Below are 57,671 nucleotides of genomic sequence, written 5' to 3' on the forward strand. Positions count from 1 at the left end.
CCAGCTAATATATATTGCCCATTGTAATAGCATATGACATTTACAGAATTCCCTTTAAATAATTTTTTTTCAAAATCTCTAGGTATTACGATCAGAGCATAAGAGTTTTCAGATTTAATTTTTTTTTCTCCTTCCTTATAATTATTTACTGTACTTGTAAATTTTAGAGTTGGAGATGCATCAAACATCCTTATTATTTTTCTGGATGTTTGTGTATTATCTTGATCACACAATACTACGGGTAAATCTCTAGGTACACCCGAATACATTAATTTAGAATAGTAAAAGAATATTGCAACAGGAACTATAAATATGAATAATAACAATCTAGGGCTAGTAAATAACCTAATAAACTCTTGTTTTAGAATTGATAAAAAGCCCTTAAACATTTCCATTATTTTTTCAAAGATTTTTGATTGACTAAAGCAGTCATACCTGGACGTAAACCTTTAATGGGTTCTACAGGATAGGCTTTAATTTCAAAAGTTTTCATATCAAAATCTCCTTGAGTTTTGGTAGCATTCCAAGTAGCAAAATCTCCCTCAGCAGCTATATATTGCACTTGCAACTTAACCATTTGATTGTTTAATGCTGGGATTTTTGCTTCAAAGGTTGTTCCTTGACGGAAATAAGGCATTAAATCTTCTTTTATATTAAATACAACCCAGACATCGTTCAAGTCGACCAAATTAATAATAGTATATCCGGTGTTTACTAACTCTCCTCTATTGGGAATAATTTTTAAAACTTCAGCATTGGCAGGTGATACCAATTCTGCTTCTTTAATATAAGCTTCTACCTCATCTACCGCTCCTTGAGCTTGATTCAGTTTCGCAGCTGCCGCTTCTTTATCTTCTACACTTGCACCACTTAGTAATAATTTATAATTTGAATGTGCAGCATCAGCTTGGTCTTTGGTTGCTAAACTTTGCGCATAGGCCTCATCTCTTTTCTGAGCGGATACTACTTTTTCATTATATAAATTTTGCATACGCATGTAGGTCTTTTGAGCTAGCTCTGAAGCTGCTTTCGCTTGCTGCCATACGTTGTAAGCTGCTTGAATTTGTTCTGCTCTTGCCCCTTTTTTGGCTTTTTCATCCATGGCTAAAGCTGCTGCTCTCCCCGCTTTTGCCTGAATAAGTTTAGCATTTAGCTCAGGTGTACTAAGAACTGCTAGTAATTGACCTTTTTTTACTTGATCTCCTTCTTTCACTTTAATTTCTTCCAATCTACCGGGGATTTTAGGAGCAACATTGATTTGAGTGGCATCAGCTTGACCTTGAATGTAACTTTCTTCTGGTTCACTCATAAACCAAATGGATGTTCCGATAAGAGTAGCTATTACTATTATACTAAGTATGGCAGTTATGTATTTACTTTTTTTCATTCTAGTTTTTATTGGTTCATATATTGTATAAATTCTTGACTTAATCCACTATATTCTAGTAAAGAAGCTAAATCTATTACATAATTATATCTTGCTTGTAATTTTTGTAAAAGTATGCCTGAAAGATTCATTTCTGCATCCACTACATCTAGGGATGTTGCTAAACCTTCAGAAAAAGATAAAGATCTGGCTCGCAAAAGCTCTTCTGCTTGATTCACCTGAACATTAAAACTTTGTATTTGTTCCTCTTGTTTTTGTAAATCATTATAAATTTTTTCGATCATTGTTTTAATATCCGCATGCGCTTTTTTTTCGTAAAGTTCTGCGCTCTCTTTAGTTGCTTTAGCCGCCCTAATTTCATTTTTACTTTGAAGTCCTTCAAACAACGGATAAGTCAATCCAACACCTAAAACCCAAGGTTTGTCATTTTTATCTCCAAATCCTAAAGGAGTGTTATGCACTAAAACTGTTTGACCTAAGGCTAGTACAGTTGGATAATAACTAGATTTTTTAGCTTTAACGCCTTGTTCTGCAAGTTCTATTTGCAATCTAACCTTTTGCAGTTCCGGATAATTTGCAATTGCAGATTCTTGATAATATTCTAAAGGTTGCAAGAAAGGAGTTGTAAAAAAATCTGTAATTAAATCCCCTATTTCCTCTTCAGAATTTAAAGTATTGGAAAGTGCTACTCTTGCCAAAGAAGCATCCTTTAAAGATGCCTTGTACTGCCTATCCGCTTCTGCTACTGCTACATCCGCCTGTAACCTTTCAACCGGTGCGATAATACCATTATCTTCTAATTTTTTAGCATTGTAAAGGTGCCTATTCATGCCTTCCAATATCTGTTTTCTTACCAACACTGCCTCATCTGCTAATTTTACTTGAAAGTAGCGTTGAGCTAATTCTGTAATCAGCTGATTTTTTGTACTTATAAGTTCTTTCTCTCCAATATGAGCATTTATTTTAGCAGCCTCTATCCCTGCATTAATTTTACCACCTGTAAAAACTGGCCATAAAAAATATGCTCCACCAAATAGAACGTCTCTTTTCATAAGGTTGAAATTCCAATCCCCTAATAAATTAGGATTAGGTATACTTAAGATCCCACTTACCCCATTTCTTAGATTGTTTAAATTTGCACTTATGCCTTTATCAAAATATAAGGCTGAAGCATTTAACCCAATTTTTGGATATCGCAGACCCTTGGTCGCTTTTAATTCGAATTCATGTACCTCCTCTTTCTTCTCTACAGCTTTGATCAAATGATTATGATTGTTCATAATGCTCTGAGCATCTGAAAAAGTCAACATCGAAAGTTGAGAAAAGCCTAATCTAGGTAGCAAAAGAAAAGATGTTAAAGATAAAAATAATAAGGATCTTTTTATCATTCTTAATTTATTTTTTAAATTAAAATTCTTATTTTTGTTTCTTAATCCAAAAAAATGCTATATTTACATTTATTAAATTAATTATTTATTACTAGTTTTATATCAATATCATAATAACAGCTAAAAACATACTTTGTAAAAGTACCTAAAAATTAATATTTATTAACTTTTTATATTCATAAAAATCATGCCTAAGTTACTTTCTCCCTTAAATTTAAATCAGATATCATTAAAGAATAGAATTGTCATGTCACCCATGTGCCAGTACTCTTCCGATGACGGTTTTGCAAATGATTGGCATTTTGTGCATTATAGCAGTAGAGCAGTTGGTGGTGTTTCCGCAATTATACAAGAGGCAACTGCAATTAGCCCTAAAGGCAGAATCTCATATAAAGACTTAGGACTTTGGAAAGACGAACATATGCATAATCTTAATAAAATTGTTGATTTTCTTCATAAACAAAACTGTTTAGCAGGGATTCAATTATCTCATGCCGGGCGAAAAGCTAGCACGCCTGTTCCTTGGAATCCTAAAGAAAATTTAAAACTAAATAATAATTATTGGGAAAGTGTCGCCCCTTCCCCCATTCCATTTAATTCCGATTCAGATATACCTAAGGAATTGACAATACAAGGAATAAATAAAATAATTCAGGAATTTAAAGAGGCCGCTCATAGAGCAGATAAAATTGGATATGATATAGTTGAAATTCATGCGGCGCATGGGTATTTAATACATCAATTTCTATCTCCTCTATCCAATAAAAGAACGGATGATTACGGAGGAAATTTTAATAATAGAATTCGATTTCTTTTAGAAATTATTTCTGAAGTAAAAAATGTTTTATCAAAGAAGGTATCTTTATGGGTAAGAATTTCTGCTACGGATTGGATAGAAGAAGGCTGGTCAAACGAAGATTCAATTCAATTGTCCATTCTATTAAAAAATATGGGTGTAGATGTGATAGACGTTTCTACGGGCGGATTGGTAAACGCCAAAATACCTGTACAACCCAATTATCAAGTTCCTTACGCTAAAAATATTAAGAAAGAGACTGGAATAATTACTGGTGCTGTAGGCTTAATAACAAATGCTATTCAAGCGGAAGAAATTTTAGAAAATAACGAAGCAGATTTTATACTTTTAGGTAGAGAATTGTTAAGAAACCCATACTTTCCTATGGAAGCTGCATCAATATTGGGGATTAATCCTTTAATACCACCTCCATATGAAAGAGCAAAAATTGTATTTTAAAAGTTAAATTTTTCTTTGGAACTTATTTATATAATAATACTAAAAATTGTGATTTATAGAGCTCTTCAAAATCCTGAAAGGTTTTTACTGGTGAGTTATTGTTTTTTAAATAAACTTTAATAAAGTTTTCAGGTTTTCCTGTATATATTGCTTTCGCCTGCAATTCTTTATCTATGAAAATTTCAAACTCTTGACCTTTAAGACTTCCAAAGGTTAATAAAATTTCTGATTTTATAAATATTAGATTGTAAATGAAAAAATAATACTTCTCATCATTAGTTAAATTTAACGGATCTGATTGATTATTGATAATTAATAATAATTTTTCTTGATTTGGAAATAAAGAATATACATAAATATCTCCTAATTTATTTTTTCTAAATTGGATTATATTTAAGGATGTTCTATATGTAGCTATAACTATTTTTCTGTCTTCCTCTTTATAAGAACTGCAATCCGATGGAAAGTTTTGCTTATTTAAATTTATTACTTTTCTATCTAATTTTTCATAGTTAATATTAGCCTTCAATGGAATATTTCCAATAAGCACTATAAAAATTACTACATAAATTAATTTATCTTTAAACTTCACTTTTTTTCCAAATGTACTTATTTATTTAATTACAATAATACCTCTTTTATTTAATATTCATAAAAGCTAGTTTTTCATCTTTTTATAAGCTATACTAAAATGAATTGTATTATTGATCCCCCCCTGAATATACATATTCATTAACTACCATAGATTGAATCAATTTTAATTAACTTTGAATTTATAAAATCTATTACAATTTCAAAATGTTTACATTCTTGGACGCCGAATGGCAAAATAAAATTCAAACTCGCTTTTTAAAGTATGTTAGCTTTCATTCTACAAGTAAAGAAGATGTTAATAAAATACCTAGCACAGAAAGACAATGGAAAATTGCAAACTTTATTTTTAACGAATTGATAAATATAGGTTTAACGGAAGTAACTTTAGATGAAAACGGATATATCATGGCAAGTCTTCCTGCTACCTCTAAAATAGATTTACCTACGATAGGTTTTATTGCACACTACGACACTTCCCCAGATTTTTCAGGAGAAAATGTAAAACCCATAATTTGGAATAATTATGAAGGAAATGATCTTCTTTTAAATGAAGAAACCAAATTTTATTTAAGGGTTAAAGATTTTCCTGAACTTAAAGATTATATTGGACAAACATTAATAACTACGGATGGTAGCACTTTATTAGGAGCTGACGATAAAGCAGGAATTGCAGAAATTGTTACAGCTATGGAATATTTAATCAATCATCCAGAAATAGAACACGGTAAAATCTCAATTGGATTTACCCCTGATGAAGAAGTGGGTAAAGGCGCTGATTTATTTGATGTAAAAAAGTTTGGAGCACAATGGGCATATACTATGGATGGAGGTGAAATTGGAGAATTGGAATTTGAAAATTTCAATGCAGGTAGTGTATCCATTCATATAAATGGAAAAAGCGTTCATCCCGGTTATGCCAAAAATAAAATGATCAATGCTGGATTATTAGCCTCTGAATTTAATCAAGCACTTCCTAAAGAAGAAATACCTTCTCTTACTTCGGGTTACGAAGGTTTCTTTCATCTAACACAGATACAAGGGAACGTGGAAAGTTCTTTTTTACAATACATTATAAGAGACCATGATCTTAATCTATATAACAATCGTAAGAAAATTTTATTAAAACTTATAGAAGATTTTAACTCTAAGTATGGAAAAGAAACTTTCACCATTGAAATCGTTGATCAATATTTCAATATGAAAGAAAAAATTGAAAAATGTATGTTTATTATAGATTTAGCTAAAAATGCCATGCAAGAAGTAGGAGTTAAACCCAAAATAAAACCAATAAGAGGAGGAACCGATGGTGCACAACTCTCCTATAAAGGACTTCCATGTCCAAATATTTTCGCCGGAGGATTAAATTTTCATGGTCCTTACGAATTTATACCTGTTGAATCCATGGTTAAAGCTACAGAAGTTATCATAAGTATAGCTAAAAACATCGGTAAGTTTCCATCTGCCCAAAAATTAATTTCATAATAAAAGATATTTTATACACATCGAACATGGACAAAGTATATGAATTCCAGAAAAAAAATAAAGATCGATTTTTAAATGAACTCTTAGAAATACTTAAAATTCCTTCTATTAGTGCTGATTCCAATTATTCCAAAGAAATTATTAAATGCGCAAATGCAATTTCTGACAATTGTGTACTTTCAGGATTAGACAACGTTGAAATTTGTTCTACCAATGGAAATCCTATTGTTTATGGAGAAAAAATAATTCCAAAAGACCTGCCCACAGTTCTAGTGTACGGACATTACGATGTTCAACCTCCAGATCCTTTAAATTTATGGGAAAATGATCCGTTTCAACCCATTATTAAAAAAAACAATATTCATCCTGAAGGTGCAATTTTTGCAAGAGGTTCAGCAGATGATAAAGGACAAGTTTTTATGCATTTAAAAGCTCTTGAATCCTTGATAAAAACATCTTCTCTTCCTTGCAATGTAAAACTCCTCATTGAAGGTGAAGAAGAAATTGGTTCTCCTAATTTAGGAGAGTTTATAAAAAATAATAAAGATAAATTTTCATGTGACGTTATTTTAGTTTCAGATACTCATCTCTTTTCGCTAAAAGTTCCGACAATCACCACCGGATTACGTGGTCTCTGTTACTTAGAAGTGGAAATACAAGGAGCAGACCGAGATTTACATTCTGGTTTGTATGGTGGCGCTGTTCCAAATCCTATATATATTTTATCTAAGATGATTGCATCATTAATAGATTCCGAAGGTAAAATAACAATTCCTGGGTTTTATGATCAAGTTGATGAACTATCAAATAAAGATCGAGAAGAATTAAATAAAATTCCTTTTGATGAGGAGATTTTTAAAAATTCGATAGGGATTAAAGGACTGGATGGTGAAAACGGATATAATACTTTGGAAAGAACTTCCATAAGACCTACTTTAGATATTAATGGAATTTGGGGAGGATACACGGGCGAAGGTGCTAAAACGATTATACCATCCAAAGCATATGCAAAAATCTCTATGAGGCTAGTCCCCAATCAAGATCCTGACAAAATTTCTCAATTATTTATTCAGCATTTAAAAAAAATAGCCCCGCCTAATGTTACTGTAAATGTTACTTCTTTTCAAGGTGGAAAAGCCTATGTTCTACCCTCTGAACATATAGGTTATAAAGCTGCAAAAAAGGCAATGGAAAAAGGTTTTAATCTTGAAACTTTGCCTTATAGAACTGGAGGAAGTATTCCTATAATTTCTTTAATGGAAGATGTATTAAAAGTAAAGTCTGTATTGCTAGGCTTTGGACTAGATACAGATGCGATCCATTCACCCAACGAGCATTATGGAATATTTAATTTTTATAAAGGCATTGAAGTCATCCCTTACTTTTATAAATACTACCAACAGATGAAAAATGATAAATCCCATGGGTGAAAATAGATTTTATCTAGCTACTTCTGATATTTTAACCTATGATTTAAAAATTTAATCTTAACTTTTTCGTTATAAATTTTATAAACTGTTTTTCAATGAAAAAAATAAAGATAAATTTTATCTTAGTATTTCTTATTACAATTGTAAACTTTTCTTTTGCACAAAAGCAAAACAGAGAATTAAGAGCTGTATGGATTGCCAGTGTTTTAAACATTGATTGGCCCTCCCAGTCAGGATTATCTACCAACCGTCAAAAAGAAGAATTTATTTCCATATTAGACAACGTTGAAAAATGGAATATGAATGCAATAATTATTCAAGTTAAACCTACTGCCGACGCATTGTATAAATCCAAACTAAGCCCGTGGTCAAAATATTTAACAGGAAAACAAGGCGGCGATCCCGGCTATGATCCTTTAGAATTCATAATTGAAGAAGCACATAAACGAAATATTGAAGTTCATGCTTGGTTTAACCCCTATCGTTTAACTCTTGGAAGTGCCAATTGGGAAACTTTATCTCCAGATAATATTGCCTTCAAACATAAAGATTGGGTGGTTAAATATGGAAACCAACTACTTTTAAATCCAGGTATACCTGAAGTTACTGATTATGTGGTAGATGGAATTATGGAAGTGGTTAAAAATTATAATGTAGACGGTATACATTTGGATGATTACTTTTATCCTTATAAAATTGGTACTTTGGAATATCCAGATTATAAAGAATATGCTAAATATGGAATTACCTATGCAAGCAAAGAGGATTGGAGAAGAGCCAATATTAATAATTTAGTGAAAAAATTGCATGATAAAATTAAAGCTGAAAATAAAAATTTAGAATTTGGAATCAGTCCATTTGGCGTATGGAGAAATAAAAAAAGTGATCCTAGAGGTTCTGAAACTAGAGCTTTACAAAACTACGACGATTTATATGCTGATGTACTATATTGGATGGAAAAGGGTTGGATAGACTATGTAGCGCCACAATTGTACTGGCATAGAGGAAATTCTTCTGCCGATTATACAACCTTGGTTGAATGGTGGAATGAAGCGGCTAAAAATAATAATACCGATTTATATATAGGTTTGGGGGTATATCGAGTTAAAAATTGGAAACTAGAAAATGAATTAATCGAGCAAATTAATATGAACAAAGAATTCTCTTCGATTAAAGGAAATATATTTTTTAGTTACAAATCTCTTTTAGAGAACCCCAAAGATATCATAAATCAATTAACTTCAGGACCTTTCTCAGAAAAGGTTAATAGTAAACTAGTAAAATAATTATATGCTGAAATTCACAGCCAAAGCTTGGGAATGGAAAAGAAAAGGAGAACCTAATGAACTATCTTTAAAAGACTTCATCATTGAAGATCTTAAAGACGATGAGGTTATCGTTCAAAACCATTATATTGGATTAAATCCTGTCGATTGGAAATTAATAGGTGGCGAACATCCAAGTTGGAAAACAGGAATAATCCCCGGCGTGGATGGAGCAGGTATAATTATAAAGACAGGTAAAAACATGAATCATTTACGAGTGGGAAGCAGAGTTTGTTATCATGCAGATTTAACAAAAAATGGTAGTTTTTCCACTCATACAATTGTGAATGGCAAGAGAATGATATATATTCCTGAAAAAGTTAGTGATATCATTGCAGCCTCTTTCCCCTGCCCTGCTCTTACTGCTTGGCAATCTTTAAAAAAAATTCCTGAGATAAAAAATAAATACGTTTTCGTAAACGGAGCAGGAGGATCTGTAGGGTATTTTCTAACTCAGCTTCTGCTAGAAAAAGGTGCTAGAGTGTTTCTAACCTCTTCAGAAAAACATCATCAAGAGTTTCTAAATATGGGTGTGATTAAAACCTTAGACTACAGAGATCCTAGTTGGAAGGATATTATGAGTGAATCTTTAAATGGTAATCTTTTCGATGTAATTTTTGATACCACGAATAATAGTAATACCAAGGAACTACTTAATTTAATTGGTTATAACGGCCATATAATTTCCATTCAAGGCAGAATTAAAGAAAATTTACTATCTGCCTTTACCACTTGTATTTCTCTTCATGAAATAGCCTTAGGCGCCTACCATCAATTCGCATCAGAAAAACAAGTCATTGAATTAATGATGGATGCTGAACATTTATTAAATCAAATAGGAAGTGGTAAATATAAATTAAGAAATTATAAATTAAGCTCTTTCGATGATCTTCCAGAGCATTTAATGGAAATGAAAAAAAATAATTCAGAGTTAAAATATATTGTAAAAATTTAGTTGAACTAAAGGAATAATTTATAAATATTATGATCAAAAATTCTAACAAACTTTCAAAATTCTTATTTATTAAATTCATCTGAATTATATTTACTTTTGTAATTCTAATAAATTAAAATGGGAAAAGATAAGCTTCGGAAGTTTGCAGAAACTAAAACATTTACTAATGTCATTCAACCAACTAGAGATGAAATAGTTAATAACTTCTCTTATAAAGGTAATTGGAATAAGCTTTTTTTTAAAAATTCTAATCCAATTGTATTAGAATTGGGTTGTGGAAAAGGGGAATATTCAGTAGGTTTAGCTAAATTTTTCCCTAATAAAAATTTTTTAGGTATTGATATTAAAGGCGCTCGTTTCTGGCGAGGGGCTAAAACTGCTCTAGAAAATGGTATTACAAACGTAGGTTTCTTGCGTACGCAAATCGAACTTATCGAACATGCTTTTTCCCCTAACGAAGTAAGTGAAATCTGGATAACCTTTCCTGATCCTCAAATAAAATATAAAAGAACAAAACATCGATTGATTAATGAGGAGTTTCTAAAAAAATATAAAAATATTATGTCTTCAGATGGAAATATTCATCTAAAAACAGATAGCGAATTTCTTCATGGATATGCGAATGGACTGATTCATGGATTGGGTTTAAATATTATTTCTTCCCATCATGATATTTATGGTGCACCAGAATATGAATTACCTTCTTATGTTAGAGATATAAAAACTCACTACGAAAAATTATTTTTAGGGGAAGGAAAACCAATAACATACTTAAATTTTAAATTTTAGTAATAAAAGAAGGGAATATAAAATTTTATATTCCCTTCTTTTTTATTTATTATTTTATTTAATGACAAAAAATAATACCTTTATTTTTATTAAATTCTAGTATTCCTCCATCTATATTGTAAACCTTGTAATCTCCCTCCTCTTCTAAGTGATCATTTAATGAAGATACAGGATCTTTAAGTTTTATTTTTCCTTTTTCTAAAGTTGATACAATTCCGGCGTGGTCTTTCAACATTTGGAATTCACCTTTAGATCCAGGCAAAACTAATGAGGTTACTTCGCCATCAAATACAATTTCCTCAGGAGTTAAAATTTGTAATTTCATGAATTTAATTTAAAGATTATTTATTATTAAATTCTGCTAACATTTTTTCACCGTGTTCAATAACTTCCTCTATAGTTCCTTTTAAGTTAAACGCCGCTTCTGGGTATTGATCTAATTCTCCATTAATGATCATATTAAATCCTTTAATAGTATCTTTAATATCTACTAAAACCCCAGGCGTACCAGTAAACTGTTCTGCCACATGGAAAGGTTGAGATAAGAATCTTTGTACTCGTCTCGCTCTGTGAACCACTAATTTATCTTCTTCACTTAATTCTTCCATACCTAAGATGGCAATAATATCTTGAAGTCCTTTATATCTTTGTAAAATTTCTTTTACACTTTGGGCGCAATTATAATGTTCTTCTCCTAATATTTCAGGAGTAAGTATTCTTGAAGTAGATTGCAAAGGATCTACCGCAGGATAAATACCTAAGGAAGCAATTTTTCTATCTAATACAGTAGTTGCATCTAGATAAGCAAATGTAGTTGCCGGTGCTGGATCAGTTAAGTCATCTGCAGGAACGTAAACCGCTTGAACAGATGTAATTGACCCATTTTTAGTGGATGTAATCCTTTCTTGCAAAGCTCCCATTTCACTAGCTAAAGTAGGTTGGTAACCCACGGCTGAAGGCATCCTTCCCAACAATGCTGAAACCTCTGAACCTGCTTGAGTAAAACGGAAAATATTGTCTATAAAAAATAAAACATCTCTACCCTTTCCTTCTCCTAATCCGTCTCTGTAATATTCTGCCAAGGTAAGACCAGAAAGAGCAACTCTAGCACGAGCTCCCGGTGGTTCATTCATCTGTCCAAATACAAAGGCAACTTTAGATGTTTTTAAAGCCTCATGGTTTACCTTAGATAAATCCCATCCTCCTTCTTCCATAGATTTTAGGAAATCATCCCCATAAGAAATAATCTTAGATTCCAACATTTCTCTAAGAAGGTCATTCCCTTCACGAGTTCTCTCTCCAACTCCTGCAAATACAGAAAGTCCACCATGTCCTTTGGCTATATTATTGATTAATTCTTGAATTAATACAGTTTTTCCAACTCCTGCACCACCAAACAATCCAATTTTACCTCCTTTTGAATAAGGTTCAATTAAATCAATTACTTTAATACCGGTATAAAGTACTTCGGCAGAAGTAGATAAATCTTCAAATTTTGGTGCTGATCTATGAATAGGCAATTCACTTGCTTTAGAAACTTCCCCAATACCATCAATTGCTTTTCCAATAACATTAAACAATCTTCCATTTACTTCCTCACCAATAGGCATAGTAATAGGTTTTTCAGTACTTATAACTTCCTGACCTCTAGATAATCCATCGGTTGCATCCATGGCTATACATCTTACTGTATCTTGACCAATATGCTGTTCTACTTCCAACACTAAATTCCCCTCCTCATTATCTCTTACTACCTCTATAGCATCATAGATGTTGGGTAATTGTTCTACCTCATCAAAAATAACATCTATAACTGGGCCGATCACTTGGGATATTTTACCTTTTTTTTGAGTTGCCATATATTACAAAATTCAATAAATATAGTTTTCTTGTTTATTTGCAAATATAATATTTTATTCTAACGAGCTTTTAAAAAAAATAAAAATTATCATACTTTTGCAACGAATTTGTTTGTAAAAGTACTAGTGGAAATATATAGGGGAAATTATAACATACCAAAAAATGAAAAACTTGTTTTTACTTTAGGTATGTTTGATGGGGTTCATTTGGGGCATCAATCAGTTTTAAATTACATAAAGAATATTGCCAAAGAAGAAAAAGGTAAAACTGCAGTTATGACTTTTTCTCCGCACCCCCGTTTGGTATTAAATCCTGAAGCAGACTTTCGTTTACTAACAATTTTAGATGAAAAAATTAGTCTTTTTGAAAAATTTTCTGTAGACTATCTATTTATACAAGAGTTTTCAAAAGAATTTAGTCAATTATCCTCCGAAGAGTTTATTCAAAACATTTTGGTTAATCAACTAAATATACTTGCATTGGTTATTGGGTACGACCAACACTTTGGGAAAAATAGAGAATTAAATTATGAAAATTTAAAAATCCAATCTAAAAAATTAGGTTTTAAACTATACCAATTGCCTGCTGTAAGTGAAAATCAAGAAATTATTAGTTCTACTAAAATTAGAAACAAGCTTTTGAAAGGTTCTATTTCAGAGGCAAATGAATGGCTAGGATATCCGTTTATATTATCCGGAAAAGTTATTGAGGGGGATAAAATAGGGAGAACATTAGGATTCCCTACTGCTAATTTAGAAATTGATCCTCACAAAATACATCCAACCCATGGGGTTTATTTTGTAAAGGTTAAAATTGATAACAATCAATTTTATGGAATGATGAATATAGGAATGCGACCAACAGTTAATGGTGTAAAAAAACAAGTTGAGGTTCATATTCTAAATTTTGATCAGGATATATATGGTAAAATAATTGAAGTCTCTTTCTATGAAAGAGTGCGAAATGAAATAAAATTTTCATCCTTAGAAGAACTTAAAAATAGATTAAGCATTGATAAAATGGAGACAATTAAGTTCTTTAATCTTTAGATATTACATATAAAAAAGTCCATTTGATTAAAATGGACTTTTTTTATACAATTAATTTTACAAATCATCTTTACGTTTTTTAAGAATCTCCTTTTCGGCTTTGTATTTTTTTTCTAAAAGCTTTTTTCTACTCTTTTTTTCGGATTTACTTAAATTATAATTATTCTCAATATTCTTTTTTTCTCTATCATATTTTTCTTCCAATCTATCTATTTTTTTTTCAAGTCTTTCTTTTTCATTGGAATTAGAAGTAACACCATGATTATTATGGTTATGGTTTTGATTATTTCTAATCATTTCTTGTTTCTTCTTTAAAGATAATTGCTTTTTTCTTTGACCTTTTTCATATCCTGATAAAGATCGATCTTGTCCTATTTGTCTATATTTTTCACCGTACTCTCTTCCAATTTGTGAATTAGACTTTTGTGAAAATAACGCTGCAGATGTAAATAAAAATACAAAAACAGAAACTAATAATTTTTTCATAAATTTTAATATTTAACATGAATTAATAGTATAAACTAAAACTATGCCATAAGTTTATCTTAGTATTTGTATGAATAAAGTAGAAAAGAATGTTTAGCGTACAATTATATAATCCCCTACCATCTAAAATGCTAGAATTCATGAAATTAGTTTTAAAACACTAAATCTTATAAAAAAATGTTTAGCCTCCTAAATTATAAATTATCTAAAAATTTACGAATTAAGGCAATTAATTGGTTATAACCATACAAGGAAACAGAATTATCATAAATATCATGATACCCACTTTTTCCTCCTAAAGTATAGATATAAAAAGAGGGTACCTGTTTATTATAGAAAGGACAATGATCGCTATTGCACGCACTCCCTCTAGTTTTAACTTCTTTTAAGTAATTATATTTATAATTGATAGATTCTAAAAGATTAAATTGTTTAGGAAATTCTTTACCATTTACTACTTGTATACCTTCTTCTCCTGTTCCGACCATATCAAAATTTATTAGAAATTTAATTTTATTTAGGTCAATCAGTGGATGTGCTACAAAGTATTGTGATCCTTTTAAACCTGCTTCTTCCCCTCCAAAAGCTATAAAAAAAGTGGTGAATTTTGGTTTCTCTTTAGTGTATATCTTAGCCATAGATAATAGAAATGCAATACCACTAGCATTATCATTTGCTCCCGGAAAAATAGTATTACCAATTTTACCTAAATGATCATAGTGAGCAGTTAAAACCACTAAACTATCTGAACGCTCTCCAGGAATATATCCTACCAAATTTTGAGATTCAAATTTAGGATCAAAATTTGTTTTTAAATCAATATCAACTTCATCAATATTTTCTGGAACCGATTGACTATTAATAAATAAATTTACAGTTGAGGTTTGAACTGGACTTAACGAATGAATAAATCTTGAGGATGTTTGTTCAATTGCCAAAGGAATATTAATTTCCTCTAATTCTCCATTACTAATTAATTGTGGTATTTCTCTATAAAATTGATTAGCCGTATTTTCTCTTGTACTCAAATTTTCAATGAACCGAACATCAGGAAAAACGACCGGTTTATGGTTCAATCTTTGCATCTCAAGATCAAAGTATGAACGATCTCCCCATTCAAACAAACTATCAATTACTGCAGTATTAAATGGTAATGGTTTAAACGTACCCTTTAAGGAGGGAGACCCTGAACCTACCAAATAATCAATCCCTAGCGTAAGTTGTTTATCATTTATTTTCAATGAGCAATCTTCAATAATATTTACTGGATAAGTAAATGTTTGAAAATAGCTATCCCCTAATTTTAATACTCCAATTTTTTCAAACTGATTGACAATTTCATTCGCAGCTTTTTTCATTCCATCATCGACATAACCTCTACCTGAAAATTCAGGAGAGGTCAGTTTATTTATTACTTGCAAAGCATATTCTTTAGGAGTTTGAGAATATAGAGCTGAATTAAAACTTATTAAAATTATTAAACATAGTATATTTAAAATTCTCACAATTTTTTTTATAAAAATATAACTTTTTTATAAAACTCTAGTTCTTAAGGATTCCAATATATTAACAACAATATTTGTTTTTGGATTAGAGTCTGTAGGTTCCACAGTTATTTCTCCAGTAGCATTATTATATTTAAAAATTAAACCCACATTAGATGTTATTACATTTGCTTGAGGAAAATCAATAGTCACTTGCATTTTATCCGCTGAATATCTAATATTTGGAGCTCCTACCTGAGTTAAATCATTCGCTCCTGAAGCTAAATTTGAAAGAACAAAGCCAGAAGCGTTACCAAAGGCTATAGTACCAAATAAGGTTGCTTGACTTTGAGCTGCTAGAGATATGTTGGTACTAAATGTGAATCTTGCAATAGCATATTTATCAGACAAAGATACAATTGGGAATGCATTTTTAGAATTAACAGGAATTAAAATTTGTTGGTCAAAGGTAGTATAATAAATCCCCCCAGTACTGTTGGCTTTATATAAATACCCATTAGGATCAATCATAACATTAACCCCCTTAGAATAATCGATTTGTGTATATTCTTTTGTTCTCCTATCTTTAATGTTTAATCTTACTTCTGGTATTTCTAAATTACCTTGAACGTCTAAATTTGCCAAAGGTTGATCTGTATTAATACCTACTTGCGCTTTTATATTAGTTAAAATAATAAAGAAAAATATTAATATTTTAAAGTTTTTTGATTTCATTTTATTTAATAATTTTAAGTTTAAAATATTTATTTAATTCGTGCAAATATAATAAGTGTAATTTAATATTAAATAACCCAAACAACCACTTCAATACACAAAAAATTCACCTATTAAATAAAATGATATTCATATTTAGCTCAATTAATATACATATAGAAAACAACTAAATTATATTGATATAAATATATGTGAATTTTCTATTAATAATTATTATTTTTTTTTTTTTGTTTTTACTACTTTTGATTTTTAAATCAATTAAAAATTTAATGAAAAAAATTGCTCTAATTACTTTTTTTCTTTCAAAACTGTTAATTTCACAAGATTTTCCTAAAGATTTTAGATCTCCCGTTCAAATTCCTATCTCACTATCTGGAAATTTCGGTGAATTAAGAAACAATCACTTTCATGCTGGTATAGACATTAGAACCCAACAAAGAATTGGTTTAAAAGTTTTAGCGCCTAAAGATGGTTATGTTTCAAGAATAAAAATTTCGCCTTATGGATATGGCAAAGCTGTTTATATAGATCATCCCAATGGATATACTACCGTTTATGGGCATTTAAGTGAACTCATAGGGGATATCAACACAAAAGCTAGAGAGGAACAGTATAAAAAACAAAATTATTCTATTGACTTATATTTAAAACCGAATGAACTACCGGTTACTGAAGGTGATCTAATTGCTCTTACTGGAAACACAGGAGGTTCCGGGGGGCCTCATTTGCATTTTGAAGTTCGAGATACTAAAACTGAAGAAATTTTAAATCCCTTTTTATTTGGGTTTGATATAGCAGATAATGTTCCCCCACAAATTAATGGTACATGGATCTATCCTATTGATGGAATTGTGAATGGAAGCAAAGAAAAAATAATGGTTTCACAAGGCGGGAATTATTTAGCAGTTGGGAAAATTGGTTTTGGAATTAAAACCTATGATAAACAAAATGCATCTAATAACCTAAATGGAATATATTTTATTAAGACTTATGTCAACGATGAACTTATTTCTGAATATAAAGCAAATAGACATTCTTTTGATGAAAGTAGAGCTATTAATGCAACAATAGACTATAAAGAAAGATTAAATAAAAATAGTTGGATTTATAGGACTTACTTACTTCCCGGAAATACCTTACAGATGTATGAACAAACCAAAAACAAGGGCATCGTTGAAATAGAATCTGGTAAAAATTATTCTATCAAACTCGTAGCTGGAGATTTTGCAGGAAATACAACTACTAAATCATTTACAGTCCAAGGAATTGGTAATATAACCACCTCTGCAAAACCTGTTCAAGGAAAATATGTTGTTGAAATTCTAAAACCATTAGAAATCAAAGAGAATGGTATTCATATTAAATTTAATCAAGGTTCCTTTTATGAAAATATTGATTTTGATTTTCAACCTTTAGAAATCAATAAATTCAAAATCCATAATTCATCTGTACCTTTACATAAAGCTTTTGAATTAATTATAAAACCTAATTGGTCTACTTTAGATAAGAATAAAGCCGAGCATTATGTAATTTTTAGACAATCCAACTATGGTCCAGCGAAAAAGCAATACTTGCCAACCACCTATAAAAATGGATTTTTCACTGCATTCCCTAAAGACTTAGGAGAATTTTCTTTGGTTTTAGATGATATACCGCCAACGATTACTTCTCCAATGTTAACTAAATCTAAGCAAGTTGGAAAAAAACTAAGTTTTATCATTAAAGATGCAGAATCAGGAATTAAAAGCTATGATGTATGGATTGATGGTAAATGGATATTGGCTGAATATGAATATAAACAGAACAGTTTATTCATTCCAGACTTATCAAAAGAAGGAATTGATAAAGGATTTCATGAAGTTGAAGTTAGAGTAATGGATGAGGCGAACAATTTAAAAATTTACAAAAATAATTTTGAGAAGCTTTAAAAAAAAACTAACCCTTTGTTTCTCTATAATTACAGTTTGTTTATGGAGCCAATCCATAACATTGTCTGGTAAAATTATAGATAAAGAAGGAAAACCTTTAATAGGGGCAAAAATATCAATTACAGATTCAACCATACAATATTCGGATAGCCTCGGCTTATATTCTATAGCTATTCCGAAAGATAGAAGTTTTACTATTTCCATTCAAAAAAATAATTTTGAACCTGTTGAAAAAATTATAGAGTCAACTAGTATTAACTTAACTCAAAATTTTTCACTTGCCTCTTTAGTAAATAACGATAAAATAGAATATCATTCATCTTTAGAACCGGTAATATTTGTTGGTAAAAAACAACCTTCAGATTTAACTTCTGTTGAGCTAGATGTCTCCCATCTAAATTATATGCCAAGTTTAGGCTCTGGTGTTGAAGGTTTGCTAAACACTTTTGCAGTGAGTACCGCTAGCGAATTAAGTTCTAATTATAGAGTTAGAGGTGGAAATTATGATGAAAATTTAGTATACATTAACGGAGTAGAAATCTACCGACCATTAACATTAAGAAGCGGACAACAGGAAGGTATGAGCATTATAAACCCCAATATGGTGTCTACGATAAATTTTTCTGCCGGCGGATTTGAATCCAGATACGGAGATAAAATGTCTAGCGTTTTAGATATTACTTATAAGCTTCCTAAAAAATTTGAAACCTCTCTGGAAGCTAGTTTATTAGGTGGGGGTATAACTTTGGGTTTTGTTGACAATAAAGACCAAAATAAACAAAAGCTCACCGGTATAGTAGGTGCTAGATATAGAAATACCAACTTAATATTAAATACCTTTGACGGAGATACAAATTTCAATCCCGAGTATTTTGATGTTCAAACCTTTGTACAATATAAAATTTCTTCCCTTTGGAAATTGTCTTTCTTAGGAAACTACTCTTCTAACCACTTTAAAATGGAACCTAAATCTAGAGAAGTAGAGTTTGGTACTCTAAATAATCCAATTCATCTGAATGTAACCTATCAAGGAGATGAAAAAGATAAATACCAAACGATGAATGGTACATTAGCATTGCAATTTAACCCTAATGCAAAATGGGCATTTAATCTGGATACTTATGCTTTTCATTCTAAAGAAAAAGAATCTTTTGATATTACTTCTGCCTATCGTTTATACGAAAATGATACCGAAACCGGAAGCTCCATTCCTACATTTGGAATTGGTGGACAGGTAGACCATGGAAGAAATAATTTAGATTTGCTCGTGGCTGGCTTACACCTCAAAACTAAGTATAAAATTTCCTTAAACTCAAATCTTGAAGCAGGTATTCAATACCAAAGAGAAGACACAAGAAATTTAAAAAATGAATGGCAAGTACTAGATTCATTAGGCTATTCAATTCCCAGAAAATTCTTTCCACCAGGGGAAATAGATAATTCAGATTTAGTACTAAACTATCACACAACTTCTAACAACCATTTAAAAGCAAATAGAATTACCGGATATTTACAATACACCACTAAATTTTTATTAAAAGATGATACACGTGTATTAATCAATACAGGGATAAGAGGTACTTATTGGGATTTTAACGGAGAAACTAACCTAAGCCCACGGGCACAAATAGCTATTAAACCTTCTTGGAATCTAGATATGCTTTTTCGCTTCGCAACAGGCTTTTATTATCAACCTCCTTTTTATAAAGAAGCTATGCGTTTAGACGGAACTTTAAATAAAAATATTAAATCTCAACGTTCCTTACATTTTATTGTAGGGAATGATTTTGAGTTTAAAATGTTCAAGAATCGTCCCTTTAAACTAACTACAGAAATTTACTATAAAAAAATGGACAATCTTATTCCTTATTTTATAGATAACGTAAGAGTAATTTATACCGGTGAAAATAATTCCAAAGGATACGCCTATGGTATTGATGCAAGACTAAATGGTGAATTTGTGCCAGGGGCAGAATCTTGGTTTTCCATTTCTTACGGAAGAACTGAAGAAAATATTGATGGAAGAGGTTATATACCCCGCCCTACAGATCCACGATTAAAGTTAGGATTATTTTTCCAAGATTATATGAAAATTTATCCGCAGTTAAAAGCCAGCGTTAATTTAGTCTACGCTTCAGGTTTACCCAACGGTGCTCCCTTGTTTACCGATCCCTATCAATACCAAACCAAGCTTTCTGACTATAAACGGGCGGATATAGGTTTAACCTACGTTTTTGTGGATCAATTTTTAAATAAAGCGAAAAAAGGTTCAACTTGGGAAAAATTTAAAGATTTTTCTATAGGGTTAGAAATTTTTAATGTTTTTGATATCAAAAATACAATTAGTAACCAATGGATCAGAGATATTAATAGCCCCCAGACTATATACTATGCCGTGCCAAATAAATTAACTGGACGATTTTTTAACCTAAAACTTAACGCAAGATTTTAATGGAATCATGAAAAAGCACTAAATACGGATAGCCCTGATTAAAGGTTTTAAAGTATCTAGCTGATTGTTTATAATGTATTTATTAGAGACTTGTCTATCAGTATTTATAGCATCATTTAAGTTTTGAAGTTTTAAAATATTATTTTCTATTACATATTTCCCTTTGTAATAGCATTGATAATGGTTATCTCTAACAACAATTTGGTAATTGTTGTTCTTAAACATCTCTAAACTATAATTTTTTTTTATAAGTTGATAATTTAGAGATTGTATCAAATCTATACAAGGGCTTTTGATTGGTAGCTAAATATCCAATAATTAAACTAATAATTAAAATAGATAATAAAGTTAAAACTATTTTATTTGTAATACTATAGTCACTTTTAAATGTATCTGTAATATATAGAATTATTAGGTTTATAATTGTTAATATACCAATCAAAGGAATTACAAAAATATTTACATAAATATCACTGCAATAGTCTCCAAACCTTTTAGTTAGCAAAAAAATGATACTAAAAAGTAGTATAAGTGTAAAATATTTTAAAATAATTTTTAATAGTATCATTGTAAGTCACATATGAAAGTTTCTATAAGATTAAAGAATTATTATTTATTTCGTATATAACTCTTTCTCCCATCATTGTTGTTACATAGCCCATTATTACCACTTTTTTTCTCTCTTCATGAATGTTATAAATAGCATCGATGGAGCAATCATAGGGAATGAAGATCCAAACAGTTTTACTTTCGTTAGGCTCAAGTTGTTTAATATATTTTTCATCACAACCCTGAATTTTAATATTTTCTATAGTTTCTTGGCTTTTATTAATTATAGTAAGCTGTATCGTATTTAATAATATTAAAAATCCAATTTCATAAATTTTAGCTATTGGGATATTAAGAAAGATAATTAAAATTGTGATAACAATTTTCTTTCTCCCATCTTTTCTAACAAATAATTTATATAATAATAATATTAAAAAGGATAAATTAATAATTAACATTATTAAAACTAAAAAATAACTAAAGAAAGCCCAATTATCAGATAAAGTTAAGGTAAATACAGCAAATAAAATCGTTCCTAAAATAAAGGAAATTAAAGCTATATTTCTTCCGATTTTATTTATATCATTCACAGTAAAATTTCATATATAGATTAATTAAGGTCAAAAAAGCATAAATTAAAATTCTAAGTCTATGGCAAAGCCTTCATGGCTACGAATATTAAATGCTAAATGATTTTCAAACAACCAATATTGCCCTTTAATACCGATTAATTTTCCTTCAAATTCAGGAACTTTCTTTAAATTCACTGAAGTTATTTTTAATGGATATTGTACAATAGGATATTTTAGGTGAATCAATTCTGATTCTTCTAAATAATATTTTTGAAGGAAATCAGGAATATTATCTTTTAGTTCATCTTTTTTCTTTTCTAAATCAAAAAAAGAAGCTTCCGATTGTAACATTTTTCTATAGTTAGTTTTATCAGAAATTTTTTCTTTTAAAGCAACTTCAATCAATCCAGCCTCATATCTGTTTTCTGTTTCAGCCAATGGAATTGCATATTCAGCTCCCTGATCAATCCAGCGGGTAGGAATTTGAGACTTTCTGGTAACTCCTACCTTCATTCCTCCCGTGTTTGCTAAATAAACTACATGAGGTTGCAACTGCACTTTAGATTCATAGGATAAATTCCGGTCTTCTTCTCCTAAATGTGCTTTAGAAAGCTCAGGCCTTACCACCCACTCTCCCGTATGTGGAGAAGAAAAATAACATTTTTCACAAAAACCCATCGCAAAAATTTCAACATAATTTTCGCATTCTAAACATTGACAATGGTTAAATTTTACCTTGATATTTTTATTAAGAAGCTGATTTACTGAGATAATTTCTTCTTCAAAATTTAGATAATAGTGTATAGGATTATCCAATTCAGTCACCATTTTGGTAAGCAGCCCTGTAATTTTCATAGAATTTAATTGCTAAAGTTATATTTATGAGTAAATATACAGCTTATCACTAAATTGTATAAAAAAATTATAGAATCAATGGCTCCACGCAAATAAACCGCGTACCTCCTTAATAACTTTGTTACTTTTAAACTAAAAATTATTTTTCATGTTTTCAAAAGATAGATTAGAACAAGCCATAAAGGATGGTTGGATCCAAGTACAAAAACATCCAGAATATCCATGGTACATATATAATTATACACAAAAAACTCAATATGAGAAACATTGGAATGAATTAACGTTGAGTTGCAGAGGATTAATTTTAAATGAAAACTATGAGATCGTCGCACGACCCTTGCCCAAATTTTTTAATTTTGAAGAACTGAATGAACATCAGATCCCAAAGCTAGGTTTTGAAGTTTTTGAGAAATTAGATGGTTCTTTAGGTATTCTCTATTGGGTAGATAATAAACCCTATATTGCTACCCGAGGTTCTTTCACTAGCTTACAAGCAAAAAAGGCAAATGAATTGCTACACACTAAGTATAAAAACTTTATAAAAAACTTAAACCCCAGAAACACTTATTTATTTGAAATCATTTATCCTGAAAACAGAATTGTTGTAAACTATGGAAGTAGAGAAGAATTAGTACTTTTAGTCGTTATAGAAACTTCAACAGGCAAAGAACTTTCCATGGATGACTTAGGATTCGCCAGAGCTAAAAGAATTTTTGGTATTAACTCTATGGAGGATATAAATAAACATTACGATCTATTAAATGAAGGCTTTGTTATCAAATTTTCCAACGGATTTAGAATAAAAGCTAAATTTCCTGAATATATTCGTTTGCATAAAATAATTACAGAAGTATCATCTATAAGCCTATGGGAAGATTTAAAAAATGGTAAACCTTTGGAAGATTTATTAAAAAATATTCCTGACGAAATATTCCAATGGGTGAAAGAAAAAAGAAACCAACTCATAGACCATTATTTAGAAATTGAAAATCAATGTAAAAAAGATTTTAAAATTCTAAATTCTCGTAAAGAAACGGCTAGTTATTTCCTTACATGCTCCTATCCAAAAGTTTTATTTTCAATGCTTGATAGACGTGACTATAGTCCAATTATATGGAAAATAATTAAACCTGACTTTGAAAAACCTTTGACTAATAAATTTTAAATAAGTCTTTATTTAATGTGTAATTAAATAAAATTTCTTCTTATAAAAAACTGATTTCAAAAATACCAGTTACACGCATTTAAACTTTTTTTGAATCTTTTGATTTATTAGATTATAGAAGAAAAATAGTACCTTTGAAATCAATTCTCAACATTGTTTAAAAACTATGAACCCATCTAAAGATTTTTCTAATAAAATACCTTCAGATATAGAAATAGCTAGATCAACAACCCTTGAATCTATTGATAAAATAGCTAAAAAAATTGATATTCCACAAGATGAATTAATCCCTTACGGAAAGTTTATGGCAAAGATTCCTTGGAATCTTCAATCTCCAGAAAAACAAAAAAAATCTAACTTAATACTAGTAACCTCCATTACCCCTACCAAAGCAGGAATTGGTAAAACTACCGTTTCTATTGGGTTAGCACTAGGACTAAATAAAATTGGTAAAAAAGCTTCGGTTGCACTTCGTGAACCTTCTTTAGGTCCTTGTTTTGGAATGAAGGGAGGAGCCGCTGGAGGAGGATATGCACAAGTACTTCCGATGGAAAATATAAACTTACATTTCACCGGAGACTTTCATGCAATTACTTCTGCACACAATATGCTTGCAGCTTTATTAGACAATTACAATTACCAAAACCGCGGAACTGACAATGTGGTTACAGAAGTATTGTGGAAACGTGTTTTAGACGTAAACGATAGAGCTCTTAGAAATATAGTGAGTGGATTGGGTGGAACTGCCAATGGCGTTCCCCAAGAATCTGGTTTTGACATTACACCCGCTTCTGAAATTATGGCAATTTTATGTCTGGCAGAAGATCCTAAAGATTTAAAAAGAAGAATTGAAAATATTCTTTTGGGCTATAAAGCAGATGGAAGCATGTTTACGGTAAAAGAATTAGGGGTAGCCGGTGCTATTACTGTTTTACTGAAAGATGCCATCCATCCAAACTTAGTACAAACCACTGAAAATACACCTGCTTTTATTCATGGTGGACCTTTCGCTAATATTGCACATGGTTGTAACTCTGTGTTAGCTACCCGTATGGCGATGAGCTTTTCTGACTATGTAATTACTGAAGCAGGTTTTGGTGCGGATTTAGGGGCAGAGAAATTCTTTGATATTAAGTGTAGAAAAACGGGTCTATGTCCAAAATTAACCCTTATCGTAGCTACAGCCCAAGGTTTAAAAATGCATGGTGGAGTTCCTCTAAATGCAATTAAAGATGAAAATATACCTGGTTTAATTCAAGGATTAGAAAATTTAAAAAAACATATAGAGAATATTAAGTCTTATGGACAATCCGTAATGGTTGTATTTAATCGATATAATTCAGATACTGAAGAAGAAATATCCATTTTAAAAGAATTCTGTTTAAAAAGAAACATTCCTTTAGCTGAAAATAATTCATTTGGGCTAGGTGGAGAAGGTGCTGTTGAGTTTGCCAACTTAGTGGTAAAAACCATTGAAGAAAATCCTTCCCAAGATCCAATTCAATTTGCATATAGTGAAGCAGATGGTCTTGAAGAAAAAATTGCTAAAGTCGCTAAAAATATTTATGGAGCTTCTTCAGTAAACTTTAGTAAAAAGGCAAAAAGTAAATTAAAGAAACTTAAGGATACAGAAATGGATAAATTCCCAATCTGTATTGCTAAAACCCAATATTCTTTTTCTTCAGACCCCAAAGCCTATGGAGTTAGTAAAAATTTTGACTTTCAAATCAACGATATAGTGATAAATAGAGGAGCAGAATTTATAGTGGCTATTGCTGGAGATATTATGCGTATGCCCGGCTTACCTAAGCAACCTCAAGCCATGAATATCGACATAGTTGATGGCCAGATTGAAGGTTTAAGCTAGTCAGCAATATTTTTATAATATTTATTTTTTAAGTCTATGAATGATTGTTTATAATCATTCATAGGCTTATTTTTTTACTTAAAATTTAATGGATTTAAAAAACTAAGATAATTTTTATTTGAAATGAATAATTATTTTAATGAGAAATTTTCAATTAAATATATATCGCTAAAAATTTACATTTTGTATAGATATATGATATCCGAATACCAAGTTAATTATATCACCCCAATGAAATACACTTAAAAAAGATATAATATTTTTTTTTAATATTATATCAACATAAAATAAATAAAATTATTAATAAAATTAAATATCTACCTTATTTATAAATAATTAATAATTATTACTTTAATAAATTACTATTTTTGTAAAAAAATTAAATGTACTTTTCTTTAGAAAATTCATATTATGAAATTAAAAATTCAATTAATTATAGGTATTATATTTATTCAAATTAATTTGTTTTCGCAAGTTGGAATTGGAATAGATAATCCCAATCCACATTCTTTATTAGAAGTTTACTCCCAAAATGCTGGTATACTAATCCCTAGACTTACTGAACAACAAAGAAACAGTCTTACCAGCAGCAACTCTACTGAAATTAACCTAACCGATACTGATAATAGTTTATTAATCTACAATACAACTGAAAACTGTTTTAACTATTGGAATTCCAGCGAGACTGAGTGGAAAAGCCTATGCGGTGTTAAAGGAAAAGCAAAATTTACTATAAATTGTAAAGACATAGTTATAAATGGCGTTTATATAGAAGGTAATAATTTAACTGATTCTGACTACATAAGTGTACCAGTTAATATTACTAAGCCTGGAACTTACAACATCAAAATTATAACAGATAATAACTATTCATTTCAAGCAGAAGGAGTTTTTGATTATATTGGTTCTTATACAATAAAAGTAATGGGTATGGGCACTCCTTTAAAAAAAGGTGAAAATTTATTAACAATTAAATCTCAAGATTTAGATATTTCTTGCGATACTGCAAAAACAATATCTGTACTTCCTGCTCTTGCTAATGTAAATATTCAATGTAGCACAGTCATCGTTGATGGAGTATACGTTGTTAAAAAACCTCTTACTGAAACTAATACTATTGCATTAAATGTCAGCACTACCAATGAAGGAAGCTGGGAAATTACCTCTAATACTGTAAATGGCATTTCTTTTAGTGGCTCTGGAAATTTTAGCGCCGCTGGTACTTATCCTGTAACACTTCAAGGGAATGGAACTCCTATTGAAAGTGGAGAATATACTTTTAAATTAAATGCCAGTGGTAATGGGTCAATAACCAATTGTGATTTTAAAGTTAAAATAGCAGTTAGAAGTATGAAAGTTTTAGGTTTAGGAAACAATACTACCGATGGCGTTTGGAACATTGCTGGTAATCAGAAATTTGGAGGTGTAACCAATTTTACTTACGGTTCATTAATGGAAACCGATAAACATTTCGGTAATAATCAACAAGCAACATTCCCTGTAGAAAGTATTACTATGTTACCTTTATATGGAGAAAGTCCTGATTTAGCTGGCACTATTCAATCATTCAATCCAGATGTTATTGTTGCTGAGTATAACTTTTTAAGTGGTGCTTCGACTTCGGCAGCTACTGTTAATAATATACAGGCACTAGTAAATTTTGTAAATTCTGGAGGAGCCCTTGTCTTATGTATGGACGGAGATGGACCTACAGCTGTAAGAAACCAAAATGCATTATCTATTACTAAAAGTATATTCAATGATGAAAACATAACTGTTAATGGTTTAACTACTGCCAGACAATTTTTATTTGCATCCGCTAATAACAAAATAATTGACGGATATTTTTTTAATTTATTAAACCACAACTTGGGTTCTGATGGAGGAAATAATTTTTCATTTACTAATCTTCCTCCAGAGAAAACTGACTATATAGCCTATGCAGGAAGTACTGCTAGTAATGATTATATTTCTTTTAAACATAAAAATAAAGGTTATCTTTTCGTGGGGGATGGGGCTCCCTTTTCCAATAGATATGGCAATATTGCTCCATATAACTACCCTTTAAAATTTGACTCAAGTTTTAATCCATTAGTTAACGTATATTCTACTCCTCCATCTGTAAATTCCTACTTTTATTTAAATGTAATGGCTTGGGCTTTTAATTGGGCTCAAAAACATAAAATTCAATAAATTAGTTTTAGACCTAAATAAATATGACAATACTAAGTTTTAAATTTATTCATTATGTATATAATTAATTAGTAAAGTTTTTTAAATTAATACTATATTATCGATTTTCTTTATATAGTACAAGATTAGGCTTAATTAAAAAAAATTCTTTAAAGTTTAAAATTTTAAACACTAATCTTTTTTATTAACTTTGAAGACTCTTTTATAATGTGTAGATGGACTTAAATTCATTATTTTCTGATAAACGTACCGGAACTCAATACAAATCAAATAGTAAAAAAGCAGATCCGAGAAGTGAATATCAGCGAGATTTTGATCGGGTCATTTTTTCCACTGCTTTCCGACGGTTACAGAATAAAACTCAGGTTTTTCCACTTCCCGGAAGTGTCTTTGTACATAATCGCTTAACCCATTCTTTGGAAGTTGCTTCTGTGGGACGCTCTTTAGGGAATGAAATAGGTAATTATATTTCAACAAAATATGAAAATCATCTAACTCCAGAGACTAAAGATTTGTATAAACATAGCTTATACAACGTTATTTCAACTGGCTGTTTATGTCATGATATTGGAAATCCTGCTTTTGGGCATTCGGGAGAAGATGCTATCGCCAGCTACTTTTATAGAAATGAATCTGCATTAAAAGATAGATTTACAGAAAAACAATGGAGCGATTTTATTAATTTTGAAGGAAATGCCAATGCTATTCGGGTACTTACCCAACAACAAAACGGTAAATCGGAAGGAGGAATTATGCTCACTTACTCCACCTTAGCCTCCATTGCCAAATATCCTTGCGAATCTATTGCTAAGAATAAAAAAATACTACAACAAAAAAAATTCGGATTTTTCCAAACCGAAAAATCTACTTTCTTAGATATTGCTAAGGAAACTTCTATGTTACAGAAACATGAAGATCCTTTAATATTTGCACGTCATCCTTTTGTTTGGCTCGTAGAAACGGCTGATGATATTTGCTATAATATTATTGATTTGGAAGATGCCCAGCGTTTAGGTTTTATTAGTGCTTCGGTTTGCGAAGAATTATTGCAACAAATTATAACCGAAATTCAGGGAGCTAAGAAATGGCAACGGGTGGGTAAAAAACTTGGTGGAATAGAAGATAAAAACGACCGTATTTCTTTTTTACGTGCGGTTTCTATTGGTACTTTAACTGGGCGATCTATAGAATTATATAAACAGAATTTTGAAAAAATACTAAGTGGTAGTTTGCAACTTTCTATTTTTGACGAAATTAAGCAGGAATGCAAAGCCATTCAGGAAATTGAGAGTTTTTCCATTGAACATATTTACAACCACCGTTCCGTAGTAGAAATAGAAAATGCGGGTTATAATGTAATGTACGAATTGCTGGATCACTTTATACCTCCTATTATAAAAACCAAAGAAGAACGAAAAGAATACGAAAAAAAAGCAATAAAGCTTATTCCTAAGCAATATTTATATGAAGACCTAACCGAATATGAAAGAGTATTAGGCGTATTAGACTTTGTTTCCGGAATGACAGACAACTACGCTACCGACCTCTACCGCAAAATCAAAGGAATTGATATTGGCATGACTTTGTAAATCCATTCTTTTTTATTTAAGAGAAACCCCGCATTCAATTAATTTATTTTTAATATAAGGTGCATATTGCTCTGCACCATAAAAGGTAAAATGGCCAGTATCATGAACATAAGGAATACCAACATTAGAAACTTCCTTTATAGGGAGCTTTAATAAATCTAAATATTTATCATTAAGTTTATCTTTTAAAAGTGCATTTATTTTTAAAACATTCTCCTTTAGAGTTTCATCTTGTTTACGAGTAATTGAGTAGCAATTTTTTAGGTAATATTTAGTAGGAAAATCAATATCATAAATCATATTTTGACCTAAAAACAAGGTTTTTACATTGAACTGTTTAAAGTAAGATTCAGTATTATCTATCTTCTCTAATAAATCCTCATTACTAACTGCATAATAAATATAACTAGAACTAATTATTACTAAATCAATATGATTAGAATTTTTAGGAAAAAATTCTTTAAAAAAGTAATTAAAAAAAAACTTTTCTTGTTCTTTCCCTGGATTTGGATAAATCATTGGATAAGCCCCATTGGTTGTAATTTGAATTAAATTATAATCTGAATTTTTGAATATATTTTTAAAGGTCTTTATAAACATTCCTGCATGACTATCGCCTAATAAAATAACATTTTTTTTAGAAGTATCAACTTCAACTTTATTTAAATAAAAATCTAAAAAATTCTGTTTTTTAGGCTGAAAATGATGATTATTATAAGAATATTGAGCTTTACATTGGGTACTTGAAGGATAGTTAGTAGCATAATAAACTAAATTACTTTTATATCTTGTTGGATAAATAGTACGTATATCTATTTCAGTTAATATTATAGTAAATAATGAAAAGACAATTGAAATAAATAATACAAATTTTACTTTAATAAATTTCGTTTTTTCAATAAAATGATAAGATATAATTGCAAATAATAATGAAACTAATATTAAAAAAATCCTATTTAAAATGTTAATATTTAATGAAAAATATGCAGAAAGCACATAAATCGGCCAGTGCCATAAGTACAAAGAATAGGATATATTTCCTAAATATGTTATTATTTTATTATGAAATAATTTGATATCTACATTTATAAAAATAATAATACTTACAGCAAATACAGGAACTAAAGTTAGATAAGATGGCCACGTTAAAGTCCTATTTGCAATTAATACAAATCCAAATAGTATTACTAGAGAAATTATAAAAATATATTTTTTTATATTATTATTTATTTTAATTAAATTGTAAGAGTAGATAAAAGCCAAACCACCAAACATCATTTCCCATGCTCTTAAATAAAACATATAAAATGCATATGATGGGTTTGATCTACTATATATATTCATTAATAAAAATGAAAGAGCTATTAGAAAAATATAAATTATTTTAAATATTTCAATATTTCTCAAATATATTTTTTTCAACAATAATAAAAGTAATGGATATACCATATACAATTGCCATTCTACAGACAGAGACCATGTATGAAGCAAAAAATTAAATTGTGAATAGTAATCAAAATATCCACTATTTAAATAAAAAATGAAATTTGAAAAAAATAAACAACTGGAATAGGCAGATTTTAAATATATAATAAACTGAGTCGGTATAAAAAAATATAATATTATTAGAAAGAATATTAGCATAAATAACAAAGCTGGAATGATTCTTATGATTCTTTTTTTATAAAAAGTTATTAAATTAAACGTATTACTTTGAATTCCAGATAAAATAATACTAGTCATTAAATAACCAGAAATTACAAAAAATACATCCACTCCTACAAATCCACCACTAAATAAAAAAAAATTATAGTGATAAAATAGTACAACTAAAACTGAAAAAGCTCTTAAAAATGAAAGATCAAACCGAAATTGTTTATTGTCCATATACTTTTCTGCTCATGCAAATGTACATATAACAATTATCATATTACCTAACAATATAAAGATTTATTAGACATACTAATAATAAAATATATATATTTTTATTAATTTAGTAATTTATATTTTAATTCAATATAATTTATATAAATTAATTATTAAATTTATTTTATTTTTTATTAATTTATTTTTTATTAAAACAAACATTTTTTTAATTTATAATCTTTTTATTTTCCAATGATTGAAATTTCGATAAATTGTTTTTATTATTGGATAGATCATAGATAATAAATTATATAAATTATATTTTAAATATTCACCTGCAAAATATTTAAGTATTAAATTTATAATCAATTATTTAGGTGTATAAAAATTTCATAATAATATCTATTTACTACAGCACATTATCATCATAAATTTGCATAGAGTGGAATTGATATATTTGTTTGATTATCTATCTCTCTCTTATATATATTAAATGCTAAAAAAAAATTTTTTTACTTTTTTACTTTTTTTTTAATTTTTATATTAAAAAATTTCCTTATTTATAGCTTTTCAATTAAATTACATCTGCCTTTGAACTTTTGTTTATAAAGATCTTTCTACTATTTTATTAATAGGGTTGAAAATGCTGTTTGTAGAATTGCTTAGAAAAATTTTCTACTTTATTATTAAATTATTAAAGTAATAAATTGTAGCCTCTTAATTCTTATTCCAATTCCTTACCTAAGGAACATTTAAAGCCTTAGATATCCTTTCTACCACTTTATATTTAATAGTTTTTTTGTACCTAATCCGATAGGGCGGATTAGGTAACTACTAAATAATAAGCTAAGCTTTCTTGTTTAATTCCTAGCTTTACTATAAGTCTTGTTATATTTCTTTCCTGATGTATTTTTTAAGATATCTATCTGTATTATTAAACAAAAGGTTTTAGTAAGAGTAAGTGAAATACAAATAAAGCGCATATATATTTTATATATATTTATCTATAGTATAAAATCACCTTTTTATTAGATGACTATTTTTTTTAAATCTTAAAGGAAAATTCTTGTTTTATGTAATTTGTTATATCTATAACTTGTTGTGTATTAAACTCAATACCACTAATTAAAAATCTCTTATACTCATTAATTATTTTCATATTAAGTCATTAAGCATGTAATAAGCCAGATTCTTTAAAGAATTCTGGTTCATCAAAGTCAACTCTAGCTATATCATATAAACAATTTTTACCAAGAGAATGTACTATTTCATTACCATTATTTATCTCAGTTATGTTGGGGGGGATATATAAGTTAATACTTAGATATTTTTCATTACAATGAGGGCATTTAAAATATAAAAGATCAAATATGGAAGATCTATTTTCAGGAGGAGAGATTAAAATCCAATAGTCATTCAAATAATTCATTTCTATATACGGAAAAACGGTATGGATGCTGTCTATAAATGTTCTGTTTTTATTTGCTGTTGATAATAATCCCAAATTATAAACATAGGGAAGACCTTTATTCTTACGAAATTGTTCGGATAGTATACTTATTTTATCTTTGCAGGATAAACATTCCAGACTTATATCAAACCGAGCCCCTCTGGGAAATGTATAGGGTTTTTGTAGCTCTACTTCCTGCCTTTGGGTAAAAAAATTCAATTCAATATCATATTTTGAAGGTTCTGTTGCTACTTTAATTTTTTTATTGTAGTATTCTTTTACTTTTATTTGCATAGCTCATTATTTTTTTGTCTGTATTACTGTTCCAATATATTGGCTATATTGACCATTGGGTGCACCTTTAATAGTTACTTTTATATAGCTTTTGTCTATCAAGTTCTGGAAACTAGTAAACCCTCCTTCTTTAATGGGCTTATTATTACTAATATTTATAAATTAAGTAGTTAAGCTAGTATTAATAAATAAATTAACTGATTTCTATTTTTTTTTTATGTAATAAATCGGTTCTATCTCAAATTTAAAATCTTCTATTGGAGTTCGTTCTTCCCATATTTCATCTACTTCATTTTCCTCTATTTCATAAATAGGATCGTATCCATGGTGGGCATAATTCTTAAGAATTACCTGTAAATCTATAGGTGGATTTAAAACTATTTTATTTGGTTGGATAACTTTAATTATCTGACATCTATAACCTTTATAGTTACATAATGTAATTACATAGTATGCAGATTGAATATCACTTCTTTCTACATCTAAAAACACTTTGCTATCTAATTCATTGTTATTATAACTTTTAAAATTATTAGATAATGAAATATAATTTTTTTCAGTTTGAAGTCTATAAAAATTATCTGAAATACTCCAAAACCTGCATTCGATGCCTAAAAAGATAGCATATGAATTATTTCTTACTAACATAAATTTATTATTTTACATTTATAAATTTTTCTAAATCTTTATTATATATAGCTTTTAATATTTCCATGCCATCATTATGTACTTCCCATATTTCATCTCCCTCTGAAAATCTTACTCTATTAGGCAAATGCCATTCAGGAACTCCTAAAACTCCTCTTTTTCCAGCTGTAAATCCTGTTGCTGTAAATGGATAATCAAACATATCATAAGTTCCTCCTGTAGGAATGATAATCTCTTTGGGAACTTTTAAAGATTTAAATCTAATAACGCCACAACTACCTTTATCTATATAAAAAGGAGTTTTCACATAATCTAACCGTAAACCATTATATATATCTTAATATGATTTTAAATGTTTAGCATCTGAAGCTCTTGACATGAAACCTCCTACTTCATTATAATTTCCATTAATATATTTTTTAGGTATTTCTCTAAGTGTGGAAAAATTAGGTACATCCAATACTTCTTCTTTTAATAGCCTCATATATTCATTATCTCTATCTAATTCTTGGCTTACTACCAATAAAGGAGAGAGAGAAGGCATGTTTTCTTTTATTCTATTATCTACATAGGATACAAAAAAAGCATTCAATTTTTCTACCTTGTTAAGGGCTATTTCTGTATTATACGCTAGATAAAATAGATCCTCCGGTAGAAAATGACTGGCAGTAAGGGTGTATAACCCTCTCTCGTCATTTGCACAATCTTTAATCTGAAAATCTGTTCCATAGGTAGCATTGTAGTCTTCCATTTTTTTTTGTAATAAATGTATATCGAACCATCCCACTACTAATTCTTGCTCTTCCCATAAGTTTTTATTTCTTGGGGCTTTAGGACTAAGGTTGTAAAAATCCTGCCATTCTTTTACCCCCTCCTTTCTTAATTTATTTTCTATAATGGCTAGAATTATCCCTAAACTAAAAAAATTCTGCCATTGGTATTGGCTTACTTTTAGTAAGCAATGCTCTAATCGGGGTTGTTTTTTTATTGAAAATATTGTGTATACAATATTCTTAGAATGGGGAGTAGTTTCCAGACATTCAAAATCGGTTTGATAATCCTTATTAAAATTAGGCAATCTTTTTTTTAATACCTCTGCAGAGCGCAGGTACAATCTTACCTCTAAGGGGGCTATAATCTGTTTTTTATTGTTTGGTTCCATTGATCAAAATCATTTCTTTATCAAGAAGTTACTACTCCATTTTTATATTTTACTATAAATGATCAAACCTATTTAATATAACTATACTTAAAGGTATATTCTAAAGGTTCATTTAACTGTATTAGCTCTTTCATTATTAATGATCTTTTTGAATATTCAGAGATTAAATTATCTATATAAAAATTTCTTCCTATGTAATAAAGGTAATAAATTACTCCTTTGTATTCAAAAGGATAACTACTATATTGAGCAGGAAACCTAGATCTTAGTTCTTCTTTAAAAGGATCAAAATCAGGATGTTTTAATAATTCTTCAATTTTTACCTCAAGAGCATGAACTAGTATTTTAAGTATAGGTATCTCTATAATAAAATTTTTTTTAAAAAAAATTTTATCTTTTATTTCTTGCTTTAATTTTTTAGATATATCTAATTTTTCATATATCTCTGAATATTCATATTCTGCAAGAGGACAAATTAATGGTCTTTTTTCTCTTTTTCTAACTATATATATATATATTTCTCTAACATTAATTACCTTTTTTACCAAGTATTACTTTGACTTCTTCTAAATTATCAAAAACTGATTCAATTTATGTAAAACCTTTTTTACTCATAGTTTTATAAAATGTTGTTGCTTTAATTGCTTCTATTTTATCATAATGTATATCCATTTCTTCCCAAAATTGCTTATGCCCAAAAGATTCTCCTCCTGGATAATTAGGATTTTCTTTCCAAGCTATTCTACCGTTATTTCATAGTCTATTTCTGTAAATAAAAAACCTTTTAATTCCATTGTTTCTATGGCTTTTTTTAATTTCTCGGAAACAATTGTTTCGTTTTCAGTAGTTTCAGCTATATCAAAGGTTGATTTAAAACAAACTTTTTTTGTTTTTAAGTCTTTTCTAGTTTCCAGATAATGTTTTTCTGCAAAAAATATAAATTCTTCTGAAGTATTGAAACTATATATGTTTTGATCTGGATAAGATTCAAACTGACTTTTTTTAAAATTTATGTTTTGATAGTGATCTATTGGAAATTGAAAAATCCAGTATTTTAGTTTTTCTTCTCTATACTTAAGACGGGTTTCGTAAAAATGGTACTTAGGGGCTATCTTAAAATTTTCTAATAGTAGTTTAAAGTCATTGGAGATATACCAACCGGTCATAATACTACCTACTCCTATGAATCCATGTATATCTTGCAACCTCCATTCCCAGTCTTTTTCTTCTCCAAAACTTTGTAAGTGAAAATAATCAAAAATAGGGGCATCTTCTACGATTTCTCCGTCTCCTATTCGGTTAAAATACTCTCTTCCCCGGGGTACATATTCTCCGTTGGCATGCCCCAATACTTCCTGAGGGGTATCAAAGATACGTTGATGTTTTATTTTATAATACTTATATTTTGATGTCACTTTTGTGTTTTTTTCTTTCTCATTCTCTTTCCTATTCTTATTTATATATTGTTGTTATATTAACTTGCATTGAAAATCCAACGGAGTTGATTCAATTCGCTTACTTCTTTCAAATTTAATTCTTTGATAAACTGCTCGGCAAAGTTTGTCGGTGGTAGTTTTTTGTACGGATTTAAATTTTCTGTTTGTTTCTTAAAAAAGCTACCTGTAAGTAGCTTTTTTTATTTATTCTTCTTTATATATATGTAAGTAGCCTTCGGAATCTCTGATATAGATATAGCCTTGGTATACTTTAGGATCATCTAATGTTCCTTGTATTCCATCTTCTTTCATGTCATACACAAATTCTATCTGGTAGGTATTCAGGTTGATTTTTCCAAATTTTTGTCCATATCTCCAACTGGTAAACCACAGATATTCTCCGCACAGGGCATTCATATGGGAAGAGGTGGTTATGCCTAGTTCTTTGGATTCTTGAAAAAGGTGTTCTTTTATTTTTTTGCCTTGTCTTATATCGATCACTTGTAAGTGTTGTCCTCCAAATCCATACAATAGTCCTTTTTCCTGATCTAGATTATGGTATGGAAAGCATTTTTCTAATTGCCAGAGCATTTTTCCGCTATGGGCGTCTATTCCTAATAGGTTGAAATTTTCTAAGGGTACTATTAGTATATCCCCATATAAAAATACATCTCCTGCGGTTTTGATTTCTAAGGGAAACTCCCATATACTCTTATTTTTTATAATATCGTATAGAAATGGCTTAGTTCGAGTTTTTATAATCAACTGATAGGGAACTAATTCTCCCTTAGGTAATCCTACTATTTGATCTGTAAATTTATTTTCTATCTGAAAGGTCTCTTTATTAAACGTATATAAATATTCCTCTCCTTCTTCCTCTCCAAATATATAGTCAAAGTCTTTGCCTTTATGAATTCCATTATAATAATATTCTCCTTCTAGTTTTTGGGTGATCCCCCGTTGTACATCTACCCGGTAAATATTAGATGTTTCTTCTTTTTCTGCATAATACACCCATTGATCTTGTACATGAAATCCAAAGATTTTATCTTGAATTAGTTCGGGAACGATTCCGTTTAAATAATACAATTGTTCCTGCCTTTGGAAATAAATACCTAAGCTGCCTTGTTTTAAATATACTTCTATGTTGTCTAGGGTTTCTACTTTGGTTATCATAGGTTAATTAATTTTAAATATTTCGTTGAACCAATTTTCATTATTTTCTAATAGCTTTTTTAATTTATTTGGAGTAATGTTTTTAGTTTTATAGTAATTACTAAAGATCCCTAATATTTTTTTATTTTCTAAAAAATCCTGCCGTTTTAGGAGTTCATCTAAAAAGGCTTTTTTTTCTAAACTGCTCGGCAAAGTTTGTCGGTGGTAGTTTTTTGTACGGATTTAAATTTTCTGTTGGTTTCTTAAAAAAGCTACCTGTAGGTAGCTTTTTTATTTATTCTTCTTTATATATATGTAAGTAGCCTTCGGAATCTCTGATATAGATATAGCCTTGGTACACTTTAGGGCGATCTAATGCTGCTTGTACTACCTCCCCCTTTTTCATTTCATACACAAATTCTATCTGGTAGGTATTTAGGTTGATTTTTCCAAATTTTTGTCCATATCTCCAACTGGTAAACCACAGATATTCTCCGCACAGGGCATTCATATGGGAAGAGGTGGTTATGCCTAGTTCTTTGGATTCTTGAAAAAGGTGTTCTTTTATTTTTTTGCCTTGTCTTATATCGATCACTTGTAAGTGTTGTCCTCCAAATCCATACAATAGTCCTTTTTCCTGATCTAGATTATGGTATGGAAAGCATTTTTCTAATTGCCAGAGCATTTTTCCGCTATGGGCATCCAAACCTAATAGGTTAAAATTTTCTAAGGGTACTAGTAGGATATCTTGGTATAAAAATACATCTCCTGCGGTTTTGATTTCTAAGGGAAACTCCCATAGGGTTTCTTTTTTTATCAAATCGTACAAAAATAGTTTGTTTCGAGTTTTATATATGCGTTGATAGGGTTTTAACTCTCCTTTAGATGCTGCTTCTATTTCAACTATCAATTTATTTTCTATTTGGAAGGTCTCCGGATTCACCGTATATAAATATTCCTCTCCTTCTTCCTCTCCATATATATAGTCAAAGTCTTTGCCTTTATAGATACTCGGATAAAACTCTCCTTCTTGTTTTTGGGTGATCCCCCGTTGCACATCTACCCGGTAGAGGTCTGACATGACTTTCTTTTGATAGTACACCCATTGATCCTGTACTCTAAATTGGTAAATTTGATCTTGGATTAGTTCGGGAACGATTCCGTTTAAATAATACAATTGTTCCTGCCTTTGGAAATAAACGCCTAAGCTGCCTTGCTTTAAGTATACTTCTATTTTGTCTAGGGTTTCTACTTTGGTTATCATGGGTTAATTGATTTTAAATATTTCGTTGAACCAATTATCATTATTTTCTAATAGTTTTTTTAGTTTACTAGGGGTTATTTCCTCTAAATCATAATAGTTTTTAAATAGACCTTGTATTTTTTTATTTTCTAAAAAATCCTGCCGTTTTAGAAGTTCCTCTACAAAGGCTTTTTTTTCTAAACTACTTACTTTTTTGCCGTCAAAGATCCAACGGAGTTGATTCAATTCACTCACTTCTTTCAAATTTAAATCTTTAATAAATTGCTCGGCAAAGTTTACCGGTAGTACTTTTTGTACGGATTTAAATTTTCTGTTGGTTTCTTAAAAAAGCTACCTGTAGGTAGCTTTTTTTATTTATTCTTCTTTGTATATATGTAAGTAGCCTTCGGAATCTCTGATATAGATATAGCCTTGGTATACTTTAGGGCGATCTAATGCTGCTTGTACTGCCTCTCCCTTTTTCATTTCATACACAAATTCTATCTGGTAGGTATTTAGGTTGATTTTTCCAAATTTTTGTCCATATCTCCAACTGGTAAACCACAGATATTCTCCGCACAGGGCATTCATATGGGAAGAGGTGGTTATGCCTAGTTCTTTGGATTCTTGAAAAAGGTGTTCTTTTATTTTTTTGCCTTGTCTTATATCGATCACTTGTAAGTGTTGTCCTCCAAATCCATATAATAGTCCTTTTTCCTGATCTAGATTATGGTATGGAAAGCATTTTTCTAATTGCCAGAGCATTTTTCCGCTATGGGCATCCAAACCTAATAGGTTAAAATTTTCTAAGGGTACTATAAGAATATCCCCGTATAAAAATACATCTCCTCCGGTTTTGATTTCTAAAGGAAACTCCCATAGGGTTTCTTTTTTTATCAAATCGTACAAAAATAGTTTGTTTCGGGTTTCATATATGCGTTGATAGGGTGCTAACTCTCCTCTAGATAATGATCGTATTTCAAACTTTAATTTATTTTCTATCTCAAAGGTCTCCGGATTCACCGTATATAAATATTCTTCTCCTTCTTCCTCTCCATATATATAGTCAAAATCTTTGCCTTTATAGATACTCATATAAAAATTTCCTTCTAGTTTTTGGGTGATCCCCCGTTGTACATCTACCCTATATTTATCAGATATTTCATCTTCTTGATAGTACACCCATTGATCCAATACTCTAAATTGGTAAATTTGATCATGAATTAGTTCGGGAACGATTCCATTTAAATAATATAGTTGTTTTTCTCTTTGGAAATAAACGCCTAAGCTGCCTTGTTCTAAATATACTTCTATGTTGTCTAGGGTTTCTACTTTGGTTATCATAGGTTAATTTATTTTAAATATTTCGTTGAACCATTCATGGTTATTTTCTAATAATTTTTTTAATTGATTTTGAGTAATTTCATCTAATCTGTAATAACTTTTAAATAGACCTTGTATTTTTTTATTTTCTAAAAAATCCTGCCGTTTTAGGAGTTCCTCTACAAAGGCTTTTTTTTCTAAACTGCTTACTTTTTTGCCGTCGAAAATCCAGCGGAGTTGATTTAATTCACTTACACCATCTAAATTTAAATCTTTAATAAATTGCTCGGCAAAGTTTGCCGGTGGTACTTTTTGTACGGATTTAAATTCGTAATAGGTACTTTTTAATTCTCCATCTATCTGAGTAATTAAATCTATCCTTCTTCTTAAATTTCCTGATACCGATAAGGTTTGTTCAAATGCTACTGTTTTTCCGGCAAACTCTTGGGTATTTTTTACCATATAGCGTTGTACCCATTGCGCTCCTTCGGCAAAGTTACCTCCTTTATTTAAATCTGAGATTAATCGGTCTATATTTTCAAATTTTACTCCGTTGGTGATTAGATTGTCATACCCTTGTATCAAGCTTTGTAATTCGGTTGCTCCGGCTCCGCGGTTTCCTTTTACCAATTGTTCCAATAATTCTTTATTTAATCCGGATTCTGCTAATTTCGTATGGGTTAGTAGCTTACGGGTATCTTCCAATATGGCCTCGCTTACTCGTAAGCCTGGATAGCTATTCACTACTTTCCATGCTTCTGCCAGCTCTATTTTTTTAACATTATCTGCTTTTTCAAAGAGTGTTAATAATTCCGGTTGGGTATTTAAGTCTTTTCTTAATAATGCTTGTGTGGATTCATCGGCTTTTAGATTTCCTACTATTTTTTCTATGAATTCCGGTAATTTATCTGTAGTGGTGCTTTGGGCTAGTTTTGCTTTCCATATTTTATACCCTCCGGCTTTTTTTATCTCTGCTAAATGTTTAGATACTAAATTTAGTTCTTCTATTTGTGTTCTTAATGAGGGGGCTTCTTCTGCTAGTATTAACCAGGCACTAAATCCTTCTTCTTTGTCTATTATCTTATTAAATTCAACCGAACTTTCAGATAAATCGTCTACTAATTTATTAAAGTTGCAGGATTGTGCTAGGGTAAGGGTGGTTAGCAATAACCCTAATATTAGGGTTGTAATTTTAAGCTTGCTCATTATTCAAGGTTTTTGTTTGGATTGTATAGCGTAAGATTCCTGTTTGATCTGTGGTTTTGTCCTTATATAAAAATTTTATTTCTTGCTGGTCACTTATTATTTTATGGAACTTTCGTTGTTGGTAGGGATAAATTTTCTGAAATAGTTCTTTTTTTTCTATATCTACTATATAAATCGCTCTTTCATGTAGGACTACTAAGTGGTTGGAGATAAAAGTATTCATAAGGAAGTGATTATTGGCTCCGGTTTCTATGTTATACTTTTCTAGTTCTAATGTTTCTGTGTTTAGTAGTAGTAATCCATAGGGAATGTATAAATAGTTTCCTTTTGCAGATTCCAGCTCAAAATTTTCGAGATTGGAAGGCAATCCACAAAATTTATTTTCATAGTCTAAATATTTGTGATGGAAAATAGTATTATTCCTATATAATCTGAATCTCCACAGGGTTAAACCATTCAAGGGTTCATCAAATTCTGTAGCTACTAATTTGATGTTATGGAACTTAGATTGAAAAGTATGGGAGGTTTCTAAGGCTAAGGACATAATGTTGGGGTAATTTTATTTAATTATTATATTAAGCGGACATTCAGAAAGATTTTTTCGTAATTCCGAGTGAAGTTGTTCATATATTTAATTGATTGGTAATTCTTTAAATATAATTATCTAATTGATAATGAATAACTTCTTTTATTTATATATTAATGCACCATGGGTTAAGTTATTTTTTTAGTCTTCTGTAAGTTCAACTTTACAAATATTATGAATATATAACTGTCCTTCAAATTTGCCTGCCCCCCTATACATATCAGGTAATTTTATATTGAAAATAATAAGATAGGTTCTATTTTTAACGGTTTTCATTGCTATTTCTAAATTTTCAAAATCATCATAGTATGCAATCATATTACTATCTCTATTTTCTATATTATGAATTTTTCTTAATTGTATATTAAATTTATTTTGTATTTCAATTAGATCAGAATTAGAAAAATACTCCCAATATAGACCTTTTACTATTGTTTTTTCAGAATTCCCAATTAAATCAACACTTATTTCTTCATCATCAATTATTTTTATGACAAACTTAAAAGGAAATTCTTGTCTTATATAATTTGTTATATCTATAATTTGTTGTACATTATATTCAATACCACTGATTGAAAACTTTTTATATTCATCAATAATTTTCATTTTTCATTTTTTTATTTAATATTAATCCATTTCCCATTACGATATTCCATCCTTTCTACTATCTCTATTATACCATTTTCAAATAATTTAGATAACTCCTGTGAAGACTTCACCTGTTCTCCCAATCCCTGCTTGCCAAACCATGGAATAACATCTCCATATTCAAAACTTATACTTTCTGGAACATTAGATTTAAATTTAAATTTAATATAATTAGTTCCTTCGCTAATATTCCACTTTAATGCTCGTGAATCATAAGTGAAATATAAATCAGAAATACCTTCTTTTCCATAAACAGGACTAGCAAATGTTCCTGTAATTTTGCCAGGTCCTTGGAATCTATCAAATACCTTCTCAGAAAGTTGATTTCCCTTTTCTATTTTCAAAATGGATTTAGTTCCATTAAATGGAGGCCACCCATCATTTAAATTATTTTCTTTAAATAACTTATATAATTCCTCCCATTTTTCTTCACCCCACAGTTTATATGATTGTTTGGCTAAATTAGCATTTTGTCCTTTAGCAAAGTCGCTTACTGTTAAAATAAAGTCTTCATATTTTACATTTTTATATATAGTATTTTCAAGTTTCCCTATATACCCTAAAATCTTCCAAGCTTGGGCTTGTTCTTCAAGTAATTTCTTTTCATTGGTTACAAATTTCCCTTCTTTTATTGCTTTTTCGTATTCTAAAAGCCACTTTTCAAAATACCCATCCATAGACTTTCTAAGGCTTAAATTGCTCTCTAATAATTTCCTAATGTCCGGTGAGATACTTTTTGTAAAAGAGACTACTCCTTGTGTAGTATTTTTAACTGCAATAAGTACCATGGCACTATTGTATATTTGTACTGCTCTTCCTGCATTGGAATTAGGATCTATTGCAGTGGTATTTACTCCTATATTTCCTATAGCTCCGGCTACCTCTAATAAAGCCCAACTTCTTTTTACCCAATGTACTTTAGTTGCTAAAGCTGTTCCTCCACTGGTAGCTATAGTAGCTACATCTAGGGTAGTCATTACATATTTAGATAATAAATCCTGGAATTCTTTTTCTTTTTGATATGCTAAAAAGACAGCCGGCACTAGATAATTCTCCTTACCTGCTGAAAAATTACCATCCAAAGCAGCAGCTACTAATGGCAATTCTTTATCTCCTGTTATTAATACTGGGTCTAATAAATTCAATTCGGTTATATCTTCTACTGTGTTATAAGAAGCAATATTTATATGCCCAACAACATTGGGAGATATTAATTGTTGTTGATAAATTTTAATCTTATTATTAGTTAACTCTCCTCTAAATCGGAAGGAATTAAATTTAATTAAGTAAGGGATTTTTCCTTCTACTTTAACTGTTTCTATATCAGAAAAAGGTTTAGGGTTTAAATTTATAATCTGTCCTTGTAATTTTGAGCTTCCAATTTCACCAAAACGGTCTTTGTAAAAATTCGGATTACTATTATATATTTTTATTAATAAGTTTATAAAATGAGTAAAATTATTATTATCCCAAGGATTTATAGATCGATCATTTAACTCATCAAGTAAGTGTAATAAAACTTTATTATTATTTTCTTCTAAATAGGATAAAAATTTTAGTTGACTCTTCTCTAACGTAATGGCTTTTATTAACTTTAATAAGGCATTTTCCGAATTTTCTTTTAATGTTTTTTGGCTTTGTATATTATTAAAAGCTGCAATAATAGTCGTATAGTTTAACTGTTTCAGCTCATTTAGATCGGTTGCGTTAACTACTTTTATTAACTTAGTTATATCCTCGGTACTGAGTTTTTCTTTTAATGAGACTTCTTCAACTTTTTTTACTAATTCTTCCTTATTTTGCTGAGATTTTTTTCTGTATTCTTTATTTCTTTCTATTATAAAATTTATTGCCTTAGTAGCTTTTGATGGCAACTGATCGGACGGACCTTCAGTAAATATCCATTTTCCATTTTTTCCATATTTTTTTTCATATTGCGTTTTAGCTGACGAATTGTGTTTAAATTCTTCTATACGCTTTCCATCTTCATCCCAAACTTCAATTAGTAACTGTGAATATTTTTCTGACTTAAAATCATAATACGAAAAATAGTAAATGTATCTTATTCCCTTTTCTAAATAAGGTATTGAAATCCAGTGAGATACATAAGCCGCCCCCTCGTTTTTATCGTCAAACCAACCGATATGGAGTTGCGGATTTTGAATGGCTGTCCAATCCTGACGGCTTAGCTTAGTTCCCTGTCCGTAATCCATTAACAGATCTGTTTTCCCTTGGGGAACTTCTTGCGGATGTTTCAGGCTGTATACCCCATGCCCCAGCTCATGAGCGTAGGTTCTAAGATTACTATTCTTAAAAACATATCCAAACTGCCTGCCCAAGGGCATAAACCCGATTTCTCCGCTACTGGCTGATTTCTCGGTAATTAACAGATAGTAGGTAGACGGATCAAACTCCGGCAATTCTCTTACCTTTTGGTTTATTTGCTGTTGTTGTTCGGTATATTGGGCTAGGGCTCCACTTTTATCTGTCGTTATTGTATTGCCTTCCAGAGATAAAACTTCGGATAAATCCAGACTTTCTCCTACGGTAAAGATCCCACCTGCCGGATGATAAACCTGATTCAGATACTTTTCTAATTCTTGCGAAGCAGGCAACTGGGCTTTTTTATCTAGTTTTACCAATACCACCCGTGCCGGCTCTTGATCGGTGATATGTACCAAAATAAAAGCTCCGGCAGTTTGGTATTTTCCTTTCTGTTTAATAATGGCCTGTACTTCTTCCTCGGCATTGTTGAATCGTCCTTCCAGCGTTAGCTTGTATTGCCCAGAACTTATTTTCTCAGATTTTATGGCTACTCCGTCTTGGGTTCGGAAAATAAGACTATCCGCATTTACTGAAGTATCTTCTAGTACTACATTGGCCAACAAATAATCCGTATTTCCATTTTTCACTGCTTTGTAGGGCAGGTAGTAATTAGGATCTATTTTTTTATAGTTTTTACGTACTTCTTCCGGATCGTTTTTCTCTACAGCATCAAAAGCATAACGAGAATCCGATGCTTGGGTAAAGCTTACTCTGATGCCCTGGGCGGTTAACTGCGTAATGCTTCCTTTAGCATCTACCCCTTCGGTAGTTTTAGGATTGGAAGCTCCTGCTTCGGATAAGATCCCTCCTTCCGTAACATTCCCCTTTTCATCTATGGTATATACCTTTCCGTTACTATCCACCAATTGATAGTCTTTGCCTAAAGGATATTCTACGGTTTCTCCGTTTTCTCCGATAATGAGTATCTTATCGCCTTGTACAATGATTTCTTTTACCGGGAAGTTTACTTCTATATCATTTTTCCCATCTCGGCCTTCTCCTGTTAGGGTACCTACATCCGACATGCCTCCCCAGCTAGGATCGTAAGTGGTATTGATAACCCCGCTAAACAGTTGGTAATCCGTATTGATTTGTATTCCTCTGAACTCAACAGCGATCCGTGTGTCTGCAAAGTATGGAACCGTAATATATCCGGTTCCGTTATAAACCCCATTTTGTCCGCTAACTTGTTTTACCTTAACCGTAAAGTCTCCGGCAGAAAAACTTTCATTTACGGCAAGATTCAGCAACGGATTTTTATTGGTAATTTTTATTTCGGGCTGTATGCCACAGTTATAAGAGGAATCTTTACTTCCCTTTTTTTCCGGAAGGGTAAATTGTTGCAAACCGGAATAAGTATAGTGTTGGGTTAATCCGGTCAGCGGTTCACAGGTTCCGCCCACTCTAAATTCATACGTTGCTCCGGGTTCTAATTCACTGACTTGTACCTGATTATTTTGCGTATAAACATCAAACCATTCGGCTCTAGGGTTTCCTTTTTTACGGTATTGAACATGGTATTTATGGTGTTGCGGACGTCCCTGCCAATATAGTTTTACCCTTTGGCTACTGAGGGCTTCGCTTAACAAAAAGGTAGGAGTCTCGCAACCGGTACTGTATGTAAAGTAATAAATTTCGCTATATCCGTTATTTTTAAAAACATGATTCTCGGATAATCCGTTGGAAGAAACCGCTTGTACCCTCCAAGCATAGGTTTTGCCCGGGATAAGTGATGGATTAGCCATGGTGTACAATAAAGTAGTGCCATAGGTTTCTTGTGTATAATAATCCGGTGAAGAAAGGAAAGCGGCCCGTGGGTCTATCTGATTGTCCCATAGTTCTCTAAGTTGAAAAAGGTAACGGGTGTTCGGGGCATTGATATGGCGGGGCATCCACTGAAAAATTAGGTTTTGTGGAGTTCTTTCCTGTATATTTTCGCCATTTACCGGTAAATTCAGCAAAGGAGGCTCATTTTGCACGATGTAGAGAGGAACCGTACTTTTTTGAGATAGTTTTTCGTTTGTCAGAAAATCGTAAACTTCCCAAGAAAATAAATACATTCCTTCGTTGAGCGGTCGGCTGTATTGGGCAGAATTTATGCCTTGTAAGTTTTGAAATTCAAAATAGGCACGTAGGTCTATACTTGAGAATTCTTGCATTACCCCACCGGTCAAATAAATATCCGGAGCTCCTACTACATAATCTTGAGAAACGGCTTTAAAACCACTTCCTTCTATATAAAGTTTTAATTTTACTTTACGGTTTACAACATGAATGTCCTGCATAAGCAACCGCAGGGTAAATTTATTTTCCGTACTTAGTGCATAATCACTAAGCTGGGGGCTATAGGGAGGGACGTAGTAATGGTTTACTTGTACCGGGTATACTTGTGCTTGTATAAAACCGTAAAGAAAAAAGAGAAAGAAAAGTATATTTTTTCTCTGGCTTTGTTTCTTTTTATTTTCTTTATATAGAGTATTCATAGTAGGAAGATCCATTTTCATTAGGTTTAATTGTTGTTGGGTTTCCCCTTCGGAGAGCCTAGGTCAAAAGAATAACCATAGCCAAAGGTTACTGTTAGTTCATTTAAATCAGCAGTAGTTCCTCCACTTTTAATGAGGTAAATACCGGTTAAATTAAAATTATGTTTTTTAAATAAAGTATAAGTAGCTCCGCCTCTCAGATTTATTATTTGGCTATTGGCTTGTTTACTTTCCGAGGTGTTGTAAGAAACTCCTATATTGGTATTCAATGTTTGGTTCAACAGTTTTTTATTTAGAGTTACAGAAGGCCCCCAAGATCGGGAATCGTTATCGGTAATATCTACATAAGTATAATTAAGCAAGGTGCTTATACTTAAGTTTTTTTGTGGAAAGGTTAGGTTATAGGCGGTACTAAAATTATGAAAGTTGCTAGCCTGCCCTCTGCGTATAACACCATCTGTTTTATTCGCACTAGCGGCTAAGGAATAATTAAAGTTAAAATTTTGAGAAAGTTTATCCTTAGCCGAAATATTCCAATTGGCATTTATATTGGCATTTTGCGACAATTGCTCATAGCGAAACGTCTGTAAATATTCTTGTTCAGGATCGTAATAATGATTGATCTGATCAAACTGGTTTAATCGCTGGTTGGTATAAGTGGTAAAATTGGAATAAGAACCGGTGAAGTTTAGTTTTTCTGAAAGTTGAAGCGATGCATTTACGGCTCCTACGATTCTTCTGGTATTTTGCTCTTTGGTGTTTTCTAAGTTGTCTCTTTGGTAGCCTAGATTAAAAGCTATATTTAACCGATCGTTTAAAAATGGGCGGGAACCGTGTACGGTAATATTTTCAAAATCATTGGTAAAATAATAGGCCCCTAGGGTTTCATAGCCCGGGTCTACCCTTTCGTACCCTACGCCCCATTGCATCTTTTCCACCCTAAATTCCAATCCGGCTTTATAAGCACTGTAATATTGGGTACTATTCTTAGGATTTCCTATGAATAATCCGGACAAACCTCTTCGGTATGAGGAAGAAGCATCCCGCGTGTCTCGGGTTATAGCAGAAGAACCATATTCTGCACTTAGCTTTATATCCTTGGTTATAGCTAATTCTCCGCCTAAACTAAGGGCTAGATTTTCCTTAGGGGTTACCCCTCTATCATCCGGGATATAAGGCAGAGAATTCTTTTCATCTCTTCCATAAAAACCGGAAAATTGGATTTTATAAATTTCCTTTTCCCAGGAAGTTTTTACTCCGTATCCCATTCTTCTAAAAGTGGGTAGGGTTTGAGGTTGAAACTCATCAGGTTTTACGGCTTTTAATAGTTGCCCTCCCATAACACTTATATTTAGGGGACCTTCAGGGGTAAGCTCCAATCCTGCTCCGGTAAATTGATGCCCGTCTAAAGTGTAGGGAGAAAAACTCATGGAAGCATCTCCAATATGGGCAGTGATCCATTTCCACTTAGGGTGAATGCTTAGTCTGTTAAACTTATAGGGTACTTGATAGTTTAATTCATTTCCCTGATTGGTAAGACTGTAAGAAATAGGCATGGAAAATGTCAGCCAACTTAAATTAATATTCCCTTGCAGATAGTAGGTAAAGGGTTCTCTTGAACTTCGTTGATTGGAATTATAAAACACACTATTGGCTGTTACAGCTCCATTTATTTTTAAATCTGTCGCTTGAGACATTGCTTCAAAGTCTAAATCCTGGGCTTGCAAACATCCTCCCAAAAAAAGACCTATTCCCGATAGGACATATTGTATGCGTAAAAAATAAGTAGAGATTCTCCTTATTCGTTGTTTGTTCTTAGTAGTAGTTATTTTCATAGATGGCAGTTCTATTCTTTATCCTCCTTTTCTCTTCAATAATTTTAATTATTTTGCTGTTTTCTGAACTTTTATATCGCAGATAATAAAAGATTCCTCTCCTTGATTCACCATTTGATTGATTTTTATGGCTCCTTTTCTTCCATCTTGGGTTTGAAAAAGAATGACCCGAGGGGTTGTATTTCCAAATCGTTGAAGTCCTGCAGGATTTTCTTGTGGAGTAAGAGATTGAAGTAAATGATCGTCACTCATACCTTCAAATTGCTCCGGGGAAAGAAGGGTACCGCAATTGCATAATTCTTGGGAGTTAACAAAAATGGTAGGTTGCGCATTGGGTAGGGTTGGAAATCCTTCGGAGGAAACTTTATTGGGAGATACAAATTTGTTATACGTAAAGGCAGGACTCAACCCAAAGAAAACCAAATCAATCTGATTACTATTAGTTTCATTTACTTCTTGTGCCGTATAGCTCCGTTGCATTACTGTAGAAAAAAAGGCTCCTTGGGTATTTTGTGTATGTGCGGAATGAGTCCCTAATTTTATATTCTTAAATAATCTTAGGTTCGTATCTTTATAAATGGTTATTGTTTGCTCAGACACGGATTGGCTACTTCCGTTATCTGTTTCTAATTTTATAGTATATGTTCCCGGATTTTGATATACTACGGCCGGTTCTTTTTCTGTAGAAACGGAAGGGGTAGCTCCCTCAAAAGTCCATAAATAAGCAGTTGCATTCTTAGATTGGTTTTTCAGTTGAAGGCGCACCGGGGCTTGGTAGTCATTATCAAATAAACTTACTTCCCAATGAAATAAGGAACTTATATTATCGGCTACGGTTATTATTTTTGATGATCTTTCTTTCTTATTTCCATTATCTACGGTTAGGGTTATTTTATGTTCTCCGGGAGTGGAAAAAATAACCACCGGAGGTATTTTTTCGGTAGAAATAGAAGGCATCCCCCCTTCAAACTCCCATAAATAAGTAAATCCTATCCCTTCTGTGTTATTTTGTAATTCTACCTGAACCGGAGGATAATTGGCTTGATTATTTATAATCTGCGCAGAAAAATCAATTTTTATGGCATCATAGATCCGTATGGTTTCAGTATAAGTATCTTTCCCTCCATCTTTGTTGGTTACGGTAAGACTTATGGTATATTCTCCCGGAGTTTCATAGGTGATGGTTCCTGGATTTTTCTTATGGGAAGAACTAGGAATTGCTCCTTCAAAACTCCACTCCCAATTTTCGGCTCCTTCGGATTTGTCTAGTAGATGAATTTGTACAGGTATGGAATAATTTTCTTGTACATATTCTAACTCAAAAGCTGCTTTTGCTTCAATTATGCTATCTTTATAGCAGGATTGAAGGGTTATCATAATACCTAGTAGGCAAAATAAATATTTCTTTAATTTCATAGTCTAGTTGTACTTAATTAGCCGTTTTTAATAAGTTATCATTCTTTTTACCAAAGTGCCTTTGGAGGTTTCCAGCACAATAATGTATACCGAAGACCCTAAGTTAAGGAGATGATACATTTCTTCATATTCTGATTTACCTTGTATTTTTCTTTCATCAAACAATTGTCCGTTAGTATTAAAAACACGTAGTACTACAGGGCTTTCTTCAGATAGTTTTACTAAAATTTTAAATTCACCTTGATTGGGATTGGGGGTTAGTGTAAATTCTTTGATCAATGGATTTTGGGTAGTTCCCGGATTGGGTAAAGATTTGCTTTGTTCTACAATTATATTTTTTTCAAAATATTGAGAACATTCTCCCTGAGTAGAAGTCAATCCAATGATATAATTTCCCTCTTTTGGAAAGTTTAAAGAGATTTGTTGATCTTCCTGATTATTTATTTTTACGGTGTTAGGCACCCACCATTGAGTAGTCTCTCCTTGTGGACGACTTACATTTACAAGTATTACTTCTTCTCCTACGTAGGCTTGGGTCGCTAACAAAAATTCAGCATCTATATCTACATTAGAACGATAAATATTTATTTCATCTGTAACTATACATCCTTGCTCTGTGATTGCCGTAACTCTATAGTTTCCCGGGTCTGTAAGAGTTACCTGGGCAGATGGTGAAGAAAAACCGTTAGAAGATTCCCAGCTGTATGTGGCTGGTATTCCCTCTAGGGTAGCGTCTAAATCTAATGATTGCCCATTACATAATACTTTATTTCCACCTAAATTAATTTTATATTCTTCTGGATTTTGTATTTCTATTGGTTTAATCGCTATGCAACCTCTGGCATCTGTAACGGTCAGGGTATAAATTCCTTGAGAAAGATGATCTATGGATGCATGGGTATCTCCTGTATTCCAAAGATATTGGTAGGGAGCTACTCCCCCGGTAACTTGTACATGGATAGAACCGTTATTTCCTCCATAACAAGTGGGATTTTCTATACTTTCTTCGATAACTATCTCCCCAGGTTGTTGCAATACAATACTTCCTTCTACCCTACAACCTGCGGCATCTGTAATTATTACTTTGTACACTCCCGCAATTAAATGATTAATTTGTGGTTCTGTAGACCCTGTTGTCCATTCATAGCTATAAGGAGCTACCCCTCCCAGTGGAATGGCTTTTATAAAACCGTTATTCCCCGGATAACAGGTAATATCTTCTTTTTCAAAAGATAGGGTTAATGGTTCCGGTTGATGTAAGTAAAAAATTTCGTCTTTTTGTTCTGCCAATTCATTATTTATATATTCTCCTAAAATAATTCCGTTGGCATCTTTTACATTAAAGGCATAATTACCATCGGAAAGATAGTAAGCCACTGAAGTTTCTTCTTGATCGGATTGGGTGGTAATTATTTGCCATTGATTCTCCGTTTGTTTTTTCCATGTATAAGTATACGGTTTAACTCCACCACTTACTTTTGCCTGCAAACGTCCGTTTTGAGATTCATCTCTTTGTCCATCCCTAGGATCGTTATCGGTTTCATCTCCATACTCATTTCCTACATTGCAGGAAATAGGAGTATTTAAGGTAATTTTTGCTACTATAGGGTCTGGCTGTGACAAAATAAATTCCGATTCAAAAACTGTACAGGAAGCTTGATCTGTTGCTCCTTCATAATTGGCATCGGTTACTGTAAGTGTATACTTTCCTGCCGGTGCTCCTTTTAAGGTTATAAACCAACCTTCATTTCCTTCATAAGTGGCTGATTCTACATGGGTCCAAACAGTGCCATCTTGATAAGTCCATGTATAATTATATAATTTTGAATTATTATAGGGGGTACCTCCGGTAATCTGTGCTGTTATAGTACCATTGGTAAAACCAAAAGCTGAAGGCTCTTTGTAATCTACATATGCTATATTTACGGGTTTTTCAGGTTCGGTTATAATTGCCGTTTGTAGGATTATTTGCCCTAAACCTATAATATTTCCTTGTGTATTTTTTATTAATTCCCGGGCATAGCATTCATGGGTATCTTTTACTTGAATTTTATATTCTCCGGGTAATAAATGGGAGATTTGCGTTTTTACTCCTGTTAAAAAAGGAATCCATTCGGAAATGGTTCCATCGGGATATTCTATTTGATACAGATAGCTCCCCTGCCCTCCTTGCGCTATAATTTCTATAACACCGTCTTGTCCTCCTTTGCAATACACTGGAGTAATTTTGGTTTGAAAAGTTACCGGTGCAGGTTTCTGAATGGTTAATAATACAGAATGGTTGGAACCATCCGTATAAGTAGGAAAGCCTTTATAAAAACCTACTAATTGTACGCGGTAATCTCCTGGTGGGAGATTATCAAATGCAGTATTTTCTTCATTTAATTCACGGAGATTCTCATGAGAAGCATAAAATTCATAAAAATTTCCTGCTAAAGATTTTTTCTGGAGAGTTAAATTTATAGTTTCATTTTCTTGCAATTGTCTATCAAAAGTTAATTTTACACTTCCGTCTGTTTGGTCAAAACAAGAAGTATTCGCTACATTTGTTTTAGTAATATGTGGAGAGGAAAGTCTAATTGAATACTCCAATACGTTAGATTGAACTAAAGGGGGTAAATTTCCATATTTATAAGCTGTAGTTCTAAAATAAACTTTCTTATTTATATAGTTTTCCACCTGATTACCTAAAATATCTGTTGCAGAAATATCTAACAACGAACGTCCTGCATATTGAGGTAATGAAATCCATGATTTTGCATCTAAACTATATTCCCAATTGTATTCTTCGGCATCAAAACCTTTAGGAGCATAAATTTTAATCTTATCTATTATTGGTAATAGAGTAGATAAAGAATTCTCTCTCTTCAAAACTAGATCAGGTAGAATATCTATTACCCCCGTGCAATAACCATTTCTATATGCAGGAGAATATATATTCTTTACAAAGTCCATTAATACCGGATATTGTTCATTCCACACAATATTATTACTATTTCTTAACAATGATCTTCCTGTTTTCATATCACCATAAGAAATAGTAGTTCCGACTTGATTATTATTATAACTTGGCTGGCCGGTTGCACCTCTTCCAGATGGGTAATAAACACTCCAATATCTTATACCACAAGACCTCCTTCTTTTTGGGGCATAGGGTCCACAAATACCATCATTTTTTGATTGATTTCGATCTATCCCAAAAGCAGTTAATGTAACAATTCTATTTTGGCTGGAAAATCGTAATTGATTAGGAATACCTAAAGGAGAGGAACCATCTCCCACTTGCAACCATAAAAATTCATATTCTTCACCATTTTGATGGTATACACGTATATAAAATTCACCACCTTCATCGCCATAACGAACATAGTTTATTCCATCTATGGTTGTCGTTAATATGTATTGCCCAATATCTTGTTGAGACCAAATAATTTTAAAAATTAATAAACAAAAGAATAAAAGTAATTTTTTCATAGTTAGTAAGTTATTTCAATTGTTTTTACGTTAGAAAATGCTCCATTGGATAAAATGGCTCTTATATAATAAGTATAAGTTTTCCCTGGATATATTTGTGTATCTACTACTCGTGTAAATTTTCCGGGTAACACTTTCCAGGTAGTAGGTTCTGTAGCTTCGTCTTTTTTATATAGGGTAAATTCTACTATTTCCACTTTTTTATTATTTTCTATACTCCAAAATAGTTCAATGTACTTTTTCTCCCTATTTACTATTGGGGTAATTTCATTTATTATGTTTTCCGGTAAAAGATTGATAACCTTCAAAGTTAGTTCAGGCGAAACCGCTTCTAATTTTTGGTTGTTTACTGCTTTTAATCTATATACATATTGTTTATTTGGTTGTGCTTTTTCATCTATGAAATTTTGCAGTGTATCTTTAGTCTGAAAAATTATATCCCAGTTTATTTCTTCTTCTTTTCTTCTTTCTAACAATAGGGTTATTCCGTCTTCTGTAGGAGTAATCCAGCTAAGGTTTACCTTTCCATCTTCTATTTTATACGAACTGAAAACAGGGGATGTCGGAGGAATTAGTTTAGGTTTTTCAACAACTAAGGTTTCTGAATAATCTGAATTATTAAATCGTTGGTCAACAGCCACCAATCGATAATATACTTTAGGATTTAGGGAAGCTACTTGTACGGAATCTATAAACAAATTTTCTTTGATGGGTGATACGGTAATTTGAGAAAATTCTTCACCTTCTATATTTGCCCTAAATATTCTATATCCTAATACATCTTTTTCTTGATTAGGTTCCCAGGTTATTTTTACTACTCCTAAACTATCAATCGTTCCTTTTAGACCAATGGGAGAAACCGGGGGAATAGAATCTATGGGTTGTATGAAGGTGGAATAGGAAGTAGCTTTCTGATTAGGTGCTTTTCCCACCGCCGTAATAGTTAGATAATTGGTGGGTTGTAAATCTGAATAGGTTATTTTTCTCTGATATACCGGAATGTTATCTGCAATTACTATATAGGGTCCTTGATCGGTAGAGGATCTATTTAATTGAAATTTTTCAATATCCTTCTCAGATTCTTTGGGGAATTCCCATTCTATAACAGCTTCATTTTCGTTTGTGGTAAACTCATAGCTGGTTATTGCCGGAGTATTTTGTAAACTTGATACACCGGAACCCGAAACTATTTTAGAATTTTCGCCTTTTTCTCCGAATGGAGATATACCATACACTCTGTAATAATATTTTCGATCGTTTTGTGCCAAGGTATCTATATAATACATTCTTTTTGCGGGCGAATCAGACGTATCGTAGACATTGACCAAAGGTGTTTCACTTAAATCTTTAAAATTTATTCCATCTTCGGATTTTTGAATATTGTATGTGGTGTATATATCTTTATACATTTGATATTCCCAAGTAAGTAGTACGCTTTTGTCTTGCCCTAGGATTGCAATATCCGTTGGGGCTGGTAAGGGATGATAATTGGAAGGATTACCAATTACTGAATTTCCTTTTATTCTAGCCACATCTTCAGGAACTGCGGTCTTAATTTTATAAATATATACTTCTCCTTTTTTTATTTCTTTATCTATATAACCCCACCCGGCTTTTACTGCAGCCGCAAAATTCATATCCGCAGCAAGTAAACTAAAGGAATACCTTTGCTCTAGTTCTTCTGAAAGGTTAACTATATCTGCTAATTTACCGCTACTTCCTGCTTCTACTAAAAAGCTTTCTCCGTATAGTCCTTGTGCAATTATGGCTGCATTATCATCTTCCATAACCATTTTCTCCCAACTAGATAATGGCTCTGCTTTTATTAATTTCTCCTGAATAAACTTAGGTTTTGATAGAATTTTACCCTCTTTCGAGAAAAGATATTTTTCTAAAATATAACCAAACTCATTGGCTTTTTGCCAAGCCATAGGCTGATCTACTGCCCATCGTAACAAAATCTGATCGGATTGCTCTCGAACTATCATTCGTAAGGATGCTTCTTTCTTTTCTTGAGCAGAAATTAATATTACAGACAATATAGCTAGAATTGAAAAGATAATTTTTTTCATTTAGTTAGACTTTATTCTATTTTTAAAGTTGATAGTTTCTTGAGTTCCTAAAATTCCTCCTGGAAGCCTGTATTTAAGAATTATTCGGTAATTTCCTTCTCTAATAAATTTATAGTCTGCCTTCATTAGGTTTAGTATAGAGCTATTTTCCGGTAATTTTCCATCTACATAATCATTCACTATCTGTCCCAATAAATCTACCCAGTCCAATTTATATTGATAAGGTAGGTTATATTTATAAGGAAAAGTACTTCTGGTCCATTCGGAATTAATGCCATACTCTATATAGGTAAGATAATCGCTATAAATAGGTAGAGACTTGGAGGGAGGAACCCCTAATTCATGAGTATCTCTATTTTTTATAAAATATTTATTCGCTAATGGATATCCTTGATACAGGTATGGATAAATGTCTTTTTTATAATATTCGTCTTCTAGTATTGCTTCTGCCAATAGTGTTGGAATATTTTCTGTATACTCACTACCTGTTAATTCAACCCAATCAAAATTTTCGTGATCTTTAATTTTGTTCGTTAGATAGATAACATCTGAATAAATTTTATCCCAGTTGTATGAAGTAACCGTTAAAGAATTTATTTTACTTTTCAAAGTTTTGTATTGAGAAGTTGAAAATTTATAAGACAGCCTTTCAATTTCTCCTTCTTTAGATTTACTTTCTGCCTGATTTTGTTTAATCTCTACCGTATTATCTTCATCTTCCATACTTTCTTGCTTGTAAACAACCTCTTTTTCATTCGCATTTTTGGAAGATTTTTTAAGATTACTTACTAAGAGGAATTGATAAGTTTGTGATTGTTTCATCTTGGGCAGCGTATAATTAATTCTATTATCTCCTACCATATATTCAAAATCAGTTTTAAGCTGATTTCCCTCGCTATCCACTAATCGTAAAGTACTTTGCCATTGTTTGTCGTCAAACAAATAGCTTTGTCCTCGTTTTAATTGTATGTACCCTTGTTTATATTCGTCCGTAAAAAAATATTTCTGGTCAATAACAGGGTATGAATACTGTATATTTTGTAAAGGTATTATCTCCGGAGCTCCCCCTGTAGTGAAAGTTCTTTCCTCCATTTCTACCGCTTTTTTTCCATCTACGATCAAAGGCTGAAATATTCCATTTTTTTTCTCCATGAAACTTACCTGCACTTTAGCAGTAAGCAATGTATTGGGAGGTAAAATTTCTTTAGAGATAAAATTTACTTTATCTTTATAATCACTCCACTCAATTTTCCCTTCTATTTCTTGACCTGCATTAAATACTTTAAATTGATCTAAAAATATTTTATAGGTTTTATCTCCATCTTCTTCGGGAATCAACAATTCTTCACCAACTTTCATTGCAAATGTTGCTTGAGGTATTGCAAATACATCCGTTTCACTATTGTTATCAGGGGATAAATCTGCAATCATTTTAATCCCACCAATAGGATATTTCTCTGCAAATTCGCAATCTTCTCCTAAAGTTATTTTAAACCTAAATTTTCCTTTAATTAGTCCTCCTAAAAGATTATATTGTCCTCCTAAATAACCCCGCATCCAAACTGGGTTAGGGGCCTTTGCTTGAAATAGAGCCGCAGCACCCGCTTTTATAATTGGTATTTTTTTCTTAATAAAGAATAGCTTTATTCGAATTCCTAAT

At 31.1% G+C, this 57,671-nt stretch carries 45 protein-coding genes (2 of these 45 cut by a window edge); 13 read left to right on the plus strand and 32 right to left on the minus strand.

Annotated elements, in window-relative coordinates:
• The 3 genes in view from ETU08_RS07915 to ETU08_RS07925 are tightly spaced (at most 8 nt apart) and all read right to left on the minus strand, a layout consistent with a single transcriptional unit that may run on beyond the window.
• Nucleotides 1-389, minus strand: partial view of an ABC transporter permease gene (locus ETU08_RS07915; protein WP_146262539.1) — the beginning only. 778 nt of this gene lie to the left of the window's left edge; 389 of the gene's 1,167 nt are visible here — the first part of the coding sequence; it begins with the start codon at nucleotides 387-389; the stop codon falls past the left edge of the window.
• A gap of 5 nt (nucleotides 390-394) precedes the next feature.
• Entirely contained in the window at nucleotides 395-1,387 is a 993-nt protein-coding gene (locus ETU08_RS07920; protein ID WP_146262491.1) for an HlyD family secretion protein, read from the minus strand.
• A gap of 8 nt (nucleotides 1,388-1,395) precedes the next feature.
• Complete coding sequence (locus ETU08_RS07925) at nucleotides 1,396-2,775, minus strand: TolC family protein (RefSeq protein WP_146262492.1); 1,380 nt, start codon at nucleotides 2,773-2,775, stop codon at nucleotides 1,396-1,398.
• 187 nt (nucleotides 2,776-2,962) lie between these two features.
• Between ETU08_RS07925 and namA the strand changes: the two genes are divergently transcribed.
• On the plus strand, nucleotides 2,963-4,030 hold the full coding sequence (gene namA, locus ETU08_RS07930) for an NADPH dehydrogenase NamA (protein WP_146262493.1): 1,068 nt from the start codon (nucleotides 2,963-2,965) through the stop codon (nucleotides 4,028-4,030).
• 22 nt (nucleotides 4,031-4,052) lie between these two features.
• Here namA and ETU08_RS07935 read toward each other — a convergent pair whose 3' ends face one another.
• A complete protein-coding gene (locus ETU08_RS07935; RefSeq protein ID WP_146262494.1) occupies nucleotides 4,053-4,622 on the minus strand; it encodes a hypothetical protein in 570 nt (189 codons plus the stop codon).
• A 206-nt stretch (nucleotides 4,623-4,828) separates the two neighbouring features.
• Here ETU08_RS07935 and pepT point away from each other — a divergent pair, with 206 nt between their 5' ends.
• From pepT to trmB, 5 genes are all read left to right on the plus strand, one after another.
• Nucleotides 4,829-6,106 carry a peptidase T gene (gene pepT / locus ETU08_RS07940; protein ID WP_146262495.1) on the plus strand — a complete coding sequence of 426 codons (1,278 nt, stop codon included), beginning with the start codon at nucleotides 4,829-4,831 and terminating at the stop codon, nucleotides 6,104-6,106.
• A 26-nt stretch (nucleotides 6,107-6,132) separates the two neighbouring features.
• Complete coding sequence (locus ETU08_RS07945; RefSeq protein ID WP_146262496.1) at nucleotides 6,133-7,536, plus strand: dipeptidase; 1,404 nt, start codon at nucleotides 6,133-6,135, stop codon at nucleotides 7,534-7,536.
• A 95-nt stretch (nucleotides 7,537-7,631) separates the two neighbouring features.
• Nucleotides 7,632-8,822, plus strand: coding sequence for a glycoside hydrolase family 10-like protein (locus ETU08_RS07950; RefSeq protein ID WP_146262497.1), 1,191 nt, complete (start codon nucleotides 7,632-7,634; stop codon nucleotides 8,820-8,822).
• Nucleotides 8,823-8,826: 4 nt separating this feature from the next.
• A complete protein-coding gene (locus ETU08_RS07955; RefSeq protein ID WP_146262498.1) occupies nucleotides 8,827-9,816 on the plus strand; it encodes an alcohol dehydrogenase catalytic domain-containing protein in 990 nt (329 codons plus the stop codon).
• A 117-nt stretch (nucleotides 9,817-9,933) separates the two neighbouring features.
• Complete coding sequence (trmB, locus tag ETU08_RS07960) at nucleotides 9,934-10,605, plus strand: tRNA (guanosine(46)-N7)-methyltransferase TrmB (protein WP_146262499.1); 672 nt, start codon at nucleotides 9,934-9,936, stop codon at nucleotides 10,603-10,605.
• 58 nt (nucleotides 10,606-10,663) lie between these two features.
• Here the strand turns inward: trmB and ETU08_RS07965 are convergent, their stop codons facing one another.
• Both ETU08_RS07965 and atpD read right to left on the minus strand, forming a co-directional pair.
• Nucleotides 10,664-10,930, minus strand: coding sequence for a FoF1 ATP synthase subunit delta/epsilon (locus tag ETU08_RS07965; RefSeq protein ID WP_146262500.1), 267 nt, complete (start codon nucleotides 10,928-10,930; stop codon nucleotides 10,664-10,666).
• A gap of 16 nt (nucleotides 10,931-10,946) precedes the next feature.
• Complete coding sequence (gene atpD / locus ETU08_RS07970; RefSeq protein WP_146262501.1) at nucleotides 10,947-12,464, minus strand: F0F1 ATP synthase subunit beta; 1,518 nt, start codon at nucleotides 12,462-12,464, stop codon at nucleotides 10,947-10,949.
• Between the two features lie 126 nt (nucleotides 12,465-12,590).
• Between atpD and ETU08_RS07975 the strand changes: the two genes are divergently transcribed.
• Nucleotides 12,591-13,514 (plus strand): bifunctional riboflavin kinase/FAD synthetase, encoded by a 924-nt coding sequence (locus ETU08_RS07975; protein ID WP_260391075.1) that lies wholly within the window; start codon nucleotides 12,591-12,593, stop codon nucleotides 13,512-13,514.
• 57 nt (nucleotides 13,515-13,571) lie between these two features.
• Here ETU08_RS07975 and ETU08_RS07980 read toward each other — a convergent pair whose 3' ends face one another.
• The 3 genes from ETU08_RS07980 to ETU08_RS07990 all read right to left on the minus strand — a co-directional run bounded on the left by ETU08_RS07980 (nucleotide 13,572) and on the right by ETU08_RS07990 (nucleotide 16,219).
• Nucleotides 13,572-14,000 (minus strand): hypothetical protein, encoded by a 429-nt coding sequence (locus ETU08_RS07980; protein WP_146262502.1) that lies wholly within the window; start codon nucleotides 13,998-14,000, stop codon nucleotides 13,572-13,574.
• A 194-nt stretch (nucleotides 14,001-14,194) separates the two neighbouring features.
• Nucleotides 14,195-15,505: a M28 family metallopeptidase gene (locus ETU08_RS07985; RefSeq protein WP_146262503.1), complete on the minus strand. Its 1,311-nt coding sequence runs from the start codon at nucleotides 15,503-15,505 to the stop codon at nucleotides 14,195-14,197.
• 27 nt (nucleotides 15,506-15,532) lie between these two features.
• The gene (locus tag ETU08_RS07990; protein WP_146262504.1) at nucleotides 15,533-16,219 is read right to left on the minus strand and encodes a hypothetical protein; all 687 of its coding nucleotides are present in this window, start codon (nucleotides 16,217-16,219) and stop codon (nucleotides 15,533-15,535) included.
• A gap of 269 nt (nucleotides 16,220-16,488) precedes the next feature.
• Here ETU08_RS07990 and ETU08_RS07995 point away from each other — a divergent pair, with 269 nt between their 5' ends.
• Nucleotides 16,489-18,147, plus strand: coding sequence for a M23 family metallopeptidase (locus ETU08_RS07995; protein WP_146262505.1), 1,659 nt, complete (start codon nucleotides 16,489-16,491; stop codon nucleotides 18,145-18,147).
• On the plus strand, nucleotides 18,134-20,599 hold the full coding sequence (locus ETU08_RS08000) for a TonB-dependent receptor (protein ID WP_260391076.1): 2,466 nt from the start codon (nucleotides 18,134-18,136) through the stop codon (nucleotides 20,597-20,599). Before ETU08_RS07995 ends, ETU08_RS08000 begins: the two co-directional genes overlap by 14 nt.
• Nucleotides 20,600-20,617: 18 nt before the next feature.
• Here ETU08_RS08000 and ETU08_RS08005 read toward each other — a convergent pair whose 3' ends face one another.
• The 3 genes from ETU08_RS08005 to ETU08_RS08015 form a co-directional block, all read right to left on the minus strand.
• Entirely contained in the window at nucleotides 20,618-20,824 is a 207-nt protein-coding gene (locus ETU08_RS08005) for a hypothetical protein (protein WP_146262506.1), read from the minus strand.
• A 365-nt stretch (nucleotides 20,825-21,189) separates the two neighbouring features.
• Nucleotides 21,190-21,738 carry a hypothetical protein gene (locus tag ETU08_RS08010; RefSeq protein WP_146262507.1) on the minus strand — a complete coding sequence of 183 codons (549 nt, stop codon included), beginning with the start codon at nucleotides 21,736-21,738 and terminating at the stop codon, nucleotides 21,190-21,192.
• Nucleotides 21,739-21,783: 45 nt separating this feature from the next.
• Nucleotides 21,784-22,575, minus strand: coding sequence for a DUF2797 domain-containing protein (locus ETU08_RS08015; RefSeq protein WP_146262508.1), 792 nt, complete (start codon nucleotides 22,573-22,575; stop codon nucleotides 21,784-21,786).
• A gap of 148 nt (nucleotides 22,576-22,723) precedes the next feature.
• Here ETU08_RS08015 and ETU08_RS08020 point away from each other — a divergent pair, with 148 nt between their 5' ends.
• The 4 genes from ETU08_RS08020 (at nucleotide 22,724) to dgt (ending at nucleotide 29,389) form a co-directional block, all read left to right on the plus strand.
• Nucleotides 22,724-23,740 (plus strand): RNA ligase, encoded by a 1,017-nt coding sequence (locus tag ETU08_RS08020; protein WP_146262509.1) that lies wholly within the window; start codon nucleotides 22,724-22,726, stop codon nucleotides 23,738-23,740.
• A 166-nt stretch (nucleotides 23,741-23,906) separates the two neighbouring features.
• Nucleotides 23,907-25,607, plus strand: coding sequence for a formate--tetrahydrofolate ligase (locus ETU08_RS08025; RefSeq protein ID WP_221410435.1), 1,701 nt, complete (start codon nucleotides 23,907-23,909; stop codon nucleotides 25,605-25,607).
• Between the two features lie 411 nt (nucleotides 25,608-26,018).
• The gene (locus ETU08_RS08030; protein WP_146262510.1) at nucleotides 26,019-27,800 is read left to right on the plus strand and encodes a hypothetical protein; all 1,782 of its coding nucleotides are present in this window, start codon (nucleotides 26,019-26,021) and stop codon (nucleotides 27,798-27,800) included.
• A 215-nt stretch (nucleotides 27,801-28,015) separates the two neighbouring features.
• Complete coding sequence (gene dgt, locus ETU08_RS08035; RefSeq protein ID WP_146262511.1) at nucleotides 28,016-29,389, plus strand: dGTP triphosphohydrolase; 1,374 nt, start codon at nucleotides 28,016-28,018, stop codon at nucleotides 29,387-29,389.
• Nucleotides 29,390-29,401: 12 nt separating this feature from the next.
• On the opposite strand, the gene ETU08_RS08040 is transcribed toward dgt, so the two are convergent.
• The 20 genes from ETU08_RS08040 to ETU08_RS08135 form a co-directional block, all read right to left on the minus strand.
• Entirely contained in the window at nucleotides 29,402-31,276 is a 1,875-nt protein-coding gene (locus tag ETU08_RS08040; RefSeq protein ID WP_146262512.1) for an acyltransferase family protein, read from the minus strand.
• A 1,147-nt stretch (nucleotides 31,277-32,423) separates the two neighbouring features.
• Nucleotides 32,424-32,999 carry a hypothetical protein gene (locus tag ETU08_RS08045; RefSeq protein WP_146262513.1) on the minus strand — a complete coding sequence of 192 codons (576 nt, stop codon included), beginning with the start codon at nucleotides 32,997-32,999 and terminating at the stop codon, nucleotides 32,424-32,426.
• Nucleotides 33,000-33,203: 204 nt separating this feature from the next.
• Entirely contained in the window at nucleotides 33,204-33,647 is a 444-nt protein-coding gene (locus tag ETU08_RS08050) for a hypothetical protein (RefSeq protein WP_146262514.1), read from the minus strand.
• A 7-nt stretch (nucleotides 33,648-33,654) separates the two neighbouring features.
• The gene (locus ETU08_RS08055) at nucleotides 33,655-33,954 is read right to left on the minus strand and encodes a hypothetical protein (protein WP_146262515.1); all 300 of its coding nucleotides are present in this window, start codon (nucleotides 33,952-33,954) and stop codon (nucleotides 33,655-33,657) included.
• A gap of 30 nt (nucleotides 33,955-33,984) precedes the next feature.
• Nucleotides 33,985-34,809, minus strand: a complete 825-nt coding sequence (locus ETU08_RS08060; RefSeq protein ID WP_146262516.1) for a hypothetical protein — start codon at nucleotides 34,807-34,809, stop codon at nucleotides 33,985-33,987.
• Nucleotides 34,810-34,877: 68 nt separating this feature from the next.
• Nucleotides 34,878-35,357: a hypothetical protein gene (locus tag ETU08_RS08065; protein ID WP_146262517.1), complete on the minus strand. Its 480-nt coding sequence runs from the start codon at nucleotides 35,355-35,357 to the stop codon at nucleotides 34,878-34,880.
• A gap of 189 nt (nucleotides 35,358-35,546) precedes the next feature.
• A complete protein-coding gene (locus ETU08_RS08070; protein ID WP_146262518.1) occupies nucleotides 35,547-36,224 on the minus strand; it encodes a hypothetical protein in 678 nt (225 codons plus the stop codon).
• Between the two features lie 225 nt (nucleotides 36,225-36,449).
• Nucleotides 36,450-37,421: a hypothetical protein gene (locus ETU08_RS08075; RefSeq protein WP_146262519.1), complete on the minus strand. Its 972-nt coding sequence runs from the start codon at nucleotides 37,419-37,421 to the stop codon at nucleotides 36,450-36,452.
• 274 nt (nucleotides 37,422-37,695) lie between these two features.
• Nucleotides 37,696-38,664 (minus strand): hypothetical protein, encoded by a 969-nt coding sequence (locus ETU08_RS08080; RefSeq protein WP_146262520.1) that lies wholly within the window; start codon nucleotides 38,662-38,664, stop codon nucleotides 37,696-37,698.
• A gap of 3 nt (nucleotides 38,665-38,667) precedes the next feature.
• Complete coding sequence (locus tag ETU08_RS08085) at nucleotides 38,668-38,898, minus strand: hypothetical protein (RefSeq protein WP_185145298.1); 231 nt, start codon at nucleotides 38,896-38,898, stop codon at nucleotides 38,668-38,670.
• Nucleotides 38,899-39,018: 120 nt separating this feature from the next.
• Nucleotides 39,019-39,987, minus strand: coding sequence for a PQQ-binding-like beta-propeller repeat protein (locus ETU08_RS08090; RefSeq protein WP_146262522.1), 969 nt, complete (start codon nucleotides 39,985-39,987; stop codon nucleotides 39,019-39,021).
• Between the two features lie 3 nt (nucleotides 39,988-39,990).
• Nucleotides 39,991-41,172, minus strand: coding sequence for a hypothetical protein (locus tag ETU08_RS08095; RefSeq protein WP_146262523.1), 1,182 nt, complete (start codon nucleotides 41,170-41,172; stop codon nucleotides 39,991-39,993).
• Nucleotides 41,159-41,716, minus strand: coding sequence for a hypothetical protein (locus tag ETU08_RS08100; protein WP_146262524.1), 558 nt, complete (start codon nucleotides 41,714-41,716; stop codon nucleotides 41,159-41,161). The genes ETU08_RS08095 and ETU08_RS08100 overlap by 14 nt, the downstream gene beginning before the upstream one ends.
• Nucleotides 41,717-41,899: 183 nt before the next feature.
• Nucleotides 41,900-42,364: a hypothetical protein gene (locus ETU08_RS08105; RefSeq protein WP_146262525.1), complete on the minus strand. Its 465-nt coding sequence runs from the start codon at nucleotides 42,362-42,364 to the stop codon at nucleotides 41,900-41,902.
• 11 nt (nucleotides 42,365-42,375) lie between these two features.
• Nucleotides 42,376-47,229, minus strand: coding sequence for a fibronectin type III domain-containing protein (locus tag ETU08_RS08110; RefSeq protein WP_185145299.1), 4,854 nt, complete (start codon nucleotides 47,227-47,229; stop codon nucleotides 42,376-42,378).
• A gap of 11 nt (nucleotides 47,230-47,240) precedes the next feature.
• Nucleotides 47,241-49,049: a hypothetical protein gene (locus ETU08_RS08115; RefSeq protein ID WP_146262527.1), complete on the minus strand. Its 1,809-nt coding sequence runs from the start codon at nucleotides 49,047-49,049 to the stop codon at nucleotides 47,241-47,243.
• Nucleotides 49,050-49,097: 48 nt separating this feature from the next.
• Nucleotides 49,098-50,465, minus strand: a complete 1,368-nt coding sequence (locus ETU08_RS08120) for a PKD domain-containing protein (protein ID WP_146262528.1) — start codon at nucleotides 50,463-50,465, stop codon at nucleotides 49,098-49,100.
• 27 nt (nucleotides 50,466-50,492) lie between these two features.
• Entirely contained in the window at nucleotides 50,493-53,939 is a 3,447-nt protein-coding gene (locus ETU08_RS08125; RefSeq protein WP_146262529.1) for a T9SS type A sorting domain-containing protein, read from the minus strand.
• 2 nt (nucleotides 53,940-53,941) lie between these two features.
• The gene (locus tag ETU08_RS08130; protein WP_146262530.1) at nucleotides 53,942-56,011 is read right to left on the minus strand and encodes a fibronectin type III domain-containing protein; all 2,070 of its coding nucleotides are present in this window, start codon (nucleotides 56,009-56,011) and stop codon (nucleotides 53,942-53,944) included.
• Nucleotides 56,012-57,671: the end of a hypothetical protein gene (locus ETU08_RS08135; protein ID WP_146262531.1), read on the minus strand. It continues 2,945 nt past the right edge of the window; 1,660 of the gene's 4,605 nt are visible here — the last part of the coding sequence; its start codon lies off the right edge, out of view; its stop codon occupies nucleotides 56,012-56,014. It lies immediately after the preceding gene.

This window comes from Apibacter muscae (genome assembly GCF_007845635.1).
Classification (GTDB): Bacteria; Bacteroidota; Bacteroidia; order Flavobacteriales; family Weeksellaceae; genus Apibacter; species Apibacter muscae.

What these genes read in the sequence shown, in the direction of transcription:
- ETU08_RS07920 (WP_146262491.1), bottom strand. Translation starts at nt 1,387, where the DNA reads ATGAAAAAAAGTAAATACATAACTGCCATACTTAGTATAATAGTAATA.
- ETU08_RS07925 (WP_146262492.1), bottom strand. Translation starts at nt 2,775, where the DNA reads ATGATAAAAAGATCCTTATTATTTTTATCTTTAACATCTTTTCTTTTG.
- namA (WP_146262493.1), top strand. Translation starts at nt 2,963, where the DNA reads ATGCCTAAGTTACTTTCTCCCTTAAATTTAAATCAGATATCATTAAAG.
- pepT (WP_146262495.1), top strand. Translation starts at nt 4,829, where the DNA reads ATGTTTACATTCTTGGACGCCGAATGGCAAAATAAAATTCAAACTCGC.
- ETU08_RS07945 (WP_146262496.1), top strand. Translation starts at nt 6,133, where the DNA reads ATGGACAAAGTATATGAATTCCAGAAAAAAAATAAAGATCGATTTTTA.
- ETU08_RS07950 (WP_146262497.1), top strand. Translation starts at nt 7,632, where the DNA reads ATGAAAAAAATAAAGATAAATTTTATCTTAGTATTTCTTATTACAATT.
- ETU08_RS07955 (WP_146262498.1), top strand. Translation starts at nt 8,827, where the DNA reads ATGCTGAAATTCACAGCCAAAGCTTGGGAATGGAAAAGAAAAGGAGAA.
- trmB (WP_146262499.1), top strand. Translation starts at nt 9,934, where the DNA reads ATGGGAAAAGATAAGCTTCGGAAGTTTGCAGAAACTAAAACATTTACT.
- ETU08_RS07965 (WP_146262500.1), bottom strand. Translation starts at nt 10,930, where the DNA reads ATGAAATTACAAATTTTAACTCCTGAGGAAATTGTATTTGATGGCGAA.
- atpD (WP_146262501.1), bottom strand. Translation starts at nt 12,464, where the DNA reads ATGGCAACTCAAAAAAAAGGTAAAATATCCCAAGTGATCGGCCCAGTT.
- ETU08_RS07980 (WP_146262502.1), bottom strand. Translation starts at nt 14,000, where the DNA reads ATGAAAAAATTATTAGTTTCTGTTTTTGTATTTTTATTTACATCTGCA.
- ETU08_RS07990 (WP_146262504.1), bottom strand. Translation starts at nt 16,219, where the DNA reads ATGAAATCAAAAAACTTTAAAATATTAATATTTTTCTTTATTATTTTA.
- ETU08_RS07995 (WP_146262505.1), top strand. Translation starts at nt 16,489, where the DNA reads ATGAAAAAAATTGCTCTAATTACTTTTTTTCTTTCAAAACTGTTAATT.
- ETU08_RS08005 (WP_146262506.1), bottom strand. Translation starts at nt 20,824, where the DNA reads ATGTTTAAGAACAACAATTACCAAATTGTTGTTAGAGATAACCATTAT.
- ETU08_RS08015 (WP_146262508.1), bottom strand. Translation starts at nt 22,575, where the DNA reads ATGAAAATTACAGGGCTGCTTACCAAAATGGTGACTGAATTGGATAAT.
- ETU08_RS08020 (WP_146262509.1), top strand. Translation starts at nt 22,724, where the DNA reads ATGTTTTCAAAAGATAGATTAGAACAAGCCATAAAGGATGGTTGGATC.
- ETU08_RS08025 (WP_221410435.1), top strand. Translation starts at nt 23,907, where the DNA reads ATGAACCCATCTAAAGATTTTTCTAATAAAATACCTTCAGATATAGAA.
- ETU08_RS08030 (WP_146262510.1), top strand. Translation starts at nt 26,019, where the DNA reads ATGAAATTAAAAATTCAATTAATTATAGGTATTATATTTATTCAAATT.
- dgt (WP_146262511.1), top strand. Translation starts at nt 28,016, where the DNA reads ATGGACTTAAATTCATTATTTTCTGATAAACGTACCGGAACTCAATAC.
- ETU08_RS08040 (WP_146262512.1), bottom strand. Translation starts at nt 31,276, where the DNA reads ATGGACAATAAACAATTTCGGTTTGATCTTTCATTTTTAAGAGCTTTT.
- ETU08_RS08045 (WP_146262513.1), bottom strand. Translation starts at nt 32,999, where the DNA reads ATGCAAATAAAAGTAAAAGAATACTACAATAAAAAAATTAAAGTAGCA.
- ETU08_RS08050 (WP_146262514.1), bottom strand. Translation starts at nt 33,647, where the DNA reads ATGTTAGTAAGAAATAATTCATATGCTATCTTTTTAGGCATCGAATGC.
- ETU08_RS08060 (WP_146262516.1), bottom strand. Translation starts at nt 34,809, where the DNA reads ATGGAACCAAACAATAAAAAACAGATTATAGCCCCCTTAGAGGTAAGA.
- ETU08_RS08075 (WP_146262519.1), bottom strand. Translation starts at nt 37,421, where the DNA reads ATGATAACCAAAGTAGAAACCCTAGACAACATAGAAGTATATTTAAAA.
- ETU08_RS08080 (WP_146262520.1), bottom strand. Translation starts at nt 38,664, where the DNA reads ATGATAACCAAAGTAGAAACCCTAGACAAAATAGAAGTATACTTAAAG.
- ETU08_RS08090 (WP_146262522.1), bottom strand. Translation starts at nt 39,987, where the DNA reads ATGATAACCAAAGTAGAAACCCTAGACAACATAGAAGTATATTTAGAA.
- ETU08_RS08095 (WP_146262523.1), bottom strand. Translation starts at nt 41,172, where the DNA reads ATGAGCAAGCTTAAAATTACAACCCTAATATTAGGGTTATTGCTAACC.
- ETU08_RS08100 (WP_146262524.1), bottom strand. Translation starts at nt 41,716, where the DNA reads ATGTCCTTAGCCTTAGAAACCTCCCATACTTTTCAATCTAAGTTCCAT.
- ETU08_RS08105 (WP_146262525.1), bottom strand. Translation starts at nt 42,364, where the DNA reads ATGAAAATTATTGATGAATATAAAAAGTTTTCAATCAGTGGTATTGAA.
- ETU08_RS08110 (WP_185145299.1), bottom strand. Translation starts at nt 47,229, where the DNA reads ATGGATCTTCCTACTATGAATACTCTATATAAAGAAAATAAAAAGAAA.
- ETU08_RS08115 (WP_146262527.1), bottom strand. Translation starts at nt 49,049, where the DNA reads ATGAAAATAACTACTACTAAGAACAAACAACGAATAAGGAGAATCTCT.
- ETU08_RS08120 (WP_146262528.1), bottom strand. Translation starts at nt 50,465, where the DNA reads ATGAAATTAAAGAAATATTTATTTTGCCTACTAGGTATTATGATAACC.
- ETU08_RS08125 (WP_146262529.1), bottom strand. Translation starts at nt 53,939, where the DNA reads ATGAAAAAATTACTTTTATTCTTTTGTTTATTAATTTTTAAAATTATT.
- ETU08_RS08130 (WP_146262530.1), bottom strand. Translation starts at nt 56,011, where the DNA reads ATGAAAAAAATTATCTTTTCAATTCTAGCTATATTGTCTGTAATATTA.